At 72.0% G+C, this 55,885-nt stretch carries 53 protein-coding genes (1 of these 53 only partly in view); 22 read left to right on the plus strand and 31 right to left on the minus strand.

The genetic code is table 11. The features are described from left to right. Positions 1-917, minus strand: the 5' portion of a protein-coding gene (locus ABZ915_RS21745; protein ID WP_361805384.1) for a permease. 121 nt of this gene lie to the left of the window's left edge; only the first 917 of its 1,038 coding nucleotides appear in the window; the start codon lies at positions 915-917; its stop codon lies beyond the left edge, outside the window. Between the two features lie 100 nt (positions 918-1,017). On the opposite strand from ABZ915_RS21745, the gene ABZ915_RS21750 reads away from it, so the two are divergent. Continuing rightward, positions 1,018-1,413, plus strand: a complete 396-nt coding sequence (locus ABZ915_RS21750) for a nitroreductase family deazaflavin-dependent oxidoreductase (protein WP_361805387.1) — start codon at positions 1,018-1,020, stop codon at positions 1,411-1,413. 13 nt (positions 1,414-1,426) lie between these two features. Here ABZ915_RS21750 and ABZ915_RS21755 read toward each other — a convergent pair whose 3' ends face one another. The 7 genes from ABZ915_RS21755 to ABZ915_RS21785 all read right to left on the minus strand — a co-directional run bounded on the left by ABZ915_RS21755 (position 1,427) and on the right by ABZ915_RS21785 (position 10,634). Beyond that, positions 1,427-2,878, minus strand: a complete 1,452-nt coding sequence (locus ABZ915_RS21755; RefSeq protein ID WP_361805390.1) for an aldehyde dehydrogenase family protein — start codon at positions 2,876-2,878, stop codon at positions 1,427-1,429. Continuing rightward, a complete protein-coding gene (locus tag ABZ915_RS21760; RefSeq protein WP_361805393.1) occupies positions 2,875-4,605 on the minus strand; it encodes a D-aminoacylase in 1,731 nt (576 codons plus the stop codon). Before ABZ915_RS21760 ends, ABZ915_RS21755 begins: the two co-directional genes overlap by 4 nt. Positions 4,606-4,615: 10 nt before the next feature. Then, entirely contained in the window at positions 4,616-5,734 is a 1,119-nt protein-coding gene (locus ABZ915_RS21765) for an LLM class flavin-dependent oxidoreductase (protein ID WP_361805396.1), read from the minus strand. A 97-nt stretch (positions 5,735-5,831) separates the two neighbouring features. Next, positions 5,832-6,602 carry an SDR family oxidoreductase gene (locus ABZ915_RS21770; protein WP_361805399.1) on the minus strand — a complete coding sequence of 257 codons (771 nt, stop codon included), beginning with the start codon at positions 6,600-6,602 and terminating at the stop codon, positions 5,832-5,834. An 8-nt stretch (positions 6,603-6,610) separates the two neighbouring features. Then, positions 6,611-7,576, minus strand: a complete 966-nt coding sequence (locus ABZ915_RS21775) for an LLM class F420-dependent oxidoreductase (RefSeq protein WP_361805402.1) — start codon at positions 7,574-7,576, stop codon at positions 6,611-6,613. Positions 7,577-7,708: 132 nt separating this feature from the next. Beyond that, the gene (locus ABZ915_RS21780) at positions 7,709-9,190 is read right to left on the minus strand and encodes an FG-GAP and VCBS repeat-containing protein (RefSeq protein WP_361805405.1); all 1,482 of its coding nucleotides are present in this window, start codon (positions 9,188-9,190) and stop codon (positions 7,709-7,711) included. 130 nt (positions 9,191-9,320) lie between these two features. Continuing rightward, positions 9,321-10,634: an amidohydrolase family protein gene (locus tag ABZ915_RS21785; protein ID WP_361805408.1), complete on the minus strand. Its 1,314-nt coding sequence runs from the start codon at positions 10,632-10,634 to the stop codon at positions 9,321-9,323. 212 nt (positions 10,635-10,846) lie between these two features. Between ABZ915_RS21785 and ABZ915_RS21790 the strand changes: the two genes are divergently transcribed. Together ABZ915_RS21790 and ABZ915_RS21795 are read left to right on the plus strand one after the other, a co-directional pair. Then, positions 10,847-13,819, plus strand: coding sequence for a BTAD domain-containing putative transcriptional regulator (locus tag ABZ915_RS21790; RefSeq protein ID WP_361805411.1), 2,973 nt, complete (start codon positions 10,847-10,849; stop codon positions 13,817-13,819). A gap of 201 nt (positions 13,820-14,020) precedes the next feature. Then, positions 14,021-14,230 carry a hypothetical protein gene (locus ABZ915_RS21795; RefSeq protein WP_361805414.1) on the plus strand — a complete coding sequence of 70 codons (210 nt, stop codon included), beginning with the start codon at positions 14,021-14,023 and terminating at the stop codon, positions 14,228-14,230. Between the two features lie 113 nt (positions 14,231-14,343). Here ABZ915_RS21795 and ABZ915_RS21800 read toward each other — a convergent pair whose 3' ends face one another. Further along, positions 14,344-14,910 carry an ATP-binding protein gene (locus ABZ915_RS21800; protein WP_361805417.1) on the minus strand — a complete coding sequence of 189 codons (567 nt, stop codon included), beginning with the start codon at positions 14,908-14,910 and terminating at the stop codon, positions 14,344-14,346. Positions 14,911-15,089: 179 nt separating this feature from the next. On the opposite strand from ABZ915_RS21800, the gene ABZ915_RS21805 reads away from it, so the two are divergent. The 3 genes from ABZ915_RS21805 to ABZ915_RS21815 all read left to right on the plus strand — a co-directional run bounded on the left by ABZ915_RS21805 (position 15,090) and on the right by ABZ915_RS21815 (position 17,115). Next, positions 15,090-15,911 carry a helix-turn-helix transcriptional regulator gene (locus tag ABZ915_RS21805; RefSeq protein ID WP_361805420.1) on the plus strand — a complete coding sequence of 274 codons (822 nt, stop codon included), beginning with the start codon at positions 15,090-15,092 and terminating at the stop codon, positions 15,909-15,911. A gap of 10 nt (positions 15,912-15,921) precedes the next feature. Next, positions 15,922-16,125 carry a DUF397 domain-containing protein gene (locus ABZ915_RS21810; RefSeq protein ID WP_361805423.1) on the plus strand — a complete coding sequence of 68 codons (204 nt, stop codon included), beginning with the start codon at positions 15,922-15,924 and terminating at the stop codon, positions 16,123-16,125. Between the two features lie 87 nt (positions 16,126-16,212). After that, the gene (locus ABZ915_RS21815) at positions 16,213-17,115 is read left to right on the plus strand and encodes a hypothetical protein (protein ID WP_361805426.1); all 903 of its coding nucleotides are present in this window, start codon (positions 16,213-16,215) and stop codon (positions 17,113-17,115) included. 972 nt (positions 17,116-18,087) lie between these two features. Here the strand turns inward: ABZ915_RS21815 and ABZ915_RS21820 are convergent. Beyond that, positions 18,088-19,707, minus strand: coding sequence for a FadD3 family acyl-CoA ligase (locus ABZ915_RS21820; protein WP_361805429.1), 1,620 nt, complete (start codon positions 19,705-19,707; stop codon positions 18,088-18,090). 90 nt (positions 19,708-19,797) lie between these two features. Between ABZ915_RS21820 and ABZ915_RS21825 the strand changes: the two genes are divergently transcribed. From ABZ915_RS21825 to ABZ915_RS21835, 3 genes are read left to right on the plus strand one after another with little or no spacing between them, the layout of a single operon-like run. Next, positions 19,798-20,952, plus strand: coding sequence for a lipid-transfer protein (locus tag ABZ915_RS21825; RefSeq protein ID WP_361805432.1), 1,155 nt, complete (start codon positions 19,798-19,800; stop codon positions 20,950-20,952). Between the two features lie 7 nt (positions 20,953-20,959). Then, positions 20,960-21,367: an OB-fold domain-containing protein gene (locus tag ABZ915_RS21830; RefSeq protein ID WP_361805435.1), complete on the plus strand. Its 408-nt coding sequence runs from the start codon at positions 20,960-20,962 to the stop codon at positions 21,365-21,367. Between the two features lie 19 nt (positions 21,368-21,386). Continuing rightward, positions 21,387-22,163 (plus strand): enoyl-CoA hydratase/isomerase family protein, encoded by a 777-nt coding sequence (locus ABZ915_RS21835; protein ID WP_361805438.1) that lies wholly within the window; start codon positions 21,387-21,389, stop codon positions 22,161-22,163. A gap of 163 nt (positions 22,164-22,326) precedes the next feature. On the opposite strand, the gene ABZ915_RS21840 is transcribed toward ABZ915_RS21835, so the two are convergent. Together ABZ915_RS21840 and ABZ915_RS21845 are read right to left on the minus strand one after the other, a co-directional pair. After that, positions 22,327-24,687 (minus strand): serine/threonine-protein kinase, encoded by a 2,361-nt coding sequence (locus tag ABZ915_RS21840; protein ID WP_361805440.1) that lies wholly within the window; start codon positions 24,685-24,687, stop codon positions 22,327-22,329. A 179-nt stretch (positions 24,688-24,866) separates the two neighbouring features. After that, entirely contained in the window at positions 24,867-25,589 is a 723-nt protein-coding gene (locus tag ABZ915_RS21845; protein ID WP_361805443.1) for a VOC family protein, read from the minus strand. A 122-nt stretch (positions 25,590-25,711) separates the two neighbouring features. On the opposite strand from ABZ915_RS21845, the gene ABZ915_RS21850 reads away from it, so the two are divergent. Further along, complete coding sequence (locus ABZ915_RS21850) at positions 25,712-26,359, plus strand: TetR family transcriptional regulator (protein WP_361805446.1); 648 nt, start codon at positions 25,712-25,714, stop codon at positions 26,357-26,359. 230 nt (positions 26,360-26,589) lie between these two features. On the opposite strand, the gene ABZ915_RS21855 is transcribed toward ABZ915_RS21850, so the two are convergent. After that, positions 26,590-27,042, minus strand: a complete 453-nt coding sequence (locus ABZ915_RS21855; RefSeq protein ID WP_361805449.1) for an Lrp/AsnC family transcriptional regulator — start codon at positions 27,040-27,042, stop codon at positions 26,590-26,592. A gap of 82 nt (positions 27,043-27,124) precedes the next feature. Between ABZ915_RS21855 and ABZ915_RS21860 the strand changes: the two genes are divergently transcribed. After that, a complete protein-coding gene (locus ABZ915_RS21860; RefSeq protein WP_361805452.1) occupies positions 27,125-27,739 on the plus strand; it encodes a LysE family translocator in 615 nt (204 codons plus the stop codon). A 71-nt stretch (positions 27,740-27,810) separates the two neighbouring features. Here the strand turns inward: ABZ915_RS21860 and ABZ915_RS21865 are convergent, their stop codons facing one another. Continuing rightward, on the minus strand, positions 27,811-28,305 hold the full coding sequence (locus ABZ915_RS21865; protein ID WP_361805455.1) for a nitroreductase family deazaflavin-dependent oxidoreductase: 495 nt from the start codon (positions 28,303-28,305) through the stop codon (positions 27,811-27,813). Next, positions 28,302-29,513 carry an acyl-CoA dehydrogenase family protein gene (locus tag ABZ915_RS21870; protein WP_361805458.1) on the minus strand — a complete coding sequence of 404 codons (1,212 nt, stop codon included), beginning with the start codon at positions 29,511-29,513 and terminating at the stop codon, positions 28,302-28,304. Before ABZ915_RS21870 ends, ABZ915_RS21865 begins: the two co-directional genes overlap by 4 nt. Positions 29,514-29,641: 128 nt before the next feature. On the opposite strand from ABZ915_RS21870, the gene ABZ915_RS21875 reads away from it, so the two are divergent. Then, the gene (locus ABZ915_RS21875; protein WP_361805461.1) at positions 29,642-30,814 is read left to right on the plus strand and encodes an acetyl-CoA acetyltransferase; all 1,173 of its coding nucleotides are present in this window, start codon (positions 29,642-29,644) and stop codon (positions 30,812-30,814) included. Positions 30,815-31,074: 260 nt separating this feature from the next. Then, a complete protein-coding gene (locus tag ABZ915_RS21880; protein WP_361806278.1) occupies positions 31,075-31,743 on the plus strand; it encodes a pyridoxal 5'-phosphate synthase in 669 nt (222 codons plus the stop codon). Between the two features lie 35 nt (positions 31,744-31,778). On the opposite strand, the gene ABZ915_RS21885 is transcribed toward ABZ915_RS21880, so the two are convergent. From ABZ915_RS21885 to ABZ915_RS21900, 4 genes are read right to left on the minus strand one after another with little or no spacing between them, the layout of a single operon-like run. Beyond that, positions 31,779-32,663 carry a GNAT family N-acetyltransferase gene (locus tag ABZ915_RS21885; RefSeq protein ID WP_361805464.1) on the minus strand — a complete coding sequence of 295 codons (885 nt, stop codon included), beginning with the start codon at positions 32,661-32,663 and terminating at the stop codon, positions 31,779-31,781. A gap of 40 nt (positions 32,664-32,703) precedes the next feature. Continuing rightward, positions 32,704-33,306, minus strand: a complete 603-nt coding sequence (locus ABZ915_RS21890) for a GNAT family N-acetyltransferase (RefSeq protein WP_361805467.1) — start codon at positions 33,304-33,306, stop codon at positions 32,704-32,706. Positions 33,307-33,315: 9 nt separating this feature from the next. After that, positions 33,316-33,732 (minus strand): Zn-ribbon domain-containing OB-fold protein, encoded by a 417-nt coding sequence (locus ABZ915_RS21895; RefSeq protein WP_361805470.1) that lies wholly within the window; start codon positions 33,730-33,732, stop codon positions 33,316-33,318. Further along, positions 33,732-34,181 carry a DoxX family protein gene (locus tag ABZ915_RS21900; RefSeq protein WP_361805473.1) on the minus strand — a complete coding sequence of 150 codons (450 nt, stop codon included), beginning with the start codon at positions 34,179-34,181 and terminating at the stop codon, positions 33,732-33,734. Before ABZ915_RS21900 ends, ABZ915_RS21895 begins: the two co-directional genes overlap by 1 nt. A gap of 186 nt (positions 34,182-34,367) precedes the next feature. On the opposite strand from ABZ915_RS21900, the gene ABZ915_RS21905 reads away from it, so the two are divergent. Continuing rightward, positions 34,368-35,693, plus strand: coding sequence for a transposase (locus ABZ915_RS21905; RefSeq protein ID WP_361805475.1), 1,326 nt, complete (start codon positions 34,368-34,370; stop codon positions 35,691-35,693). Between the two features lie 301 nt (positions 35,694-35,994). Next, positions 35,995-37,188 carry an NAD(P)/FAD-dependent oxidoreductase gene (locus ABZ915_RS21910; RefSeq protein ID WP_361805478.1) on the plus strand — a complete coding sequence of 398 codons (1,194 nt, stop codon included), beginning with the start codon at positions 35,995-35,997 and terminating at the stop codon, positions 37,186-37,188. Here ABZ915_RS21910 and ABZ915_RS21915 read toward each other — a convergent pair. Then, entirely contained in the window at positions 37,185-37,559 is a 375-nt protein-coding gene (locus tag ABZ915_RS21915) for a signal peptidase I (RefSeq protein ID WP_361805481.1), read from the minus strand. The two genes, ABZ915_RS21910 and ABZ915_RS21915, sit on opposite strands and share 4 nt — an antisense overlap. Before the next feature lie 134 nt (positions 37,560-37,693). On the opposite strand from ABZ915_RS21915, the gene ABZ915_RS21920 reads away from it, so the two are divergent. The 4 genes from ABZ915_RS21920 (at position 37,694) to ABZ915_RS21935 (ending at position 41,956) form a co-directional block, all read left to right on the plus strand. Beyond that, the gene (locus tag ABZ915_RS21920) at positions 37,694-39,916 is read left to right on the plus strand and encodes an acetate--CoA ligase family protein (RefSeq protein WP_361805484.1); all 2,223 of its coding nucleotides are present in this window, start codon (positions 37,694-37,696) and stop codon (positions 39,914-39,916) included. After that, complete coding sequence (locus ABZ915_RS21925) at positions 39,916-40,719, plus strand: enoyl-CoA hydratase-related protein (RefSeq protein WP_361805487.1); 804 nt, start codon at positions 39,916-39,918, stop codon at positions 40,717-40,719. Before ABZ915_RS21920 ends, ABZ915_RS21925 begins: the two co-directional genes overlap by 1 nt. Before the next feature lie 69 nt (positions 40,720-40,788). Continuing rightward, positions 40,789-41,385 carry a flavin reductase family protein gene (locus ABZ915_RS21930; protein WP_361806281.1) on the plus strand — a complete coding sequence of 199 codons (597 nt, stop codon included), beginning with the start codon at positions 40,789-40,791 and terminating at the stop codon, positions 41,383-41,385. Positions 41,386-41,407: 22 nt separating this feature from the next. Continuing rightward, positions 41,408-41,956, plus strand: a complete 549-nt coding sequence (locus tag ABZ915_RS21935; RefSeq protein ID WP_361805490.1) for a hypothetical protein — start codon at positions 41,408-41,410, stop codon at positions 41,954-41,956. A 20-nt stretch (positions 41,957-41,976) separates the two neighbouring features. On the opposite strand, the gene ABZ915_RS21940 is transcribed toward ABZ915_RS21935, so the two are convergent. After that, the gene (locus tag ABZ915_RS21940; protein ID WP_361805493.1) at positions 41,977-43,284 is read right to left on the minus strand and encodes an MFS transporter; all 1,308 of its coding nucleotides are present in this window, start codon (positions 43,282-43,284) and stop codon (positions 41,977-41,979) included. Positions 43,285-43,355: 71 nt separating this feature from the next. Between ABZ915_RS21940 and ABZ915_RS21945 the strand changes: the two genes are divergently transcribed. Continuing rightward, positions 43,356-44,351 carry a helix-turn-helix domain-containing protein gene (locus ABZ915_RS21945; RefSeq protein ID WP_361805496.1) on the plus strand — a complete coding sequence of 332 codons (996 nt, stop codon included), beginning with the start codon at positions 43,356-43,358 and terminating at the stop codon, positions 44,349-44,351. A 4-nt stretch (positions 44,352-44,355) separates the two neighbouring features. Here the strand turns inward: ABZ915_RS21945 and ABZ915_RS21950 are convergent, their stop codons facing one another. From ABZ915_RS21950 to ABZ915_RS21960, 3 genes are all read right to left on the minus strand, one after another. Then, a complete protein-coding gene (locus ABZ915_RS21950) occupies positions 44,356-45,405 on the minus strand; it encodes a Zn-dependent alcohol dehydrogenase (protein ID WP_361805499.1) in 1,050 nt (349 codons plus the stop codon). A gap of 13 nt (positions 45,406-45,418) precedes the next feature. Beyond that, a complete protein-coding gene (locus ABZ915_RS21955; protein ID WP_361805502.1) occupies positions 45,419-46,561 on the minus strand; it encodes an acyl-CoA dehydrogenase family protein in 1,143 nt (380 codons plus the stop codon). A 112-nt stretch (positions 46,562-46,673) separates the two neighbouring features. Further along, positions 46,674-47,585, minus strand: a complete 912-nt coding sequence (locus ABZ915_RS21960; protein ID WP_361805505.1) for an SDR family oxidoreductase — start codon at positions 47,583-47,585, stop codon at positions 46,674-46,676. An 85-nt stretch (positions 47,586-47,670) separates the two neighbouring features. On the opposite strand from ABZ915_RS21960, the gene ABZ915_RS21965 reads away from it, so the two are divergent. Further along, positions 47,671-48,606: a cyclase family protein gene (locus ABZ915_RS21965; protein WP_361805508.1), complete on the plus strand. Its 936-nt coding sequence runs from the start codon at positions 47,671-47,673 to the stop codon at positions 48,604-48,606. 317 nt (positions 48,607-48,923) lie between these two features. On the opposite strand, the gene ABZ915_RS21970 is transcribed toward ABZ915_RS21965, so the two are convergent. The 5 genes from ABZ915_RS21970 to ABZ915_RS21990 all read right to left on the minus strand — a co-directional run bounded on the left by ABZ915_RS21970 (position 48,924) and on the right by ABZ915_RS21990 (position 53,123). Next, on the minus strand, positions 48,924-49,388 hold the full coding sequence (locus ABZ915_RS21970) for an ATP-binding protein (RefSeq protein WP_361806284.1): 465 nt from the start codon (positions 49,386-49,388) through the stop codon (positions 48,924-48,926). Between the two features lie 18 nt (positions 49,389-49,406). Beyond that, complete coding sequence (locus tag ABZ915_RS21975; RefSeq protein WP_361805511.1) at positions 49,407-49,544, minus strand: hypothetical protein; 138 nt, start codon at positions 49,542-49,544, stop codon at positions 49,407-49,409. A gap of 353 nt (positions 49,545-49,897) precedes the next feature. Next, positions 49,898-50,779, minus strand: a complete 882-nt coding sequence (locus ABZ915_RS21980; protein ID WP_361805514.1) for an acyl-CoA dehydrogenase family protein — start codon at positions 50,777-50,779, stop codon at positions 49,898-49,900. A 7-nt stretch (positions 50,780-50,786) separates the two neighbouring features. Next, complete coding sequence (locus ABZ915_RS21985) at positions 50,787-51,920, minus strand: acyl-CoA dehydrogenase family protein (protein ID WP_361805517.1); 1,134 nt, start codon at positions 51,918-51,920, stop codon at positions 50,787-50,789. A 6-nt stretch (positions 51,921-51,926) separates the two neighbouring features. Next, positions 51,927-53,123 (minus strand): amidohydrolase family protein, encoded by a 1,197-nt coding sequence (locus ABZ915_RS21990; RefSeq protein WP_361805520.1) that lies wholly within the window; start codon positions 53,121-53,123, stop codon positions 51,927-51,929. Positions 53,124-53,222: 99 nt separating this feature from the next. Here ABZ915_RS21990 and ABZ915_RS21995 point away from each other — a divergent pair, with 99 nt between their 5' ends. Continuing rightward, positions 53,223-54,740 carry an AMP-binding protein gene (locus tag ABZ915_RS21995; protein ID WP_361805523.1) on the plus strand — a complete coding sequence of 506 codons (1,518 nt, stop codon included), beginning with the start codon at positions 53,223-53,225 and terminating at the stop codon, positions 54,738-54,740. Here the strand turns inward: ABZ915_RS21995 and ABZ915_RS22000 are convergent. Beyond that, positions 54,719-55,231, minus strand: coding sequence for an EF-hand domain-containing protein (locus ABZ915_RS22000; RefSeq protein WP_361805526.1), 513 nt, complete (start codon positions 55,229-55,231; stop codon positions 54,719-54,721). The genes ABZ915_RS21995 and ABZ915_RS22000 overlap by 22 nt on opposite strands. Positions 55,232-55,384: 153 nt before the next feature. Beyond that, complete coding sequence (locus ABZ915_RS22005; RefSeq protein WP_361805529.1) at positions 55,385-55,753, minus strand: STAS domain-containing protein; 369 nt, start codon at positions 55,751-55,753, stop codon at positions 55,385-55,387. Positions 55,754-55,885 lie beyond the last annotated feature (132 nt).

Below are 55,885 nucleotides of genomic sequence, written 5' to 3' on the forward strand. Positions count from 1 at the left end.
TCGACCATGGGGCCGACGACCATGAACGCGAGCCGTGCGACGGGCGAGAAGCCGGTGAGGGAGGCGGCCACGAAGGCGTCGGCCTCCGAGCAGACCGCGAGCAGCACTGCCAGTCCGGCGAGGAAGAGGACCGACAGCCAGGGCGAGCCTGAGAAGGTGTCGAGGACGGAGCGCGGAACGGTGACGTTGAAGGTGGCCGCCGCCATGGCGCCGACGACGAGGAAGCCGCCCGCGTGCAGGAAGTCGTGCTGGAAGCCCTGCCTGAATTCCGTCCAGCGGCTGTGGCCCGCCCGGTGGCCGGTGTGCCGGGCGGCCGGCCTCAGCCACTCCTCGCGGCCCCGCCACAGCCACAGCCAGCCCATGACGACGGCGGCGGCGAGCGAGGCGAGGAGCCTGGCCAGGACCATGGCCGGGTTGCCGGGGAAGGCGATGGCGGTGGCGGTCAGGACGACCGGGTTGACCGCGGGCGCCGACAGGAGGAAGGCGAAGGCCGCCGCGGGCGTCACCCCGCGGCCGATCAGGCTGTTCGCGACCGGCACCGAGGCGCATTCGCAGCCGGGCAGCACGGCCCCGGCGACGGAGGCGACCGGGACGGCGAGCGCGGGCCGGCCGGGCAGCAGCCGGGTGAAGACCCGCGTCGGCACGAACGCGTTGATCGCGCCCGACAGTGCCGTGCCCAGGAGCAGGAACGGCATCGCCTGCACGGTGACCGCGAGGCACACGGTCCGCCAAGCCTGGAGGGCCGGGCCCTCCGGCCAGCGGCCGACGAGGACGACCGCGGCACCGGGAAGCACGGCCGCCGCGAGGAGAAGGAGCGGCCAGAAGCGGGGCGGAGCCGGGCGTGCGTCCTGCTCGGTGACCGCGGCTCCTGCCTCCGTGGCCTCCGCCGCCTCCTCCGGTTCTACTGTCCTTTGCACCCCAGCTCCCACCACTTTGACGCCGGGTCGAACATAGCGTGGAAGCTGCGCTTACAGGTCAAGCCCACCCCAAAGCCCATTCCGAGGGAGCTTTTCGGCCATGTCCCGTCTCTCCGATCTCCGTTTCCGCACCACCACCGGCTTCCAGCGCCACGTGGGCAATCCGGTGCTGCGCCGCCTCCCCTTCCAGACCGTGCTGGAGACCACCGGCCGCGTCTCCGGGCTGCCACGGCAGACCCCGGTGGGCGGACGCCGGGTCGGGGACTCCTTCTGGCTGGTGTCCGAGTTCGGGGAACGGTCACAGTACGTACGGAACATCAAGGCGAACCCGGCGGTCCGGGTCCGGATCGCCGGGCGGTGGCACACCGGGACCGCCCATCTGCTGCCCGACGACGACCCGGTGGCCCGCCTGCGCCACCTGCCCCGGATGAACAGTGCGGCGGTGCGGGCGCTGGGGACCGGTCTGCTGACCGTGCGGGTGGATCTGACCTCCTGACCCGGGCGGGCTCTCACCCCGGCCAGACGATCGCCTGCACCTCGCTGTACGCGTGCAGGGCGTACACCCCCACGTCCCGGCCGACTCCGCTGCTCTTGAACCCGCCGAACGGCGCCTCCATGTTGCGGCCGACCGTGTTGACCCCGACCCCGCCGGCCCGCAGCCGCCTGGCCACCCGGAAGGCCCTGGCGACGTCGCCGGACCAGACGTAGTCGATCAGGCCGTAGTCGGAGTCGTTGGCGAGGGCGACCGCCTCCTCCTCGTCGTCGAAGGGGACGACCGAGACCACCGGGCCGAAGATCTCCTCGCGGACGGCCCGCATGTCGTTGGTGCAGTCGGCGAGGAGGGCCGGGGAGACGTAGAAGCCGTGGTCGAGCGGCGGGCGTTCGCCGCCGGTGACCACCGTGGCGCCCTCCTTGCGGGCGAGTTCCACGTACGACTCCACCCGGTCCCGGTGCTCGGCGGAGATCACCGGGCCCACCACCGTGTCCGGTTCGCTCGGCTTCCCCACCTTGAGCCGGCCCGCGTACGCGGCCAGTGCCGAGACGAGGGCGTCGTACACCGCCCGCTGCACCAACACCCGCGTCGGCGCCGTGCAGATCTGCCCGCTGTAGAAGGAGAAGGTCGTGCCGATGCCCGCGACCGCCGAGCCGAGGTCCGCGTCCTCGAAGACGATCGCCGCGCCCTTCCCGCCCAGCTCCATCAGCTGCCGTTTCATGCCGCGCCCGCACACCTCGGCGATGCGCCGGCCGACCGCCGTGGAGCCGGTGAAGCTCACCATGTCGACGTCGGGCGAGGCGACGGTCGCCTCGCCGACGGCCACCTCCCGGCCGGAGACGACGTTCACCACGCCGGGTGGCGCCCCGGCCGCCTGAAGGGCCTCGGCCATGCGGTAGACGGACAGCGGGTCCTGCGGGGCGGGCTTCACCACGACCGTGTTGCCCATGGCCAGCGCCGGGGCGACCTTCCCGGCCGGGTTGGCCCACGGGTTGTTGTACGACGTCACGCAGGTGACGACGCCCACCGGCTGGCGCACGGCCAGCGCGCCCATCACGCCGGCCTTCCCCATCGGGCCCGCCTCGTTGATCTGCGGCGGGATCGCCCATTCGGCCGGTTCCACGCGGGCGTACCGGCGGAAGCGGGCCGCGGCGACCCCGACCTGCATGGCGCGGGCGGTGCCGGTGGTGGCGCCGGTCTCGGCGCGGGCCAGGTCGGTGTACGGCACCAGGTGGGCGCGGATGTGGTCGGCGGCCCGGTCCAGGACCGCCGCCCGTTCCTCCGGCGGGGTGCGGGACCAGGGGCCGAAGGCCTCGCGGGCCGCGGCGCAGGCCGCCTGCGCCTGCTCCCGTGTGGCCTCCGGTGCCCAGCCGACGGTCTCCTCGGCCGCCGGGTCGGTCACCGGGTAGTGGCCGCCGCCCGGCTCCACCCAGGCGCCGCCGATGAACAGCCGCTGGCCCTCGCTCACTTCGTGCTCACCGTCCGGGTGTCCCGCCCCGAGCGCAGCACCCGCCCCGGCACCGCCCCGGTCACCGTGTCGTCCCGGATCGCCTCGACCCCGTTGACCCAGACGGCCCGTATCCCGATGGCCCTCGCGTCCAGCCGTGGGCTGTCGCCCGGCAGGTCGTGCACCAGGGTGGCCTGGCCCGCGTCGATCCGTTCCGGGTCGAACAGGACGAGGTCGGCATGCCAGCCCTCCCGGATCCGGCCCCGCTCGCGCAGGCCGAAGAGGCGTGCCGGGTCGTCCGTCAGCATCTTCACCGCCTGTTCGAGGCCGGCCAGCCTGCGCCCGCGCAGGCAGTCCCCGAGGAACCGGGTGGTGTACGGCGCCCCGCACATGCGGTCCAGGTGCGCGCCCGCGTCGGAGCCGCCGAGCAGTACGTCCTCGTGCTGCCAGGTCTCCGCCCGGAGCGTCCAGGACGCCGGGTCGTTGTCGGTGGGCATGGGCCACAGGACCGTACGCAGGTCGTCGGCGGCACAGATACCGACCAGGCAGGCGAAGGGGTCCTGGCCCCGCTCCTCGGCGATGTCCCGGACGACGCGGCCGGTGAGTCCGCGGTTGGCCTCGCTGTAGGTGTCGCCGATGACGTACCTGCTGAAGTTCGCCAGCCGCCGGAAGACGCCCGCTTCCTTGGAGTCGGCGCGGCGCAGCATCTCCGCCCGGACCTCCGCGTCGCTCAGGCGGGCGATCCGCTCGGGGACGGGCAGGCCGAGGATCTCGCCCCAGCCGGGGATCAGGTTCAGCGCGCAGAAGGTGCCCAGGGACATGTTCATCGGGGTGAGGATCGGCATGGTGAGTGCCACGACCCGGCCGCCGGCCTTGCGGGCCCGCTCGCTCGCCGACAGCTGTCTGGGCACTCGCTCGGGGACGGCCGCGTCGACGGTGAGGACGTTCCAGTTCAGGGGGCGTCCGGCGCTCGCGCTCATCTCCACGAACAGGTCGATCTCGGCGTCGCTGAACTGGTCGAGGCAGCCCGCGACGATCGCCTCGATCTGGGTGCCCTCGTGTTCGCCGACGGCCCGTGCCAGGGCGAGCAGTTCCTCGGGGCGCGCGTGGCGGGAGGCGACCGGTCGGCCGTCGCCGTCGGAGTGCGTGGACGACTGGGTGGTGGACAGGCCCCAGGCGCCCGCGTCCATCGCCTCGTGGAAGAGGCGGAGCATCCGCTCCAGCTGCTCCGGTGTGGGCTGCCCGCCGACCGCGTCCGGGCCCATCACGTACCGGCGGAGCGCGCAGTGCCCCACCATGAAGCCCGCGTTGACGGCGATCCGGCCCTCCAGCGCGTCCAGGTACTCCCCGAAGGTGTGCCAGCTCCAGGGCGCGCCCTCCTCCAGGGCGACCAGGGACATGCCCTCCACCTTGGACATCATCCGGCGGGTGTAGTCGGCGTCCTCGGGCCGGTCCGGGTTGAGGGGGGCGAGGGTGAAGCCGCAGTTGCCGGCGGCGACCGTCGTCACGCCGTGGTTCAGCGAGGGTGTCGCGTACGGGTCCCAGAAGAGCTGGGCGTCGTAGTGGGTGTGCGGGTCGACGAAGCCGGGCGCGAGGACGAGGCCGTGCGCGTCCTCACGCGTCCGGGAGTCCTCGGTGATCTCGCCGACGGCGGCGATCCGGCCGTCCCGTACACCGACGTCGGCGGTGCGGGCGGGGGCGCCCGTCCCGTCGACGACGGTCGCCCCCTTGATGACGTGGTCCAGCATCCCCGGCCCCCTACGCCGCTTCCCGGAACCGGGTGGTCCGGTGGACGGGATCCGTGTCGATCTTCGGGATCACGTGCTCCCCGATCAGCCGGATCGTCTGGAGGGTCTCCTCCTTGGGCACCCCGACCGGCAGCCCGAAGCTGAGCTGATCGGCGCCGGCCTGCTCCCAGCGCTTGCACTGGCGCAGCACCTCGTCGGGGTCGCCGCAGATCAGCAGCTCCTCCTCGACGAGGAGTTCGACGAACTCGGGGGTGTACTCGGGCAGCGTCTCCGGCCACTCCGGGAAGCCTTCCGGGCGCGGGAAGGTGTCGTGGTAGCGGAAGACGAGGGAGGGCAGGTAGTGCAGGCCGCCGGCGGCCGCGATCCGGATGGCCTCGTCGTGGGTGGGGGCGCAGATGGCGGTGGTCGTCACCATCACGTTGTCGTTGACGAAGTCCCCGACGGGCTCGGCGTTCACGATCGCCGTCTTGTACTGCTCCAGCACCCACTCCATGTCGGAGACCTTCTGGATGCTGAAGCCCAGCACCCCGAGCCCCTTCTTCGCGGCCATCGAGTAGGAGGGCGGGGACCCGGCCGCGTACCACATGGCCGGGTGCGACTTCCCGTACGGCTTGGGGAGCACCTTCCTGGGGGGCAGCTGCCAGTGCTTGCCCTGGAAGCCCGTGTACTCGTCCTGGAGCCACATCTTGGGGAACTCGGCGATGGTCTCCTCCCAGATCTCCTTCGTGTAGTTCATGTCGGTGATGCCGGGGAGGAAGCCGAGGATCTCGTGGGAGCCGGCGCCGCGCCCGCTGCCGAACTCGAAGCGGCCCTCGCTGAGGTGGTCGAGCATGGCGACCTTCTCGGCCACCTTCACGGGGTGGTTGACCTGGGCGAGGGGGTTGAAGATGCCGGAGCCGAGGTGGATGCGGTCGGTGGCGTGGGCGAGGTAGCCGAGGAAGACGTCGTTGGCGGAGAGGTGGGAGTACTCCTCCAGGAAGTGGTGCTCGGAGGCCCAGGCGTACTTGAAGCCGGACTTGTCCGCCTGGATGACGTACTCGGTCTCCTCCATCAGTGCCTTGTGCTCGGCCAGCGGGTCGGTCTCGGCTCGCTTGCCCACGTATCCCTGTACAAAGAGCCCGAATTCCAAGGCGGTTCACCGTCCCTACACTTACTGACACACCGTCAGATTTCCTGCCGCCCGACTGTTGCACCGCCCGCATGCACCGTCAATAGCTGACGGCTCGTCAGATGACGGTCACTCCCGCCAGCCACCCGCCGTCGATCACGAACGGCTGCCCGGTGATGTACGAGGAGTCGTCCGAGGTGAGGAAGAGCGCCAACCGGGCCACCTCCTCCGGCCTGCCGATCCGGCCCAGCGGCACGAGCTTGCGGTACAGCTCGTCCAGCGCGCGGGAGGTCTCCTCGGCGTCGGCGTCCGGGTCCAGCCGGGCCGGGTTGGACATCGGGGTGTCGATGGCGCCCGGACAGATCGCGTTGACGCGGATCTTCCGCTGCGCCAGCTCCAGGGCGGCGACCCGGGTGAGCCCGAGGACGGCGTGCTTGGTCGCGGCGTACGTGCCGACGGCCGCCATACCGGTCAGCGCGGTGTAGGAGGCGGTGTTGACGATCGTCCCGCCCTCCGCCAGCGCGGGCGCGACCGTCTTCATACCGAGGAAGCAGCCGACCTGGTTGACCTGCACGACCTGCATGAACTCCTCCAGCGGAGTGTCCACCAGGGAGTTGAAGCGCAGGATGCCCGCGTTGTTGACCAGCCCGTCGACCCGCCCGTACGCCTTCCGCGCGGCGGCGAGGGCGGCCTGCCAGTCCTCCTCCCGGCTCACGTCCAGGTGGACGAACGTCGCCCCCAGCTCCTTGGCCAGCGCCTCCCCCTGGTCGTCCAGCACATCCGATACGACCACCCGCGCGCCCTCCGCCGCGAAGAGCCGCGCCTCCTGCTCGCCCTGCCCGCGCGCCGCCCCGGTGATGATGACGACGCGTCCGTCCAGCTTGGCCATGTCTCTCCTCAGTCCAGTGCGGGGGCGACCTCGGCCCCGAAGACGGCTATCTGATCGGTGAGTTCGGCGCGGCTCCGGCAGCGGAACCGCACCTGGATCTGGTGCACGCCCATCGCGCGGTACGCCCGGAGCGACTCGGCGAGGGCCTCGGGGGCGCCGGTGAGGGTGCGGCGGCCGGTGTCCCAGCCGGGCCGGCCGACGTACAGGGGCTCGGTGATCGCGCCGACGGTCAGGGGCGCCTCGATCCCGGCCCGGCTTCTCAGGTCCTTGATCCGGGCGATCTGCGCGGGCAGCCGGTCCCGCGGGTCCCCCTGCGGCAGCCAGCCGTCACCCTTGAGCGCGGCCCGGCGCACGGCGGCGGGCGAGGAGCCGCCCACCCAGAGGGGGACCCGCGGCTGAGCGGGCCGGGGCCGCTGCCCGAGCCCCTCGAAGTCGTACTCCTTGCCGTGGTGCTCGGGGTACTCCTCCGGCCCCAGGGCCGCCCGGAGCGCGTCGATGGACTCGTCGAGCAGGGGGCCGCGCCGCTCGAAGTCCACGCCCAGCGCCTCGAACTCCTCCCGCACGTGCCCGGCGCCCACCCCGAGGATCAGCCGCCCTCCGCCGAGGTGGTCGAGGGTGGCGTACTGCTTGGCGGTGACGAGCGGGTGCCGGAGGGCGACGACCGCGACATGGCTGAGCAGCCGGACGCGTTCGGTGACGGCGGCGAGGTGGGCGAGGGTGGCGACGGGGTCGTACCAGACCGTGCTCATCGCGGGCGCGAGGCGGCGCGGGATGGCGACGTGGTCGCAGCAGGCGATGTAGGCGAAGCCGGCACGGTCGGCGGCGCGGGCGATCTCGACCAGGTCGGCGGGAGCGGCGCTCGCCTCCCAGGCCTCCGCGTAGAGGGTGCTCTGGGACTGGACGGGGAGCTGGATGCCGTAGGCGAGGCGCCGCTCGGGGCGTTCTTCGGGGCTCTCCTGGGGCGGGACGGGCACGATGACCCCCTCTGCAAGACTGACGGATCGTCAGACGACGACCGCTGGGCACATCGTCGTAGCTGACGATCCGTCAGACAAGAGGGGCCGCAGAGATGGGCGGCCGCAGAGACGGGGCCGGTGCGGCTCGCGTCAGCGCGCGAAGCCGTCGCCGAAGTTGGCGTCCGTGACGGGCGCGCCGAGGGTGGCGGGCCCGAAGGAGGCCGAGCCGGAGGCGGTCGGCCCGGTACCGGTGGAGCGGAAGGCCCAGGCGGCGCCGTCGAAGGTGTTCTCGCCGGGGGCGCCGACGTACAGCTCGGCGCGGCCGTCGTGATCGGTGTCGGCCAGTGCGGTGTGGCTGCCGAAGAAGTCGTTCTGCTCGGCCGTGCCGGGCACGCCCGCGGTGTCCTGGTTGAAGGACACGGCACCGGCGCCGGTCAGCCCGCCCTTGCCGCCGCGCAGCACGGTCACCGCGCCGGCCGAGGCGACCTTGCCGATGTCCTCGTTCGGGGAACCGGCGGCGACATCGGCGTAGCCGTCGCCGTTGACGTCGGCGACGGAGACACCCCAGCCGAAGCCGTCACCGGCCTCGGAGGCGCCGGGTACGCCGGCCGTGTTCTGGTTGATGACCGTGGTGCGGGACGTGTCGGGCCCGGCGGCCGAGCCGTACACGACCCCGACCTGGCCGCCGAGGAGCGCCGGGTCGACCGGGGTCTCACCGGAGCCGTCGAGGGGCCGCCCGATGACCAGGTCCGCGTACCCGTCCTTGTTCACGTCGCCGATGCCGAGGCTGGAGCCGCCGCGCACCCGGGTGCCGTCGGCCTTCTTCAGGACGGCCGGGGCACCCAGGCCCTGCTTGCTGCCGTGCAGGTAGACCGCACGGGGCGCGGTGGCGTCCGGGTCGGAGCTGTCGTCGTCGCTGTGGTCGTGGATGAGCGCGACCAGGTCGGTGACGCCGTCGTGGTCGACGTCCCCGGCCGCGAGGTCGTCGAGGGCGTAGTCGGAGTCGAAGGAGAGGCCGGCGGAGCGCGCGGCGCCCGCGGTGCGGGTGAAGGGGCCCTCCAGCAGGCGGGTGGAGGTGGCCAGGTCGAGCCGGCCGTCACCGTCGTAGTCCCCCAGGGCGAGGTGCTGGGCCTCGACCCGGTCACCCTCGGTGCCGGTCGCCACGTTCGTACCGCCGGACAGCCCCTCCTTCCCGCCCCAGACGACGGTCAGCGTGCCCGCGTTCCGCACGGAACCGATGTCCTCGCCGCTCGCGCCGACGACCAGGTCCGCGTACCCGTCGCCGTCCAGGTCGCCGAGGGCCAGGCCGGAGCCGAAGTAGTCGTCGGCCTCCGCGGAGCCGGGTATGCCCGCCGTGTTCTGGCTGATGACCTGCCGGTGCTTGGTGTCCAGCCCCTTCGAGGAGCCGTACACGACGCTCACGTACCCCGCACGGGCGTGCCCGCCGACCTTGCCCCAGGAGGCGGCGACGGCGAGGTCCGCGTACCCGTCGCCGTTGAAGTCGGCGCGCACGCTCCGCACCCCGGCGCCCTGCGTGCCGGCCGCGTGCGCGCTCACCGGTCCGACGACGGCCCCGGCGACGGCCACGGCGGCCACGAGTCCGAGACGGGGACGAAACCTGTGCTTGCCCATGTGGAACCCAACTCCCGTTTTCCTGCGGTCAGTTGACAGCGGGAGAGTCAAGATCCCCACGCCGTCGTCCAGTACGACTCGTCTGGCGGTGACGTGGTTGCACGGGAGGACGACGGGAATTCCCCGGGCGTTAACCGGCGCCGCCCGCTCCGCCCACTCCACCCTCCCCACTGCCGGGCCACAGACCGTCCTCCGTCAGCCCCAGCAGCCCGATCGCGTTCCCTCGCACGATCCGCTCGACCACATCCACCGCCAGGTGCCCCATCTGCGCCTCGCCAACCTCGCGGGACTTCGGCCAAGTGGAGTCGGAGTGGGGGTAGTCGGTCTCGTACAGGACGTTGCCGAGGCCGATGGAGTCCAGGTTCCTGAGCCCGAAGGCGTCGTCGAAGAAGCAGCCGTAGACGTGCTCGGCGAAGAGCTCGGAGGGCGGCCGGTGCACCTTGTCGGCGACGCCGCCCCAGCCCCGGTTCTCCTCCCACACCACATCGGCCCGCTCAAGAATGTACGGAATCCACCCGATCTGCCCCTCCGCGTACATCACCTTCAGATTCGGGAACCGCTCGAACTTGCCGCTCATCAGCCAGTCGACCATGGAGAAGCAGCAGTTGGCGAAGGTGATGGTGGAGCCGACGGCGGGCGGTGCGTCGGCGGAGGTGGAGGGCATGCGACTGCTGGAACCGATGTGCATGGCGACGACGGTGCCGGTCTCGTCGCAGGCGGCGAGGAAGGGGTCCCAGGCGTCGGTGTGGACGGAGGGCAGGCCGAGGTGCGGGGGTATCTCGGAGAAGGCGACGGCCCGGACACCGCGCGCGGCGTTCCGCCGGACCTCGGCGGCGGCCAGTTCGGCGTCCCACAGCGGAATGAGGGTGAGCGGGATGAGCCGCCCACGCGCCTCGGGCCCGCACCACTCCTCCACCATCCAGTCGTTGTACGCCTCCACGCACAGCAGACCCAGCTCGTGGTCCTTCGCCTCGGTGAAGGTCTGCCCGCAGAAGCGCGGGAAGGTGGGGAAGCACAGGGCCGACTGCACATGGTTGACGTCCATGTCGGCGAGGCGCGCGGGGACGTCGTACGAGCCCGCCCGCATCTGCTCGTACGTGATGACTTCGAGCTTGATCTCGTCCCTGCTGTAGCCGACGGCGGTGTCGAGGCGGGTGAGGGGCCGGTGCAGATCCTCGTACACCCACCAGTCGCCGACCGGCGCGTCGTCGCCCGGGTCGCCCGGATCGCCCATGACGGGCTTGAACCGGCCACCGAGGAAGGTCATCTCCTTCAGAGGCGCACGGACGATACGCGGCCCTATATCCCGGTATTTACTGGGAAGCCGGTCCTGCCAGACGTGCGCGGGCTCCACGGTGTGGTCGTCGACGGAGATGATCCGCGGGAAGTCACCGGGGGTTTCGAGGGCATCGGGGGCGTCGATCCGGGTGTCGTGGGTGTCCATGACGCCCACGTTAGCGCTGATCTGACGGACCGTCAGCTACCGTGTTCGATGGTCTCCGATGATGGGGTCTGTGCGTATGTGTGCGGAGAGCATGTGAGGGGGTTGTGGACTCCCGTGAGTCGGCCTGTGATCGGCGTCTCCCACGGCTGACGCAACCACACTGAACAAGGCAAACTGACGGAGTTGTTCGGGATGCCTAGGGGGACCAACGCATGGACGGTGTACCGCGAGTACCGGAGCAGCGGCGCCCCGGCTCCTCCTCCGGGGAGCCGACGGCGCTGCGCTTCAGCGTGCTCGGTCCGGTGCGCGCCTGGCGCGGCGAGGAGCCGCTCAGCACCGGCTCCCCCCAGCAGCGCGCCCTGCTCGCCGCCCTGCTGCTGCGCGAGGGCCGCACGGCGACCGCCGCGGAACTGATCGACGCGCTGTGGGGCCCCGAGCCCCCCTCGCAGGCCCTCGCGGCGGTCCGTACCTACGCCTCACGACTGCGGAAGGTCCTGGACCCCGGAGTCCTGGTGAGCGAGTCCGGCGGCTACGCGGTGCGCTCCCTCGGCGAGGGCGCGCTGGATCTGGTGGTGGCGCAGGACCTGACGGCGGAGGCGGAGAAGTCGCGCGGCGCCGGGGACCTGTGCCATGCGCGGGAGGTGCTGAACCGGGCGCTGGGGCTGTGGGACGGTGAAGCCCTGGCAGGAGTCCCTGGCCCGTACGCGGACGCGCAGCGGGTCCGCCTGGAGGAATGGCGCCTCCAACTCCTCGAATCCCGCCTCGACATGGACCTGGAGCAGGGCTGCCACGCGGAGGCGGTCTCGGAACTGACGGCCCTCACCGCCGCCCATCCCCTGCGCGAGCGGCTGCGTGAACTGCTGATGCTGGCGCTGTACCGCAGCGGTCGCCAGGCGGAGGCGCTGGCGGTGTACGCGGACACACGGCGCCTGCTGGCGGAGGAACTGGGCGTGGACCCACGCCCGGGCCTGAAGGAACTCCAGCAGAAGATCCTCCAGGCGGACCCGGCCCTCGCCGAGTTCTCGGCGCCGGTGACGGAACCGGCGGTGGTACCGGTACGCCCGGCACAGCTTCCGGCGACCGTCCCGGACTTCACGGGCCGTGCCGCCTTCGTGGGCGAGCTGAGCGAGGTGCTGGCATCGGCGTCCGAGACCGACGCCGGCGGTGGCGGCCGGGTGATGGCGGTGTCGGCGCTGGCCGGGATCGGCGGCGTGGGCAAGACGACACTCGCGGTGCACGTCGCGCACCAGGCGCGTTCCGCCTTCCCCGACGGCCAGTTGTACGTCGACCTCCAGGGCGCGGGCGCGCGGTCGGCGGAGCCGGAGACGGTACTGGGCTCGTTCCTGCGGGCACTCGGCACGGCGGACTCGGCGATCCCGGACTCCCTGGAGGAGCGGGCGGCGCTGTACCGCTCGGTCCTCGACGGCCGCCGGGTACTGGTCCTGCTGGACAACGCGAAGGACGCGGCCCAGGTGCGGCCGCTGCTGCCGGGCACTGAAGGCTGCGCGGCGCTGGTGACATCGCGGGTCCGGATGGTGGATCTGGCGGGCGCGCACCTCGTCGACCTGGACGTGATGTCCCCCGACGAGGCCCTCTCCCTGTTCACCAAGATCGTGGGCGACGAGCGGGTGGCGAGCGAGCGGGAGGCCGCGCTGGACGTGGTGGCGGCGTGCGGCTTCCTCCCCCTCGCGATCCGCATCGCGGCCTCGCGCCTGGCGGCCCGGCGCACATGGACGGTGTCCGTACTGGCGGCGAAGCTCGCGGACGAACGCCGCCGCCTGGACGAACTCCAGGCCGGCGACCTCGCGGTCAAGGCAACCTTCGAACTCGGCTACGGCGCCCTGGAACCGGCCCAGGCCCGAGCATTCCGGCTGCTGGGACTGGCGGACGGGCCGGATGTGTCGCTGGCGGCGGCGGCCGCGGTGCTGGACCTGCCGGCGGAAGACACCGAGGACCTGCTGGAGGCCCTGGTCGACACGTCGCTGCTGGAATCGGCCGCGCCCGGACGCTACCGCTTCCACGACCTGGTCCGGCTCTACGCGCGTGCGTGCGCGGAACGGGACGAACAGCCCCCGAGCGAACGGGGTTCGGCGATGTCGCGGTTGCTGGACTTCTACCTGGCCACGGCGGCGGGGGTTTACGCGATCGAGCGGCCGGGGGACCGGCTGGTGGACCATCTCGAGCCCACTCGGCACCCGGGCCTGACCTTCACCGACTCCAAGGCCGCCGTGGACTGGTTGTACGCGGAAGGCGACTGCCTCCTGGCCTGCGTCCGGCAGAGCGCAGGGCACGGCATGCTGCGGCGGGCGGTGGACCTGTTGTGGGTCGCCAAGGACCTCACGGAATCCGGGGCGAACTCCTACCGGTACGAAAGCACCGCGGTGGCCTTGCGGGACATGGCCCAGGAGATGGGCGACAGCCGTGCCGAAGGCCGCGCGCGCACCGCGTTGACCAATGCGCTGCTGGTGTCCGACAAGTTCACGCAGGCCGATGAGGAGGCACGCCTGGCGATCCTGCTCGCTCAGGAGTCAGGAGACCTCGCGCCCTGCTGCTGGGCTCCCAACGACCGGGGAATCATCGCCCTCTACCAAGGACGCAACGACGACGGGGAGAGGCACCTCCAGGAGGCGATCGTCAACTACCGGGCGGACGGAAATCTGCCCGGCGAGGCCAGCGCGCTGTGCAATCTCTCCCGCATCCACGTCAAACTCGGGAGGCTGACCAGCGCGGTCGAGCTGGCACGGCGAGGACTCGCCATCTACGACCAGCTCGGGCTGACCCTTCGCGTCGCCAACGCGCGGCTTGCCCTCGGTATCGCGCTCAGCGCCGCCGATCGTGGTCCGGAGGCTCTGGAGCAACTCCACGAAGCGCTCCGGCTGTTCCAGGAGAACCGGCAGCGCCTTTGGGAGGGCACGGCCAACTTCCGTATCGCCGAGACCCATCTCGCCGCCGGAAGCCACGCCTTGGCGGCACGCCACGCCGAGCAAGGACTCGCCCTCAAGGTCATCGGAGGTGATTGGATGCGGGCCAACGTACTGACAACGCTCGGCCAGGCCCTCAACCAGCTCGGACAGACCGACCGGGCGAGGGCGTGCTGGAGCGAGGCCCTCAGCATTCACGAGCAGTTCGGCGCCGCCGAGGCCGAGCAGGTGAAGGCACTCCTCCGGCCGGCCGCCGCGGCCTGATGGTTGCCTGACGCGACGTTCATTGTTTGTTTATCGCCGGCCGCCATTCTCATACATGCCGGTCCGTCGCGTCGGGGGGCAGACGGCACGGCACTTGGCCCCACCGTTATGGTGAGCGGCCTTGACGCCCGTCCGGAGACCCTCGGGGGAGTCGCCGGGCGGGCGGATCGCCCCACAACGCTCGACAGAAAGTTGCCGACGATGAGCGACACCTCGAAGAAGCACAAGATCACCACGCTGGAGAACCACGCCGGCAGCCCGGACGACGGCTCCACCGTCAAGCCCCTGGAGAACCACGCGGGCAGCACCACGGAGAGCGAGACCATCAAGCCGCTCGAGAACCACGCCGGTGTCGTGGAAGAGGGCATCGCGAAGACCCTCGAGAACCACGCCGGCTCCGAGAAGGCGTAAGGCTCTCGCACACGACGGGGGCTCGGCCGCGGCGGCGCGGAGGGGATGCCGCCGCGGCCGAGGCGTGCAGCGCTGCCTCACGACTGGGGCCGAGCCCAAGCTCGGCCCCAGCGTCATGTACCCAGTGGCATCGGGCCGCCCAGCTCGCACCAAACGGTCTTGCCGACGCTCCCCTGCTCCACCCCCCACCGCGACGCCACCGCATCGAGCAGGGCGAGCCCACGCCCCTCCTCCTCGTCATCCGCCGCCCGCACGAGCACCGGCAGGGCCCGCGCGTCCGGGTCGGTGACCTCCACACGAACGCAGCCACCGTCCGTGCGAGCCACCCGTACGCGGACCGGAGTGCCCTCCCCCACGTGCCGGACGACGTTGGCGACGAGTTCGGTGACGCAGAGCTGGACATCGTCGCAGGGCACGTCCAGGTGGCGGCGCACCGTGCGGCGCAAGCCCGCAAGCGCCTCAGGCATGGCCGCTAGCTCCAGGTCCAGCGGTGGTGGACCCTGCATCCGGCCGTCACCTCGCAACACCGCCGCCAGCCTGTACGCGGTCGCGGCATTGCAGTTGCCGAGCGCGATCAGTCCCGCCGGAGGCCGGTACTCCGCCGCGAAGCTCGGCAAGTCCACCCGGAGGGAAGGCAGCGTGATGCCGTGGGCGGCGAGGGCGTCGCGCAACTCCTCCACGCAGAGAGTCGAGTCGTAGACGCCGGAACTGGGAGTGGGGGGTTGTGGGGTTTGTGGGGGCACGTCCCGTAACACCTTCCTGTGCTCTCTGTGACGAATCAGTCACACAGTGACGCCGATCCGCGTACCGTTGAAGGGATTTCGACTGCGCAAGCGCAACTGGCAAACGGGGGTGGACAGTGCCCCCACGCAAGGATCCCGACGCGTCCGCGAACGTCCCCTCCTTCTACGGCGCCGAGTTGCGCTACCAGCGCGAACTGGCCGGCCTCACGCTCGAACAACTGGCGGAGGGAAGCTTCCGAGGCGTCCCGTTCCTGAGCCAGATCGAGCGCGGCGAGCGGCGCATGCCGGTGGATCTCGCCCGGCACGTCGACCAGGTCCTGAAGACCGACGGCTTTTTCGAGCGGCGTTGTGAAGACGCCCGGAGAGCACGGCAGTCGGGGCATGCGGAGTACTTCGCGGAGGTGGCGGAGATGGAGCGGCACGCCGAGACCATCGAGGACTGGGCGCCGATGTTGGTACCGGGGCTGCTGCAAACCCAGGCGTACGCTGAGGCCGTCGTTCACACGTCCCTGCCGTGGCTTCCGCCCGAGACGGTCGGCAGGCAGGTCCAGGCCCGACTGAAGCGCGCGGAGATCTGGAATCGCGAAGGGCGCCCGGCGTTCTGGGCGGTTCTGCACGAGTCCCTGGTCCGCAAACCCCTGCTACATCCGGCGGAGATGGCGGTACAACTGGAGCGCATCGCCCACGTGATCCGCTCCACGCAAGGCGTTCTGCAGATCCTCCCGGAAACGGCGCACACCCACCCGTTCATGATGGGCATGATGAGGATCACGACCTTCGCGGATGCCCCGCCGGTGGCTTACACAGAGGGGCTCCACAATGGCCAACTCATCGACTTTCCGGCGCTCGTGAAGGACTACCGCAGGTCGTACGATCTGCTCAGGGCCGCCGCACTCCCGCCAGAGGCGTCCCTGGCCCTGGTCGAACGAGCGGCATAGGACTACCGAAATGGCAAACACCAGGATTGACCTGAGCACTGCCCTGTGGCGCAAGAGCAGCTACAGCAACGGCAGCGGTGGCGAGTGCGTCGAGGTCACCACCGCCCACCCCGACGTCATCCCCGTTCGCGATTCGAAGACAGCCGAGACCGGCCCCGTACTCCTCTTCCATCCGCCCGCCTGGACCTCCTTCCTCGACTCCCTGAAGGACTGACCCCGCCGGTTATCCACAGGCCAAGCGTCAGGCTGGGAATTCTGCGATCTTGGCCGGGTGGAACGGAGGGACTTGAGGACGCTGGCGGTGGGAGGAATCCTCCTCACCCCGCGGGCCGTCGCGGCCGGCTGGTCCCGGCCGAGCCTCGCGCGTGCGCTGCGGACCGGGGGCTGGACCCGGATCCGGTACGGCGCCTGGGCGGAGCCGGGCCGCAACCCGGACCTGGTGACTCAGCTCCGGGCGGTGCAGTTGCTCGAGCCCCGGCTGATCGTGAGCCACCGCTCGGCAGCCGCCTTATGGCGCATCGAAACGCTGACCGGCGCCTCGAAGGCACCCCTGGAATTCATCGACCCGCAGCTAACGCTCCGCCGTGCGGGCAGCGGCGTCCATGCTTACCGGATGCCGCTCGCCGCACTGGACGTGGCGGAACGACAGGGGCTATGGCTGACAACCCCGCTCCGCACCCTCACCGACCTGCTCCGCCAAGGGCCGAGGGACGAAGCGGTCGTCGCGCTGGACTCGGCTTTCTCCTACCGCGACATCGGCGGACTCCACCGTGCCCCGCTCACCAGACCCGAAACGATCGCCGCCGCGCTCGCGACCACCGACCGTGGTTCGACGAGCAGAGCGCCGCACTGGCTGCGGCTGGCCGATCCCCTCGCCGGGTCACCTGCCGAAACCATCGCCCGACTGCGCATGCACGACGCCGGCCTCCACCCCGAGAGCCAGGCGGAGTTGCGCACTCCGGACGGCCGACGCCGCTACCTCGACTTCCTCTTCCGGAGGGAGGGGCTCGGAGTAGAGATCGAGGGATACGCCTACCACGGCACCCGCGACTCCCACCGCCGGGACATCCTCCGCTACAACCAACTGATCCAATGCCCGCAAATCCGCAGCCTCCTCCGCTTCAGCGCGGAGGTCGTCTTCCACCGGCCTGCCTACATGGTGGAGGAAATCCGCAGTGCCCTTGCCGCACTGACCGCCCATTGACAGTGACCGTGGGGCCGCCCGCTTCCTTTGCAGTGTCGTGCTTCCGCGACCCGAGTAAAGGGCGCTGCGTTCCGCTGCGCTGCACTCCGCGTCGCCTGCGGCGATCGGCCTGGCGGCCGACCCTTGACTCGGCTCGCTCCAGCACGGGGAAGAAGCGAGCGGGCAGCCCGGAGAAAGCGGGGGCCAAGGTGGGCGGCCCCTGCCGTCGGCTGGGCTGTGGGGCAGGGTTGGGGGGCGCGGTGGCGCCTCGCCTGCACGCCGGGTGGGTTCGGCGGCGATCGGTGGGTGGGTGGGTGGCTGGGGGCGCGCCGGGCGGGCTTGGCGGCTTACGGTCAGTGGGTGGGCGCGGGGATGGGGTGGCGACTACGAGTGGAAGGAATGTCTCACCCCTCAAGCCCGCTGGCCTGCGACTACTCCCTCCGCCCCCGGTACATTCCTTCCACTCACCGAACAGGCGTGGCTGATGAGGCCTTTGTGACTCGCGGGAGCGGCGCGAGGCGCCAAGGCCCATGACGGCCCAGGCCCACGGCGGCCCACCCCACACAGCGCCCCAAGTCCCGCCGCGCAATCCCCGCTGAGCCCACCCGGCGTACCCGCGCCCACCCACCGACCGCCGGCCGCCAAGCCCGCCCAGCGTGCCCCGGCCCACCCAGCGCGCAAGCGAGGCGCCACCGCGCACCCCAACCCACCGCAAGCCGCTAAGCCGTCCCGGCGTGCAGGCGAGGCGCGCCCGCGCCCCCCAACCCCGCCCCACAGCCCAGCCGGCGGAAGGGAACACCGACCTCGGCCCCCGCTTTCCTCGGGCTGCCCGCTCGCTTCTCCCACGGGATTCCGTGGGCCGAGTCAAGGGTGGCCCGTAGGGCCATCGGCGCAGCCGACGCGGGAGTGGAGCGAAGCGGAACGGGAGCGCCCTTTACTCGGGTCGCGGAATCACGACACTGCAAAAGAAGCGGGCGGCCCCACGGTCACCGCTCAACCCGGGCCCCGATCACTCACCCGCAGTTCCCCCTTCACCACCTTGCCGCTCGCGTTCCGGGGAAGCTCGCCCACGAACTCCACCACCCTGGGCACCTTGTAGTTGGCCATCTCTCTCCGGGCCCAGGCGATCAGGTCGTCCCCGGTGAGCACGGACCCCGGGCGCCTGACCACGTATGCCTTGCCCACCTCGCCCAGACGCGCGTCCGGGATTCCGATTACCGCGGTGTCTGCCACATCCGGGTGGAGGCCGAGGAGTTGCTCTATCTCGGCCGGGTAGGCGTTGAAGCCGCCGACTATGTACATGTCCTTGATGCGGTCGGTGATGCGAAGGTTGCCGGCCTCGTCCAGGACGCCCACGTCGCCGGTGCGCAGCCAGCCGTCCGCCGTGATCGCCTCCGTCGTGGCCGGCTCGTCCTCGTAGTAGGCGCGCATGATGTTGAAGCCTCGGACCAGGACCTCGCCCGGGGTGGCGGCGGGGACCGGTGCGCCATCGGCGTCGACCACCTTCAGCTCCGTCCCGGGTATCGGCCGGCCCGAAGTGGATGCGATCACCGACGGGTCGTCGCCCCGGCGGCACATGGTCACGATGCCGCTCGCCTCGGAGAGGCCGTACGCCGTGAGGACCGTGCCCACGCCCAACTCCCCGCGCAGGCGTTCCACCAGGCGCAGGGGAACCACCGCCGCACCGGTCACCACCAGTCGGAGTGCGGAGAGGTCGTGCGCGTCCCTGGACGGGTGGTCGAGGAGGGACTGGTGGAGGGTGGGCGGACCCGGGAGCACCGAGACCCGTTCCGCGGCTATGTTCGCCAGCGCCGTGTCCACGTTGAACACCGGCTGCGGGATCATCGTCGCGCCGCGCATCAGGCACGCGATCACGCCCGCCTTGTAGCCGAAGGTGTGGAAGAAGGGGTTCACGATCAGGTAGCGGTCGTGCTGCCGCAAGCCGGCCAGGTCCGCCCAGATCTCGTATGCCCGCAACGTCTGTTCGTGGGTGATCATCGCGCCCTTGGGGCGGCCGGTCGTGCCCGACGTGAAGACGATGTCCGACAGGCAGTCGCCGTCGATCTCGTCGGTTCGGCGGCGGACCCCTGTCGTCCCCGTCCCCTCCCCGCTCGCCAGGAAGTCCTTCCAGGTACGGAAGTCGGGTGGGGCGTCGTCCGAGAGCACCACTACCTGTTCCAGCCCCGGCAACCCCGGAAGGGGGCCATCACCCCCAGCCCCAGCCCCAGCCCCCGCCCCCACCGCCCGCCTCAGCGACGCCACATACGACGTGCCCAGGAACGTCCCCGTCACGAACAGCAGCCGGGCCCCGCTCCTCCCCAGCACGTCCGCCGCCTCCGTGCCCTTGAAGCGGGTGTTCAACGGTACGAGCACCGCGCCCGCCGAGACCGCGCCGAGCGCCGCGACGATCCAGTCGAGGGAGTTGGGGGCCCATATCCCCACCCGGTCGCCCACGGTCACACCGTTCGCCATGCAGGCCGCCGCCGCGCGTTCCACCCGGGCGCCCAACTCCGCGTACGAGATCCGCGTACGGCCGTCGACCACCGCCTCGGTGTCCGCGTACCGCTCGGCCGACCACCGCACCAACTGAGGAATGGTGTCCCAGTCACTCATAGCAGCCCCCTGCCACCGCCGCCGTAGCTGACTGTCCGTCAGATTAGCTGTAATCTGACGGCCTGTCAGCCGAAGAAGGGTGGGCACACCATGGCAGGACCAGGGCTGAAGGACGCCACCGCCATCGTCGGGATCGGGCAGACCGCCTTCGCCAAGCGGCTGCCCGAGGACGAGAAGACCCTCGCCTGTCGTGCCGTCCTCGCCGCCCTCGACGACGCCGGGATCGGCCCCGGCGAGGTCGACGCCCTCGCCTCCTACACCATGGAGGAGACCGATGAGGTGGAGCTCGCGAAGGCCGTCGGGTTCGGGGATCTCACCTTCTTCAGCAAGGTGGGGTACGGGGGCGGCGGTTCCTGTGCCACCGTCGCCCACCTCGCGGCCGCGATAGCGAGCGGCCAGGCCACCGTCGGGGTCGCCTGGCGGTCACGGAAGCGTGGGAGCGGGCCGCGGCCCTGGACCAATACCGCCGTCCAACTGCCCACTCCCGCCCAGTGGACCCGGCCCTTCGGTCTCCTCCGGCCCGCCGACGAGATCGCCATGCTCACGCGGCGGTACATGCACGAGTACGGTGCCACCCGGGATCATCTGTTCAATGTTGCCTTGGCCTGTAGGAACCGGGCGAACCAGAATCCTGCGGCCGTGATGTACGAGCGGCCGCTGACCCGCGAGATGTACATGACCGCCCGGTGGATCAGTGAGCCCCTCTGCCTCTTCGACAACTGCCTGGAGACGGACGGGGCCCTCGCCTGCGTCGTCGTCTCACGCGAACGCGCCCTCGACTGCCGGCAGCGGCCCGTCTACGTCCACTCCGCCGCGCAGGGCCTGCCCGCCCAGCACCACGGCATGGTCAACTACTGGAACGACGACCCCCTCACCGGGCCCGCCTGGACCGCCGCCCGGCATCTGTGGAAGCACGCGGACTTCACGGCGGAGGATGTCGATGTCGCCCAGATCTACGACGCGTTCACGGCTCTGATACCGCTCTCCTTGGAGGGGTACGGCTTCTGCGGGAGGGGCGAGGGCGGGGCGTTCACCGAGGGGGGTGCCCTGGAGATCGGGGGGCGGTTGCCCGTCAACACCGGTGGGGGCGGGCTCTCCGAGGCCTATGTGCATGGCTTCAACCTCATCAACGAAGGCGTCAAGCAGCTGCGCGGGACCAGTACCGCGCAGGTGCCCGGCGCCGCCACCTGCCTCGTCACCGCCGGGGAAGGGGTCCCGACGTCCGCGCTGCTGCTGAGGAGTTGACCGCCCTGTGCTGAGTCCTGTCATCGATGCCGACGGCGGCCCGTTCTGGCGGTACGCCGCCCAGGGCGAGCTGCGGGTCCAGGCCTGCGCCGACTGCTCGGAGGTCCGTTTCCCGCCCCGCCCCTGCTGTCCGCACTGCCGGTCCTTCGCCTGCGAGTGGCGGCTCACCTCGGGGCGCGGGCGGGTGTGGTCGTACGTCGTTCCGCATCCGCCGCTGCTGCCGGAGTACGCGGAGCAGGCGCCGTACAACGTGATCGTCATCGAACTGGACGACGCGCCGCGGGTGCGGCTCGTCGGGAATCTCGTGAGTCGTGCCGGGGCGCCGCTCAACTCCGTCGATCCGCAGGCGGTCAGGGTCGGCGCCCGGGTTCGGGTGGTGTTCGCGGACGGGCTTCCGCAGTGGGTTCTGGCGTGAACTCCGGGCGGAGGTGCGGATGAACAGCCTGCGGCTCGACATCGACAAGGGGACGGGGGTCGCCGTCGTCACCCTGGACAGGCCGGAGCGGCTCAACGCGATCGATCTGGAGATGGTCCGGGAACTGCGGGCGGTGTGGGGTGAGTTGCGGTTCGACGACGGGGTGCGTGCCGTCGTTCTCACCGGGGCCGGTGAGCGGGCGTTCTGTACCGGGATCGACCGGGACGTGGTGGTGCCGCAGCCTTCGTCGCCGTACATGCAGGACGACCCGTTGCTGACGGTCGGGCCGAAGGCCAACGATCTGTGGAAGCCGGTCGTCGCCGCCGTGCGCGGGATGGCCTGTGGTGGGGCCTTCTATCTGCTGGGCGAGAGCGAGTTCGTCGTCGCGGACGCCACGGCCGTGTTCTTCGATCCGCACACCACGTACGGGATGGTCAGCGCCTACGAGTCCGTGCTGATGGCGCAGCGGATGCCGTACGGGGAGGTCGCGCGGATGGTGCTCATGGGCAACGCCGAGCGGATCGGGGCCCGGCGGGCCCATGAGATCGGGCTCGTGAGCGAAGTCACCGAGGAGGGGCGGGCGTTGGAGGCCGCGGTGCGGTGTGCCGTCGTCATCGCCGAGTGTCCGGCCGAGGCCGTGCAGGGGTCCGTGCGGGCCTTGTGGGCGGCTCGGGAGGCGGGGCGGGCGCCGGGGTTCGCGCAGGCGCCGCAGTTGATCGCGCTGGGGAATCTGCCGGGTGGGCGGCAGGCCGCGTTGTTCGCCGGCAGACGGCGGAACGAGCCGCGGACACGGTGAGTGACCGTCTGGCGGGAGGTGCGTACCGGGCGTAGCGTCTGCTGTGAGAGCGAGGAGCCCTCCCCGGAGCGACGGCCGCCGTCCGCAGCCCCTTCCGTGCGACTACTGGCACGGCGGCCGTCCCGGAGGGTCGTCCGGGACGGGCCGTCCGCCGGATCGTCCGCTACGTCGTCCGTGCGGTGCCCGTTCCCTTCTCCGCGTCCAGCGCGTACACGCACCGGTCCTTGCTGCACGCGTACACCACGCCGTCCTTGACCACCGGGGAGCCGGTGATCTCGCCGCCGGTGGCGAGTTTCCAGCGGAGGCGGCCGTCGTCGGCCTTGAGCGTGTAGAGGAGGTGGTCGGTGGAGCCGAAGTGGATGCGGCCCTCGGCCACGGCGGGGGCGCCCACGACGTCGCCGCCCGCCTGGAAGCGCCACTTGGGGGTACCGGTGACGGCGTCCAGGGTGTAGAGGCCCTTGCCGCTGCCGACGTGGACGTGGCCGGCGGCGACGAGGACCGGCTCGATGGAGGCGCGGGACTCGGTGGCGATGCGCCAGCGGTCGCGGCCGTCGGTGGCGTCGAGGGCGTAGACGGTGCCGAGGTAGTCGGCGAGGTAGATGCCGCCGCCGGTGACCGCGGGGCCGGGGGCGAAGGTGGGGGCGCAGAGGAAGGCGGCGGGGGCCTCGAAGTGCCAGCGCACCATGCCGCTCGCCACGTCGATGGCGAGGACGCGGGTGCCGGCGGAGAGGTAGACGTAGCCGTCGGGGGCGTGGGTGAGGCGGATCGGTACGCCGCCGCAGGAGGCCGCGTCGCCGATGGGGTACGACCAGCGTTCCTCGCCGGTGCGGGCGTCCAGGGCGCGCAGGCGGGCGTCCTGCCAGACGAAGGCGGTGCCCTCGTGCAGGGCGGGACCGGCCTCGGGGGACTCGAAGTCGGTCTGGCAGCCGGTGATCTCCCACAGCTTCTGGCCGCTGGAGGCTTCCCAGGCCTGGACGCCGCCGCCGCGGGTGCCGGTGACGACGGTGCCCCGGTCGGCCTGGAGGGAGTACACCCAGGCTTCGGTGGACAGCCGCCACAGGTCGGTGCCCTCGCGGCAGTCGAGGGCGAACAGGGTGGGTCCGTCGGAGGCGTGGATGCGGCCGTCGGCGACGTCCATGGACCAGGCGACGTCCCGGGTCTTGAAGCGGCGGCGGCCGGTGGCCACGTCCAGGGCGTGCACCTCGAAGGAGGTGACGTAGACGAGGTCGCCGTCGACGGCCGGGGTGCCCCAGACGTCGTTGGACATGCGGAAGCGCCAGGGCCGCCAGCCGGTGGCGGTCTCCGGGGGCGGGGGCGCGGGTACGGCGGGGTCGGCGCCGTTGACGCCGGGGCGCGGGCGGGACCAGCTGGCGACCAGACCGGACTCGGGCGGGGGCGCCTTGACGGCGGCGGCGCGGGTGTCGGTGACGCGCGGGCCGGGGCCGATGGGCACCTTGGCGCCGGCCAGCTGGACGGGGCCGGTGTCGGGGGCGCCCGTGGGGGCGGGGGTCGCCATCGGCACGGGGCCCGGGCCGGGTGCCGGGACGGCGGGGTCGTACGAGGGCGGCGGGGGCAGCGCGGGGCGGCCGGTGCCGCGGGCGCCGGACGGGGACGGCGGGGCGGCCGGGCGGCCGTTGCGGCGGGACTCGATGAGGGCGACGGCCTTCTCGGGCAGCCAGGCGGAGGCGGTGCCGCTGTCGTCGGTGCCGGAGCCGAAGAGGTGGGGGGCGAGCTGGGACTGGAGGTCGGCGGGGTTGGGGCGGCCCGTGGCCTCCATCTGCATGCAGGACTCGATGAGCGGGCGCAGCTCGTCCGGGAGGCCTTCGAGGTCGGGGCCCTCGCGCAGCAGCATGAAGACGGTCTCGACCGGGTTGGCGCCGTGGAAGGGCGGGTGTCCGGTGGCGGCGAACACGAGCATGGAGCCGAGCGAGAAGACGTCGCTGGCGCCGGTGACGCTGCGGGAGTCCTTGGCCTGCTCGGGGGACATGTAGGCGGGTGTGCCGACGGCCACGTTCGTCATCGTCAAACGCGTGTTCGAAACGCCGGACGCGATGCCGAAGTCGATGACCCGGGGGCCGTCCTCGACGACGAGCACGTTGGACGGCTTGAGGTCGCGGTGCACGAGCCCGGCGCCGTGGATGGACTGGAGCGCCTCCGCGACGCCCGCCGCGAGCCAGCGCACCGCCTGGGCCGGGAGCGGCCCGCAGTCGTTCACTATCTCTTCGAGAGAGGGCGCGGGGACGTATGCGGTGGCCAGCCACGGCACGGCGGCGCGCGGGTCGGCGTCGACGACCGCGGCCGTGTAGAAGCCGGAGACCGCCCGAGCCGCCTCCACCTCACGTGTGAAGCGGACGCGGAACAGCTGGTCCTCGGCGAGCTCCGTACGGACCGTCTTGATCGCCACGCGCCGGCCGGACGCCGAGCGCGCGAGATAGACCAGCCCCATGCCGCCGGCGCCCAGTCGGCCCAGCACCTCGAACGGCCCGATCCGCCGCGGATCGTGCTGCGTCAGCTGATCCACCACTTGCCTGCCACCTCCCCGTACGAGCCGCGCCACCCACATATGTACGCGACCCCGTGCAGCGTCTCACCACCGCACCGCCGCGGCGGCACGCACCCCGATTCTTCCTGGCCGGGGTCCATGTTGCGAACCCGGTGACAAATCGGGGTGTCTCCCTATAAAGGAGGCGAAAGCCCGCGGTTTCAGCGGTGGAGCAGCGCGAAGGACGCCCCCTGATTGTCGGTGACGACGGCCACGGATCCGTACGAGGCCTCGAAAGGCGCCACCTGCACCCGTCCGCCGAGCCGCTGGACCGTCCCGAGGGCGTCCGCGAGGTCGTCCACCCGGAAGTGGACGAGGAAGTGCGGGGGCATCTCGGCGGGGAAGACGGCGGAGACGGGGGCGCGGCCGAAGTCGGGCTCGGCCTCGGTACCGAAGAGGGCGTCGTGGAAGAGGCCGCCGTAGAAGGCGTTGGCCGCCTCGGTGTCCCGGGTGTACAGCTCGGCCCAGATGAAGGTGCCGGGGGCATGGCGCAGGACGAAGCCGGGGTGCTCGCCCGGCTGCCACAGGCCGAAGACGGCGCCCTCGCGGTCGGCGGCCAGCGCGGTCGTGCCCAGGTCGTCGACCGGTGCCGGCAGCGCGACGATCTGTCCGCCGGCCGCGATGATGCGCCGGCACAGGGCCTCGGCGTCCGGGGTGGCGAAGTAGACCGTCCAGACGGTGGGCATACGGCCGTCCGTCTTGGGCGCGAGGGCGGCGACGGGTTCACCGTCCAGCCGCGCCCATACGGAGGTGCCGTACGCCTCCTCGAAGGTCCAGCCGAAGAGTTCCCCGTAGAACCGTTCCCCGGCCGCTACGTCGGGAAGCTGCGCGTCCACCCAGCAGGGGACGCCCTCTCCGTACACCGATGCCCTGTTTTCGGCCATGTCGCCAAAGTAACCGTGCGACGCGCACCGCGCAGACCAGGCACACCACCTCATTCGCGCCCGTGCACCCCATTTGCAGTCGGCCGAATCGCGCTCGCATCACCCCTCGGTAAGCTGACGACATGACAGGACAAGTGCGTACCGTCGACGGCCGCGTGGCCGGTCGGCGTGGGCAGGCGACACGGCAGAAACTGCTCGACTGCCTCAGTGAGATGCTCAGCTCTTCCCCGTACCGGGACGTCAAGGTCATCGATGTCGCCCGGAAGGCGGGCACTTCGCCCGCGACCTTCTACCAGTACTTCCCGGACGTCGAAGGCGCCGTCCTGGAGATCGCCGAGGAAATGGCCGCCGAGGGCGCCGGGTTGACCGAACTGGTCGCCGGGCGGTCCTGGGCCGGCAAGGCGGGTTGGCAGACCGCGCAGGAACTCGTGGACGGATTCCTGGAGTTCTGGCGGAAGAACGACGCCATCCTGCGCGTCGTCGACCTCGGCGCCGCCGAGGGGGACAAACGGTTCTACAAGATCCGCATGAAGATCCTGAATTCGGTGAACAACTCCCTGGCGGAGTCCATCACCGAGCTTCAGTCCAAGGGCAGGGTCGACAAGGACGTGAACCCGGCCGCGGTCGCGGGCTCGCTGGTCGCGATGCTCGCCGCGGTGGCCGGGCACCAGAAGGGATTCTCGTCCTGGGGCGTCAAGCAGGCCGAACTCAAGCCGAATCTGGCGCTGTTGGTGCACCTGGGCGTGACGGGCCGGAAGCCGACGAAATAGGCCGTTCGGCCGCCCCCCTTCCGGGCACCCCTTTTTTCGATGTTCTCCGACACCAAGTCCTGTCTGGCAGGCGGTGGTTCACGCGAGTGGACCACCGCCTGTCGTGCTTTCCGCCCGGCGAACGCACTCGCCGGGCGGCTCGAAGACGCCCACGCCCGCCTGGTCGCCGTGCACCTGAGCCGCGGTCCGCCCCGGCCGCCCGGGTCGCGGTGCCGGGTCCTCCGTCCGCCCTACGCCGGCAACGGCCGGTCCTTCACCACGTGCTTCATCACCAGCGTGGACGTCAGCCGCTGCACTCCCGGCAGGGTGGCGAGCCGCTCGTCGTAGAGCCGTTGGAACGCGGCGAGGTCGGCGGTGGCGACCCGCAGGAGGTAGTCCGGTTCGCCGAAGAGGCGCTGGGCGTCCAGGACGTACTCCACCTCACTGACCGCCCGCTCGAACTCCGCGACGGTGTCCCGGTCCTCCTGCCGCATGGACACGAAGACCAGTGCCTCGAAGGTCAGCCCGACGGCCGCCGGGTCCACGACCGCGCGGTAGCCCTGGATGGCACCGGACCGCTCCAGCTCGCGCAGCCGCCGGTGGCACGGCGAGACGCTCAGCCGCACCCGCGCGGCCAGCTCGGTCACGGTCAGCCGCCCGTCCTGCTGGAGCGCGGCAAGAATTTTCTGATCGACGTCGTCCATGAGGAAGATATTTGCTCAGTATCCGCGATCATGGGCAAATTTCGGGAACACATTCGGGCCATTCACGCCTAATGTCCCCCTCATGGAATCCGCAAGCCTCCTCTCCTTCCTCGCCCTGGACCTGCTGCTGGTGTGCGTACCGGGCGCCGACTGGGCCTATGTGATCGCGGCCGGCCTGCGCGGCCGCCGGGTCACGGGCGCGGTGGCGGGCCTGGTCGCCGGGTACGCACTGCACACGGTTCTGGCGGCGGCGGGCCTGGCGGTGCTGGTGGCGGGCTCGCCCCGGCTGCTCACCGCGCTGACGGTGGCGGGCGCCGGGTACCTGCTGTGGCTGGGGTGGGGGGTGCTGCGCCGCCCGGCCGTGCCCGGGACGGCGGCCGAGGCCGACGACTCCCGGGTCTTCCTGCGCGGCGCCGCGATCAGCGGCCTCAACCCCAAGGGCCTGCTGCTCTACCTCTCCGTGCTTCCGCAGTTCCTCACCCTCCGCGGCGACCACCTGCCCGTCCCCGTCCAGACGGCCGCCCTGGGACTGCTCCACATGGCCTGCTGCGCCGCCGTGTACCTGAGCGTCGGCGTCCTCGCCCACGCCCTGCTGGCCGCCCGCCCCGCCGCCGCCCGCGCGGTCACCCGCACCTCGGGGGCGGCGATGCTCGGCATCGGCGCGTTCCTGCTGGTGGAGCGGCTGGCGACGCTGTGACGGACGGCGGTGCGATGACGGACGGCAGGCGGTGCGATGACGGACGCCGACGGTGATGGCGGCCGGCGACGCTACGCGCGGCGCGTGAGCCGGAACACCCGGATCTCCCGCTCCACCCGCGCCTGGTAGGTCGCGTACGGCGGCCAGAACTCCAGCAGCACCGTCCAGGCCGCCGCCCGCTCCTCGCCCGCCAGCAGCCGGGCCGTGACGGGTATGTCCTCGCCCTTCCAGCTGACGGAGGCGTCCGGATGGGCGAGGAGGTTGGCGGTCCAGGCCGGGTGGCCGGTGCGCCCGAAGTTGGAGCCGACGAGCAGCCAGCTCTGCCTGCCCGTCGCCTGCCCGCCCTTCTCCGGCATGCAGGCGAGCGGTGTGCGGCGGGCCAGGCCGCTGCGGGCGCCGGTCGTGGTGAGGACGACCCCGGGCAGCAGCTGGGCACTGAGCAGCACCCGGCCCCGGGTGAGCCGGTGGACCGCCCGGTCCAGGGCCGGGACCACGTGCGGGGCGACCTTGGCGAAGCCCCGGGTGGACGACACCTTCTGCACCAGACGCACTCCGACGGCGGTCATCGGGCCGCCACCCCCTCCCGCTCGAAGAACCGGCCCGCCTCGGCCGCCCGCGCCCGCAGCCGGTGCACCGGCCCGAACAGCAGCTCGTCCCCGGCCGCCCGCTTGAAGTACAGATGGGCCTCGTGCTCCCAGGTGAAACCGATCCCGCCGTGCAGTTGGATCGCCTCGCCCGCCGCACACCGCAGGGCCTCGAGCGCCTGCGCCAGCGCGAGCCCGCCGACCAGTTCCCCCGTCCGGTCCCCCGCCGGCTCCCCCTGCGCGGTCGCCCAGGCGGCGTAGTACGCGGCCGACCGGGCCGCCTGCACCTGTACGTAGACGTCCGCGAGGCGGTGCTTGACCGCCTGGAAGGAGCCGATCGCCCGCCCGAACTGCTCGCGCTGCCGGACGTACTCCACGGTCCGCTCCAGCGCCCGGTCGGCGGCCCCGACGGCCTCGGCGGCGAGCACGGCGGCGACGGTGTCCCCGAGGGCGGCGAGGGCGGCGAGCACGTCGGCGTCCTCGTCCCCGAGCAGTTCGGCCCGTACGTCCCGCAGCTGGACCCGCCCCTGCGGCCGGGTGGCGTCGAGCGCGGTCCGCCGGGTCCGTACGACCCCTGCCGCGTCCCCCGCCACGAGGAAGAGCAGGGTCCGCGACCGCGCGAAGCCCCCGGCGTGCGCGGCGACGACCAGCAGGCCGGCGCGGTGCCCGTCCAGCACCTGGTCGGCCTGCCCGTACAACCGCCACCCCGCCTCTTCCCGGCGGGCCTGCACACCCCCCGCCCGGCCCCCGCCCGCCCACTCCCCGCCGTTGCCGCCGGTCAGGGCGAGGGCGGTGGTGAGGGCGGTGCCGGGGACGGCGAGGGCGGCGGTGAGCGCGCCGGAGGCGAGGCGGGGCAGCAGGTCGGCGCGCTGGGCGTCGGTGCCGAGGGCGAGGATCAGCGGGGCGGCGAGGACCGCGGTGGCGAGCAGGGGGGAGGGGGCGAGCACCCGCCCCACCTCCTCGCAGGCGAGGGCGAGGTCGGTGACCGGGCAGCCGACACCGCCGTACGCCTCGGGGAGGGCCAGGCCCGGCAGGCCGAGCTGGTCGGCGAGGGCGGTCCACAGGGCGGGGTCGTGCCCGGCCGGGCTGTCGACGGCGGCCCGCAGTTCCTCCGCTCCGCAGCGTTTGTGCAGCAACTCTCGCAGCGTACGGCGGATCTCGTCCTGCTCGGCGGTGAGGCGCGTGTCCATGACTGTTCCCTCCCGACCAGATCTGACGGCCCGTCATGTTAGGGCGGGGGGACGGAGATTCCCAGGGGTGGACGCCCAGGGGTACGCCACCTGCCGCGAGGCGGCGAATCTGATGTACCGTCAGATTCATGACGCGAGGGAGCCGGAAAGTCGCCGTGGTGGGGGCAGCCCTCTCCGACTGCGGCCGCGTGGACGACGCGACCCCGTACACCCTGCACGCCCAGGCGGCCCGCCGCGCGCTCACGGACGCGGGACTGGACCGGGCGCGCGTGGACGGCTTGGCCTCGGCGGGACTCGGCACGCTGGCGCCGGTGGAGGTGGCGGAGTACCTGGGCCTGCGCCCCACCTGGGTGGACTCCACCTCCGTCGGCGGCTCCACCTGGGAGGTCATGGCGGGGCACGCGGCGGACGCGATAGCGGCGGGCCACGCGAACGCCGTCCTGCTGGTGTACGGCTCCACGGCACGCGCGGACATCAAGGCGGGCCGGCGGACCGGCGACCTGTCCTTCGGCGCCCGCGGCCCGCTCCAGTTCGAGGTGCCGTACGGCCACACGCTGATCGCCAAGTACGCGATGGCGGCCCGCCGCCACATGATCGAACACGGTACGACGATCGAGCAGTTGGCCCAGGTCGCGGTGCAGGCCAGGGCCAACGCCGCCCTCAACCCGGAGGCGATGTTCCGCGACCCGGTCACCGTCGACGACGTCCTGTCCGGCCCGTTGATCGCCGATCCCTTCACCAAGCTGCACTGCTGCCTCCGCTCCGACGGCGGCGCGGCGGTGCTGCTGGCGGCCCAGGAGTACGTCCGGGACTGCCGCACCGCCCCCGTCTGGATCCTCGGCACCGGCGAACACGTCTCGCACGCCACGATGTCCGAGTGGCCCGACTTCACCGTCTCCCCCGCCGCGGTCAGCGGCCGGCTCGCCTTCGAGCGGGCCGGCGTCCGGCCCGAGGAGATCGACTTCGCGGAGATCTACGACGCCTTCACCTACATGACCCTGGTCACCCTGGAAGACCTCGGCTTCTGCCCGAAGGGCGAGGGCGGGGCGTTCGTCGAGAAGGGGCGGCTGCTGGTGCGGGGCGGGGAACTGCCGGTGAACACCGACGGAGGCGGGCTGTCGGCCCAACACCCGGGGATGCGAGGCCTGTTCCTGCTGGTGGAGGCGGTACGGCAGCTGCGGGGCGAGGGCGGGGAACGGCAGGTGCGCCTAGCGGGAGGCGAGTTGCCGCGCCTGGGGGTGGCGTCCGGGACCGGGGGGTGGTTCTGCTCGTCCGGGACGGTGATCCTGGGACGGGAGTGAACCGTCGGGCGGGAGTGAACCGTCGGGCGGGAGCGAGCGGGGTCGGTGCGGTGGGTTCGGCACAGGTGTGGACGTCGCTGCTCGGTGTCGTGGTGGGCGGCGGCCTGTCGTACGTCGCCCAGCTCACCGCCGGCCGTCAGGTGTGGGACGACTCACCGCAGGACACGATGGGGAACCGCCTGCGGGAACCGCAGCGCCGCGCCGCGCCCCGTACGGACCCGCTCGCGCCTGCGGAGTGGTCCCGGAGTGATACTCGGCCCATGGCAGCAACCGATCTCCACGAGCTCCTGAGGTCACTGCGGGTCTGGGACCCCGGGGTCACGGAGCTACCCGCCTTCGACCCGACGACCGCGCCCCCGACCCCGCTCGCCCTGTTCACCGCCTGGTTCGCGGAGGCGGTGGCCGCCGGGCAGGCCGAGCCGCACACCATGTCGCTGGCGACGGCGGACGAGGAGGGCCGTCCGGACGTGCGGATCGTGATGCTGCACGGCGCCGACGCCGACGGCTGGTCCTTCGCGTCCCACGCCACCAGCCGCAAGGGCCGGCAGCTCGCCGCCCGCCCGTACGCGGCCCTCTGCTTCTACTGGCCGGTGCTCGGACGGCAGGTCCGGATCCGGGGCCAGGTCACGGCCGCGCCCTCGCCGGAGAGCCAGGCCGATCTGCATGCGCGCTCCACCGGTGCGCTCGCGGCGGCGCTGACCGGCCGGCAGAGCGAGGTCCTGCCGTCGCTGGAGGAGCTGCGGTCCGCCTCGCAGGCCGCCTGGGACCAGGCACGGGAGAACCCGGGCGCCCCCTCCCCGACGTGGACGCTGTACCGGCTGCGGCCGGAGGAGGTCGAGTTCTTCCAGGGCGACCCCGAGCGGCGCCACGTACGGCTCGCCTACCGGCACACGGCGTTCGGCTGGGAGCGGACCCTGCTGTGGCCCTGAGCGCGGGCCGGCTCTGTTGCCCTGGCCCGGGGACCCTAACCCCGCGGCCCGGCCTCGAACCCGTACACCGCGAAGTCGGCCACGGGCCGGTAGCCGAGTCGCCGGTACAGCCCGTTGCTGGTCGGATTGGCGAGGTCGGTGAAGAGCAGCACCTCCGTCCCCGCCTTGAGCGCGACCCGGCTCACCTCGGCGGTCACGGCGCCCGCGTATCCGCGTCCGCGCAGGTGGGCGGGGGTGTAGACGGGCGCCACCCGGAGCTGCCCGGCGACCTCGGGGGTCACCCCGGCCATGGCGACGGGGACGCCGTCGGGGGTCTCCCAGAATGTGACGCCGCCGTTGGCGATGCGGGCGTCGGCCCAGGCGCCGGGATCCATGAACCCGCGCTGGTCGGTGGCGTCGGCGAACTCCTCGAACCAGCGGGCCAGCAGCTCCCGGTCCGCCGCCCCGGCCACGCGCGCCCGGCCTTCGGGCGCTGGCTCCGGGACCGCCAAGTCAGCGAGACGGTACAGCCGTTGGCGCTCGCGCAGCGCACCGCGGTCCCCCGCCCGCCGCTCCCACGCCGCCGTGAACGCGGCCGCCGTCTCCCGCTCGGCCAAGACACCGGGGACGGTATGGCCGAGTTCGAGCAGCCGGGCGGCGAGCGCGTCGGCCTCCTCGGCGGTCACCGGAGTGATGTTCCACGGGTGCGGAGGCGTTCGGAACAGCGCCGCGCGTACCGCGCCGCCGGGTTCCGCCAGCCATCCGAACACGGGTGCCCCGTCGCCGTAGAGGCGCGGTCCGCGCTTGCGCAGTGCGTCGGTGACCGTCAGCGCCACGGTGTGCGGCGCGGGCCGCGAGCGCAGGAAGTCACCGGCGTGGGCGAGGAATTCGTCGAGGTCTTCGGTGAGGTGCCAGTCGTGGTGCCGGTCATCGGGATTCATGTCTCATGTTCCCGTCCCGCCCCCGCGCCCCGCCTCCCATTTACTTCACGGCCGGCTCCGGGTCGGTGGCGATCCGCGCGTGCAGGTGCACGTCCCGGAACGCGTCCAGCCGCCCGGCCTCGAACATCGCCCCGCGCAGCGTCCCCTCGTAGGCGTACCCGCACCTCTCCGCGACCCGGCACGACGCCTCGTGTCCGACCGCGTGCCCCAACTCCAGCCGGTGCAGACCGAATTCCGTGAACGCCCAGCGGGTCACGAGCGCGAGCGCCCGTACGGCGACCCCCTGCCCCCGCGCCTCCGGAAGGACCCAGTAGCCGACGCGGGCGACGCGCATGACCCGCTCGATGGTGTTCAGGCTGATCTGGCCGAGCGTGGTGCCGGTGTCCGCGTCGGTGACGCGGAAGGACACGCGGTCACCGCTCGCGACTCTCACCGCCTGCGCGCGCAGGGAGTCCCGGGCGCTGCCGAGGTCGGTGACGGGCTTCAACGGGGTGTTCCAGCGCCGGAATTCCGGGTCCTCCAGGCCGCGCAGCCAGGCCGCCACGTCGGCGTCGGACTCCGCGTCCCAGCGGCGCAGGCGCAGCCCGTGACCGTGCGGCTCGGGGGCGGGGTTGACGGTGGGCTGCTCATTCACAGAGACCATGACAGCCATTCAATCGCGGGCCGCCGCCGGCTCCGCCACCGGCCGGAAGACCGGCACCCCCACCCGGAACGCCACCTCGACCGCCATCCCCGCGCGCAGTTCCCCGGCCGGGCACTCCACCACCTCGGTCATCATCCGGGGGCCCTCCGCGAGGTCGACGACGGCGGCGACGTACGGGGTGCGTTCGCCGAACGGGGGCAGGTCGTTGCGGTGGACGACGGACCAGGTGTAGAGGGTGGCGCGGCCGGTCGCCCGGTCCCAGGTGACGTCGTCGCTCCAGCAGTGGGGGCAGAACTCGCGCGGGTAGTGGTGCGCCCGGCCGCACGCGCCGCAGCGGCGCAGGAGGAGCCGGCCCTCGGCCGCCGCGTCCCAGTAGGTCCGGGTGAAGGCGTCGGGCTCGGGGACGTCGAACCGTACGGCTGCCATCAGAACCATCCCAGGGCGTGGTCGACGGACCACACCTGCCAGGACATCCCGAACAGCGCGACCAGCGAGATCAGGGCCATCATCGAGTTCTGCCCCTGCTCGGCCCAGTCGTGGATCATGAGGACGAGGTAGAGGAGGTTCAGGAGCAGGCCGCCGGCCAGGGCGACGGGGGTGAGGAAGCCGGCCACCAGGCCCAGGCCGAGCGCCAGTTCCGCGTACACCACGACGTACGCCATCACCCGGGGCCGTGGCTCGACCACGACGTGGAAGCCGGAGCGGACCGCGTTCCAGCGGTGCTTCGCCGCGACGTCCGCCGCCCAGGCGATGCCGGTGCCGCGTTCGAACCAGCTCTTCCTGTCCTTGTGCCGCCAGCTCTCCAGCCACCACAGGCCGAGCCCGATGCGGAGCACGGCCAGCCATTCGGAACCGCTCAGCCAGATCGCGTCCATGGCATCTGACGGTACGTCAGTTTTGGGCGCATGCCGAGAGGCGGGGGGAGAAAACCCGCACACGGAACGTCGAGCCACAGGCCCCCATGACCCCTCGGGTCGCCGCTGTCGGCGACGAACGGCCTGTTCGCACAACGGGATGTGGATTCCATCACGGCAACTGGAACTTAGCGTTGGAGTGATCGCGTGAGTACGGAACGCGTTCAGGAAAAGCGGCAGTTCGGGCATCGCGCCCGGCTGACGCTGACTCCTGCGCAGATCCGGCTCATGGACGGCCAGGCGCACGCGGCCCGCACCATGTGGAACTGTCTGCACGAATGGTGGTCGATGCTTCCCAGGGACAAGCGTTCCCCGGCCGCGGCCGACGTCGCGATCCGCCAGGCCCGCAAGGAGACCGACTGGCTCGGCGTGCTGCCCGCCCAGGCCGCGCAGGCCGTGCTGAAGACGTACTTGCAGGCCTGGCGGAACTGCTGGGACGGCCGCGCCGACGCCCCGAACTTCAAGGCCCGCGTCCGCACGGTGATGTCCGTGGACATCCCGCAGGGCCGGGACCTGAACATCACCCGTGTGCACCGCCGCTGGGGCATGGTCAACATCCCCAGGATCGGCCCTGTCCGCTTCCGCTGGACGAAGGACCTCCCGGCCGGCAAGCACGCCACCACCACCAGCCGTGTCACCGGGGCTCGACTGGTCAAGGACGCCCTCGGCTGGCACATCGCCTTCCGCGTCCAAACTCTCGAAACCAAGCCGGGGCCACACACCGGCCCGCACGTCGGCATCGACGCCGGAGTGAACCTGCCCCTCGCCCTCTCGGACGGCAACCACCGCGACCACGGCCGCCCGCCCCGCCTCCCCGACGGCACAGCCGACCGCGACAAATGGCTCAACCCCAAGGAGAAGACCAAGCTACTGGACCTCGAACGACGCGCCGCCCAGCGCAAGCAGCACCGAGGGCCCGGGGAGAAGACCTCCCGCCGCCTGCGGCACACCTACGACCAGATCAAGCAGCTCCGCGCCAAAGCCACGCGCCGCGCCGTTGACTGGCAGCACAAGACCACCACCAGCAGCATTGCCGCGCAGTACGGCACCATCGTGGTCGAACACCTCAACATCAAGAACATGGTCAAGTCCGCCAAGGGCACCATCGACAGCCCGGGGAAGAACGTCGCCCGGAAGTCCGGCCTGAACCGCTCCATCAGCCAGGAGGCATGGGGCCGCACCGTGACAATGCTGACCTACAAGACCGCCCGCCAGGGCGGCGCCCTGCACAAGGTCCCCGCCCCCGGCACCTCCCTGCGCTGCTCGGCATGTGGACTCACCACACCGGGCAGCCGCGAAGACCAGGCCACGTTCCTGTGCAAGAACCACGACTGCGGATGGTCCGGCAACGCGGACTGGAACGCAGCCCGCAACGTCCTGCACCTGTACCGGATGGGCCGCGCGCTCACCCCGGCTGCCGGAAGGGCAGTAGTCAGGCGTCCCCGCGACGTCAAACCCGCCACCGCAAGGTAGGCAGGAATCTTCCCCGAAGCACGAGGGAGAGCACTTCAATACTGGGACCAGGGTCACGGCGCGGCGCACGGCGTGTCCGGCGAAAGGGCCCGCAAGAGGCAGCGCTCCCGGGCCGCGGTCTCCGGTCCCGTCTGTCTCGGAGGCCGCCCCCGCGGCACTGGGCTCCAGCGCACCGGAGCCCGGCGTCGCGGGCTTTTTCTGCACCGGCCCCACTCACACCTCTTACAGCCGTGATCAATCCGCAACCAATTCCGGTCTTGACCGAGACCCATCAACCCTGTGCGTGATTACGCTCGCGCTCATGGCCGACTCTGCCCTGTCCGCGTCCCCCACCGACCGACCCGTCTACGTCATCGGCGCCGGCCCCGGCGGTCTGGCCGCCGCGCACGCGCTGCGCGCCCGGGGGATACGCGCGGTCGTGCTGGAGAAGTCCGACCGGGTCGGAGCGTCCTGGCGGCGCCACTACGACCGGCTGCACCTGCACACCACCCGCCGCCTCTCGGCGCTCCCCGGGCTGCCGATGCCGCGCCGGTTCGGGCGGTGGGTGTCCCGGGACAACGTGGTGCGCTACCTGGAGAAGTACGCCGAGCACCACGGCCTGGAGATCGTCACCGGGGTCGAGGTCTCCCGGATCGAGCGGCAGGCCGACGGCACGGGCTGGCTGCTGCACGCCTCCGGCGGGCGGGAGCTGACCGGCGGCGCGGTGGTCGTGGCCACCGGCTACAACCACACCCCGCGCGTGCCCGACTGGCCCGGCCTGGAGGGCTACGGCGGCGAGTTCCGGCACGCGGGCGAGTACCGCAACGCCGAGCCGTACGCCGGGCGGGACGTGCTGGTCGTCGGGGTCGGCAACACCGGCGCCGAGATCGCCGTGGACCTGGTGGAGGGCGGCGCCTCCCGGGTGCGGCTGGCGGTGCGGACCACGCCGCACATCGTGCGCCGGTCGACCGCCGGGTGGGCGGCGCAGTACACGGGCGTGCTGGTACGGCGGCTGCCCATCGGCCTCGTCGACAAGCTCGCCGGGCCGATGTGCAAGCTGAGCGTGCCGGACCTGTCGGCCCAGGGCCTGCCCCGCCCGGACACCGGGCTGTACAGCAGGGTCCGGGAGGGGTCGATCCCGGTGCAGGACGTCGGGCTGATCGACGCCGTGCGCACGGGGAAGGTGGAGATCGTGGCCGCCGTCGAGGGGTTCGAGGACGGCAAGGTCGCTCTCGCCGACGGTACGCGCCTGTCCCCGGACGCGGTGATCGCCGCGACCGGGTACGTGCGCGCCCTGGAGGGCCTGGTCGGCCACCTCGACGTGCTCGACGCCCACGGCAGACCGGTCGCGCACGGCCCCCACGCCCCGAAGAACACCCCGGGCCTGTACTTCACCGGTTTCACCAACCCCATCAGCGGCATGTTCCGCGAACTGGCCATCGACGCGGAACGCATCGCGAAGGCGGTGGCGAAGCGGGGCACCGGGCAGCTGTCGATGCTGCCGGGCGGCGACTAGGGCCCGTCCGGTGTCACCGCGTACCCGGGTACGGACGGCCAGCGCACCGTCAGCACCACCGAGTCCTCCTCGGCGAACCAGGAATGGTCGACCCCGCGGCCCCACACGACGTAGTCGCCCTGCTGTTCCAGGAGGACGCTGCGGCCGGGGAGCTCGACGCGGAAGCGGCCGCTGACGAGTACGAGGAGGGCTGTGCGCTCCTCGCCCTCCACCCAGGCCGCTCTCTTGTCGCCGCGTGGGTGGACGCCCCACTTGATCTCCACGGCCTCGCTGTGCCGGGGATCGCCGGTGTCCTTGAAGTGCCCGAGGAGCCACCCTCGGTCCAGCGCCGCGTCCTTGCCCGCGTTACCCACGTACACACCGTCGCTCACCGCCTGGACGCTACCAGCCGCTCCGGTCATCCTGGGTGCATCTTTGCGTGCACGACCAGTTCCTGACAGTGCGTCAGTTCAGTAATCTGACAGAGCGTCAGTTGAATGGCTGTCACACAGGAGCGGGCGGACCGATGCTTGGATCAACCCACGGCACCCTCACCACCGACTCCCGCCGGGCCCGGGTCATCGCCTGCGGTGAGCCCCGGCCCGCCGTGCACGGCCGGGCGGCCGACGTGGACGAGCTGGACGTCAGCGGGCGTCCACTGCACCGGGACGTACCCGATCTCGACCGGTTCTTCCGGCCCGGGTCCCTCGCCGTGATCGGCGCCTCGGACGCGGAGGGGCGGCCCAACACCGGCATCACGAGGCAACTGCTCGCCTGGGCCGAGCGGGTGGGGGCCCGGGTGCATCCGGTGCATCCCAGCAGGCCGGCCGTCTTCGGCGTCCCCTGCGTTCCCTGCGTCGCCGACCTGCCCGAGCAGGTGGACCTGGCCGTGCTGCTGGTCGCCGACCCGCTGCCGGTGATCGAGGAACTCGCCGAGGCCAAGGTGAGGTTCGCCGTCGCCTTCGCCTCCGGGTTCGCGGAGACCGGCGAGGAGGGCGCCCGCGCCCAGGCCCGGCTCGCGGCGGCCGCCCGGCGCTCCGGCCTCCGGCTGCTCGGGCCGAACACCAACCTCAACGCCTTCGAACGGTTCCGGGACGACCTGGACGGCCCGGCGATCGCCCTCATCACCCAGTCCGGACACCAGGGACGGCCGGTCTTCGCCCTCCAGGAGCTCGGCATCCGGCTCTCCCACTGGGCCCCCACCGGCAACGAGGCCGACCTGGAGACCGCCGACTTCATCTCCTACTTCGCCGAACGGCCGGAGGTCGGCGCCATCGCCGCCTACGTCGAGGGCCTGAAGGACGGCCGCGCCTTCCTGCTCGCCGCCGACCGGGCCGCCCGCCGCAAGGTCCCGGTCGTCGCCGTGAAGGTGGGCCGCACGGAGGCCGGGGCCCGTACCGCCGCCTCCCACACCGGCAAGCTGACCGGGGCCGACGACGTGGTGGACGCGGCGATGCGGCAGTACGGCGTGATCCGGGTCGACGGGCTCGACGAACTCCAGGACACCGCCGCCCTGCTGGCCCGCGCCCGGCCACCGCGCGCCGACGGGGTCGTCGTCTACTCCATCTCCGGCGGCACCGGCGCACACGTCGCCGACCTGGCCACCGGGGCGGGCCTCACGCTGCCCGTGCTGTCCGAGGGCCGGCAGGCCGAGCTGCACCGGTGGATACCCGAGTACCTGAACGTGGCCAACCCGGTGGACAACGGCGGCCATCCGGTCGGCGACGAACGCGGCCGGAAGATCATCGACGCCATCCTCGACGACCCCGAGGTGGGCGTCCTGATCTGCCCGGTCACCGGGCCCTTCCCGCCGCTGAGCGACAAGCTCGTGAAGGACCTCGTCGACGCCGCGGAGCACTCGGACAAGCTGGTGTGCGTGGTGTGGGGGTCACCGGTCGGCACCGAGCCCGCGTACCGGGAGGTGCTGCTCGGGTCCTCCCGGGTGGCCACCTTCCGTACCGTCGGCAACTGCCTCACCGCCGTCCGCGCCTACCTCGACCACCACCGCTTCGTCCACGCCTACCGCTCCCCCTTCGACGAGGCGCCCCGCACCCCCTCGCCCTCCTTCCGCAAGGCGCGCATGCTGATGCGGCCCGGCCAGCAGCTGAGCGAGCACGCGGCCAAGCAGCTGCTGCGCGCCTACGGCATCCGGGTGCCGCGCGAGCAGCTGGTGACCAGCGCGGCGGCGGCCGTGCGCGCGGCGGGCCAGGTCGGCTACCCGGTGGTGATGAAGGCCTCCGGCGCGCAGATCGCCCACAAGACGGAGCTGGGTCTGGTGAAGATCGGCCTGACCTCCGCCAGCCAGGTCCGGGACGCCTACCGGGAGCTCACCGACATCGCCCGCTACGAGGGCGTCTCGCTGGACGGCGTCCTGGTGTGCCAGATGGTCGAGCGGGGCGTGGAGATGGTCGTCGGCGTCACCCACGACGAGCTGTTCGGGCCGACCGTGACCGTCGGGCTCGGCGGGGTGCTGGTGGAGGTGCTGCGCGACGCGGCCGTACGCGTGCCGCCCTTCGGCGAGGACCAGGCCCGGGACATGCTCGCGGAACTGCGCGGACGGGCCCTGCTGGACGGGGTCAGGGGCCGCCCGCCGGCCGATCTCGACGCGCTCGTGGAGGTCGTGCTGCGAGTGCAGCGCATGGCGCTGGAGCTCGGGGACGAGCTGGCGGAGCTGGACATCAACCCGCTGGTGGTGCTGCCCAGGGGACAGGGCGCGGTGGCGCTGGACGCGCTGGCGGTGTGCCGCTGATGGAGGAGCCGACGGAGGAGACGTGGGTGCTGCACGAGAGGGCCGGCCAGGTCTCGTGCATCACGCTCAACCGGCCCGAGACCCTCAACGCCCTCACACCCGGCCAGCGGGAACGCGTCATCGGGCTGCTGACGGACGCCTCGGCCGACCCGGAGGTACGGGCCGTGGTCATCACCGGGACCGGGCGCGGGTTCTGCGCGGGGGCCGATCTGCGGGGCGGGGCGGGGGCGGGCGAGCGGGTCGCCGGTGACGTGGCGCGGGTGCTCCGCCTCGGCGCGCAGCGGCTCACCGCCGCCGTCCTCGACTGCGAGAAGCCGGTGATCGCCGCCGTGAACGGTACGGCGGCCGGCCTCGGCGCTCATCTCGCCCTCGCCTGCGATCTGGTGCTGGCGGCGGAGTCGGCCCGGTTCATCGAGGTGTTCGTGCGGCGCGGACTCGTGCCCGACGGCGGCGGCGCCTATCTCCTCCCGCGGCTGATCGGCCCGCAGCGGGCCAAGGAGCTGATGTTCTTCGGTGACGCGCTCACCGCCGCCGACGCCGAGCGGCTCGGGCTGGTCAACCGGGTCGTGCCGGACGAGGAGTTGGCGAAGACGGCCCGCGCGTGGGCGGAGCGGCTGGCCTCCGGCCCCACCCGTGCCCTCGCCCTGGCCAAGCAGCTCGTCAACGCCTCCCTCGACGCCGACCGCGCCGGCGCCTTCGCCGCGGAGGCGGCCGCGCAGGAGATCAACATGACGACGGCGGACGCGCGGGAGGGGCTCGCCGCGTTCGTGGAGCGCAGGAGCGCGGAGTTCAGGGGGCGGTAAGGCCCGGCGGCGCGAGGGCTAGCGCGACCCTTCCCATCTGACGTTCCGTCAGTTTCAATTGAGGGCGTGATGGGACACGCAGGGGCGGCCGCCGCCGCCGTCCGTTATCTCAGGTCGGCCGGGACCCCGGCCGCCGTGGAAGCGCTGCCGCGCCCGGAGTTGCGCTGTGTCGGCGCGGACGAACGCGCCCCCGTCGACCAGGCCGAGTTCCGGCGCGCCCTCGGGAACTTCGCGACGGGCGTGACCGTGATCACCGCGCCGCCCGCCGACGACGCCCACTCCCCGGCCGGCTTCGCCTGCCAGTCCTTCTCCTCCCTCTCCCTCGACCCGCCCCTGGTCGCCTTCATGGTCGGCCGGGCGTCGACGACCTGGCCGCGCATCGCCCGCGCGGGCGCCTTCTGCGTCAACGTCCTCGCCGCCGACCAGGGCGCCCTGTGCCGAGGCTTCGCGGTGAGCGGCGCGGACAAGTTCGCGGGCGTGGAGTACGACACGGCCCCGGTCTCCGGCTCCCCGCGCCTGGCGGGCACGGTCGCGTGGATCGACTGCACGGTCCACGCGGTGCACACCGGCGGCGACCACCTCATCGTGGTGGGCCGGGTGAACGCCCTGGGAGCGACCGACCAGGACGAAGCGCCCCTGCTGTTCCACCGGGGACGGTTCCTGTGAGCGGCGCGTCACAATCGACGGCATGGAGACAGTGATCGTCGGACTGATCGGCGCCCTGGCAGGGACGGCCGCCACGCTTCTCACGACGAGGACCGCCCGCCATCAGACACAGGTGCAGATGAGGGCCGAGCACGCTCGCCTGCGGTTGGAGCGCAGGGATCAGGCGTACCAGACTTTCGCCGCGACCGCCCATGCCCTGAAGGCCCATCTCGACGCCCTGCTGTTCGAGCCGATCCGCGGCGAGGAGTGGTACCAGGGGGAGTTCGCGGCCCGAGCCGTGGAACTCGGCGGGAAGCTGGACGAGGCCCGCCTGCCGGTGATATCGGCAGGTCCCCCCGAAGTCGACCGGGCCGCCGAGCACGTGCAGGAGACCTTTCGACGCAGCCTGGGGGTGTTCCGGATGCACGTCGCCGCCATGAGCCACGGGGACGGCGTCACGGTCCGGACCTCCCCGGGCATCGCCGACCTGCGCACCGACCTGTCACGCGTCGAGCCGTCGATCGTCGCCTTCCTCCGGTGCGCGCAAGCGGCCCTCTCCGATGACGGAACGAGGCCCACCCCACCTCGCTGATCGCAAGGGTCGCTCGGCGCTCAGGCCACCGCCGGCACGGGAACCGTCGGTCGGCGTCGGATCACCAGGGCCATCAGGGCCGCCGCCGCGCAGAGGGTGCCGGAGGCGTACCAGACCATGTTGTAGGAGCCGAAGGCGTCCCGGGCGACGCCGCCCAGGTAGGCGACGAGGGCCGCGCCGATCTGGTGGGAGGCGAGGACCCAGCCGAAGACGATGGCGCTGTCCTCGCCGTACTGCTCGCGGCACAGGGCGAGGGTGGGCGGGACGGTGGCGACCCAGTCGAGGCCGTAGAAGACGATGAAGAAGATCATCGGGGGGTGGATGCTCGGGGTCAGCAGCATCGGCAGGAAGAGCAGGGACAGGCCCCGCAGCGCGTAGTACACGGCCAGCAGGCGGCGCGGTTCGAAGCGGTCGGTGAACCAGCCGGAGGCGATCGTGCCGACGACGTCGAACACGCCGATGACCGCGAGCAGCGAGGCCGCCGTCGTGACCGGCATGCCGTGGTCGTGGGCGGCGGGCACGAAGTGGGTCTGGATCAGGCCGTTGGTGGAGGCGCCGCAGATCGCGAAGGTGCCGGAGAGCAGCCAGAACGGGCCCGTGCGGACGGCGGAGGAGAGGACCGCGAGGGTGCGGCGGGCGGCGCCGGTGACCGGAGGCGGCTTGGGGACGAACTCCTTCGCGCCGTACGGCTTCTGCCCCACGTCGGCCGGGTGGTCGCGCAGCAGCAGCCACACGAAGGGCACGACGGCGAGGGCGGCGAGCGCCACCGTCACGGCGGCCGGGCGCCAGCCGTGGTTCTCGACCAGCCAGGACAGCAGCGGCAGGAAGATCAGCTGGCCGGAGGCGGAGGCGGCGGTGAGGATGCCGCTGACCAGGCCGCGGCGCTCGGTGAACCAGCGGTTGGTGACGGTCGCGGCGAAGGCCAGCGCCATGGAACCGGAGCCGAGGCCGACCAGCAGGCCCCAGCACAGCAGCAGCTGCCACGCCGCCGTCATCCACACGGTCAGGCCCGAGCCGAGCGCGATCACGGTCAGCGCGACGGCCACCACCCGGCGGATGCCGAAGCGGTCCATCAGCGCGGCGGCGAACGGCGCGGTGAGCCCGTACAGCGCGAGGTTGATGGAGACGGCCGCGCCGATGGTGCCGCGCGACCAGCCGAAGTCCGCGCGGAGCGGGTCGATGAGCAGTCCGGGCAGCGAGCGGAAGGCCGCCGCGCCGATGATCGTCACGAAGGTGACGGCGGCGACGAACCACGCCCGGTGGATGCGCGGCTTATTGACTGGTGGGGTTTCCTCTGCGGTGGCCACGGCCTCGGTTGTCTGGGTCACGCCATAGAGCTTCCGCCCCGGAGCCACGCGCATCGAGTGGCCCGAAGGACAGCATTCGCTAGGATCGGGCCATGGAAACGGCCACAGGCTTCCGCCCGCACCGCGTCGTCGTCCTCGCCCTGGACGGCCTGCTCCCCTTCGAGCTGGGCATTCCGCACCGCATCTTCGGCCGCCCCAAGGACGCGGCAGGACGGCACCTGTACGAGGTCGTGACCTGCTCGCTCCGGCCGCCCGGCCCGGTCGACACCGACGCCGACTTCGCCATCCACGTCGCGCACGGCCCCGAGGCGCTGGCCACCGCCGACACGGTGATCGTCCCGGCCTCGTACGAACTGGGCCCGGTCTTCGAGGAGGGCGTGCTGACCGGGGAGCTGGCCGCCGCGCTCGCCCGGGTCCGCCCCGGCACCCGGCTCGCCTCCATCTGCACCGGCGTCTACGTCCTGGCCGCCGCCGGCCTCCTCGACGGCCGCCCCGCCACCACGCACTGGGCCGACGCCGACCGCTTCCAGCGCCTCTTCCCCCACGTCCGGGTGGACCCGGACGTGCTGTTCATCGACGACGGCGACGTCCTCACCTCGGCGGGCGTCGCCGCCGGCATCGACCTGTGCCTGCACATGGTGCGCCGCGACCACGGCACGGCGGTCGCCAACGACGTGGCCCGCCGTACGGTCGTACCGCCGCACCGCGACGGCGGGCAGGCGCAGTACATCGAGCGGCCGGTGCCCGACCCCCAGCAGGCCACCACGACCGGCGCCCGCGCCTGGGCGCTGGGCCGGCTGCACGAGCCGATCCAGCTGCGGGACATGGCCGCGCGGCAGTCCATGTCGGTACGGACCTTCACGCGCCGCTTCCGCGAGGAGGTCGGGGTCAGCCCCGGCCAGTGGCTCACCCAGCAGCGCGTCGAGCGGGCCCGGCACCTGCTGGAGTCCACCGACCTGTCCGTCGACCAGGTGGCCCGGGACGCCGGGTTCGGCACGGCCCAGTCGATGCGGCAGCACCTCCAGGCGGCGCTGGGGGTGACGCCGACGGCGTACCGGCGGACGTTCCAGACCGCGGTGGCGACGTGAGCGGTCAGAAGGTGAGCACCGCCCGCGCCACCCGCCCCGCCTCCGCGTCCGCCCGCGCCTTCTCGAAGTCCTCCACCGGGTAGGTCGCGGTCACCAGCTCGTCGAGGAGCAGCTCGCCCCGGCGGTACAGCTCGGCGTAGAGGGCGATGTCGTGCTGGGGGCGGGAGGAACCGTAGCGGCAGCCCAGGATCGACTTGTCCAGGTACATCGAGGAGACCAGGAAGGACGCCTCCGCCGTGGCCGGGGGGACGCCGAGGAGGATCGCCTGGCCCTCCCGGTCGAGCAGGTCGATCGCGCGGCGGATCAGCTCGATACGGCCGACGCATTCGAAGGTGTGGTCGGCCCCGGTGGGCAGCAGGTCCTTCACCCCCTCCGTCGAGGTCAGGAAGTCGGTGGCGCCGAACTGCCGGGCCACCGTCTCCTTCGCCGGGTTGTTGTCCACGGCCACGATCCGCAGGGCGCCCGCGAGCCGCGCGCCCTGGAGGACGTTCAGCCCGATCCCTCCGGTGCCGATCACCACGACGCTGTCCCCGCGCTCCACCCGGGCCCGGTTGAACACGGCGCCCACCCCGGTCAGCACCGCGCACCCGATCAGCGCGGCGGAGGACAGCGGGACGTCCTTCGGGATGCGGACCGCCTGCACGGCCTTCACCACCGTGCGCTCGGCGAAAGCGGAGTTGGACGCGAACTGGTACAGCGAGTCCTCGCCCCTGGTGAACGGCCGTCCCGGCCGCCCGATCGCCTTCCGGCACATCGTCGGCCGGCCCCGGTCGCACTCCGCGCAGGTGCCGCAGTTGGCGAGCGTGGACAGGGCCACGTGGTCGCCGGGCGAGACATGCGTGACGCCCTCGCCGACCGCCTCCACCACCCCGGCGCCCTCATGCCCCAGGACCACGGGGACGGGGAAGGGGATGGTCCCGTTCAGCACCGACAGGTCGCTGTGGCACAGCCCGGCCGCCGAGATCGCCACCCGCACCTCACCCGGCCCCGGATCCCGTACCGCCAGATCGTCCAGGACCCGCACCTGCTCGCCGTCGAACACCACACCACGCATCGCTCCAGCCCCCTCAGCCCTTCGGTTCCCTCGGCAGACCGAGCACCCGCTCGGCGATGATCGTGCGCTGCACCTGGTCCGAGCCGCCGTAGACGGTGTCGGCCCGGGAGAACAGGAACAGGTGCTGGAACGCGTCCAGTTCGTACGGCGCCGACGGCGACCAGTCCGCCGGGCCCGCGCTCGCCGCCGCCCCGCGCACCGCCATCGCCAGCTCCCCGAGCCGCTGGTGCCAGCCCGCCCACAGCAGCTTGGCCACACTCGGTGCGCCCGGATCGCCCGAACCACCGAGCGTGCGCAGGGCGTTGAAGCGCATCACCCGCAGCTCGGCCCACTGCCGCACCAGACGGTCGCGTACGACGGGGTCGTCGGCGGCGCCGGTGTCGAGGGCCGTCCGGACGACCCGCCCCAACTCCTCGGCGAACCCGATCTGCTGGGCGAGCGTCGACACCCCCCGCTCGAAGCCGAGCAGGCTCATCGCCACCCGCCAGCCGTCGCCCTCACCGCCCACGACGTGCTCCACGCGTGCGCGTGCACCGTCGAAGAAGACCTCGTTGAAGTCGCTGGTCCCGGTCATCTGCCGGATCGGCCGCACCTCGATGCGCCCCGGCTGGTCCATGGGCACGAGCAGGAAGCTCAGCCCGTGGTGGCGGCGGGACCCCGGGTCGGTACGGACGAGCACGAAGCACCAGTCGGCCTCGTGGGCGAGGGAGGTCCAGATCTTCTGCCCGGTGATCCGGTAGGACGCTCCCTCACGCACCCCCGCGGTCCGTACTCCGGCCAGATCGGACCCGGCACCCGGTTCGCTGTAGCCCTGACACCACAGTTCCTCACCGGCAGCGACGGGCGGCAGAAAGCGCGCCTTCTGCTCGTCACTGCCGTGCGCGACGAGGGTGGGCGCGAGCAGGTTCTCCCCGATGTGCCCGGAGCGCGGCGGCGCCCCCGAGCGCGCGTACTCCTCGGCCCAGACGACCTGCTGCGTGAGCGTCGCGGTCCGGTTCCCGTACCCGGCCTCGGACCAGCCGAGCCCGATCCAGCCGGCGGCCCCGAGGGTACGTTCCCAGGTCCGGCGGTCCGGGGAATGCCCGGCGTGCTCCGCGAGCCAGGCGCGGGCCGTGCTGCGGAACGTATCGTCCTCTGCGGTGAACTCGAAGTCCACGTGGCCTCCCTTGTAGTCGCCGGTCGGCATACGCGCCCCAAAGGGGCGCGGGGAACTGCGCGATCAACCCAGAACAACCCGCAGCCGCCGAACCAGAACGGCCCCCGGGCTCTTAGGCGTTAGGCCGAGAACCATCCCGCGCCGCCCTCTCCATGGCCTCCAGCTGGGACAGCATCGGCATTGGATCAACCCCCACCGAACCCGGCAGCAACTCGGCAAGCGCCTCCGGAGTCCAGCACCCCTCCCGGTAGGCCGAGCGCAGCTCACGCGGCTGGGCCCAGACCGCCAGCTTCGGCCCCGCGATCGTGTACACCTGCCCGGTGATCCCCTGCTCCCGCGCCCGCTCCGACAGCAGGTAGACGACCAGCGCGGCCACGTCCTCCGGCTCCCCGATCTCCTTGAGCTCCGTCGGGACGCCCGCGGACATCCTCGTGCGCGCGACCGGCGCGACCGCGTTGGCGGTCACCCCGTACTTGTGCAGGCCGAGGGCCGCGCTGCGGACGAGCGAGATGATGCCGCCCTTGGCGGCGCTGTAGTTGGCCTGCGAGACGGACCCCTGGTGGTTGCCGCTGGTGAAGCCGATGAGCGTGCCGGACCTCTGCTTGCGCATCACCGCGGAGGCCGCGCGGAACACGGTGAACGTGCCCTTGAGGTGGGTGGCGAGGACGGGGTCCCACTCGTCCTCGGTCATGTTGAACAGCATGCGCTCGCGCAGGATGCCGGCCACGCAGACGACCCCGTCGAGGCGCCCGTACGCCGACAGGGCGGTGTCGACGACCCGTTGCCCGCCCGCCATGGTGGAGATGTCGTCGGCGACGGCGACGGCCTCGCCGCCGGCCGCCTCGATCTCCTTGACCACGGCGTCGGCGACCTCACTGGTCGGTGAGGTGCCGTCGGTGGCGACCCCGTAGTCGTTGACGACGACCTTCGCGCCCTCGGCCGCCGCCGCGAGGGCGACCGACCGGCCGATGCCCCGCCCGGCGCCCGTCACGGCGACGGTCTTGCCTGCCAAGAAGTTCCCCACGCCCGGCCCCTTCCCGCGGTTTCTGACGGACCGTTAGATTTTATGGCGCGTCGGACGCGAGGAGACAAGCCCCGGGAGGACCGAGATGTCACTGGCCGCACTCCATCCCGAGTTCCACGACATCGCCAAGCGCGTGAACAACTGGGGGCGTTGGGGGGCCGACGACGAGATCGGCACCCTGAACCTGATCACGGACGAGGTGGTCCGCGAGGCGGCGGCGACCGTCCGCACCGGCCGGCGGGTCCCCCTCGCGCTGCCGCTGAAGGAGGACGGCGTGCAGACCGGGATGATCCCGGGGCGGGTCAACCCGTTGCACGCGATGGTGCAGGTCAACCAGGAGCTGTTCGGCCCGGGGACGGTGGCGTGCAGCGACGACGTCGTGACGATGGGGCTCCAGGCGGGCACCCACTGGGACGCGCTGACCCATGTGTCGCACTCGGGGAGGCTCTACAACGGCCGTCCCGCCGGCAGTGTCACCGCGCACGGCGGTGCCGAGTTCGGCGGCATCGACAAGGCTCGGCACATCGTCTCGCGCGGGGTGCTGCTGGACGTGGCCCGCGCGCGGGGGGTGGACCGCCTGGAGGGCGGGCACGCGGTCACCCCGGAGGACCTGGAGGCGGCCGAGGATCTCGCCGGGACGCGGGTACGCGCGGGGGACGTCGTGCTCGTGCGGACCGGTCAGGTGCGGGTGTATCTGGCGGGGGACAAGCACGGGTACGGCTATCCGTCGCCGGGGCTGTCGGTGCGTACGCCGGAGTGGTTCCACGCGCGGGATGTCGCCGCGGTCGCCAACGACACCCTCACCTTTGAGATATTTCCGCCGGAGATAGAGGATTTGTGGCTGCCCGTGCATGCGCTCGATCTGGTGGAGATGGGGATGCTCCAGGGCCAGAACTGGAATCTCGAAGAGTTGTCCACAGCCTGTGGAGAAGTCGGGCGGTACGCGTTCCTGCTGTCGGCGATGCCCGAGCCGTTCGTCGGCGCGACCGGCACACCCGTGGCGCCCGTCGCCGTCCTCTGACGTCGGGGAGGCATCCGGTGGCGTCGGGGAGGCATCCGGCTGGCGGCGCGCCGGCGCCCACCCCGAGCGCGGTCCCGCACGCCGCCATCCGGCCCCGACCCACACTCGCCGAGGGCCCCGTCACCCGGACCCTCGCCGTCCCCTCGCGGCGAATCGATGAACACAAGCGTGATCAGACGGTCACGACGCGTCAACACCCGTACGGGCATTTATTGCTTACGCCCGATTCGCGGTGGACGCGCACGGATGCACACCCGGCGCATCGACCCGGGGATCGCGACGACCCGGCGAAGCCGCCTGCACCCCGTGCTCCGGGACTACACCGCCTCGAAGGCGAACCCGTCGAACGCCGCGAGTCCGCCCCCGTAGGCCACCGCCGCACCGCGCCCGGTCTCCTCGCAGCGGTCCAGCTCGCACCAGATGCGCTTGCCCGCGCCATCCGTGCTCCAGCCCCAGCGGTCGGCGAGGCCGTCGACGAGGGCCAGGCCCCGGCCGCCGGTGGCGTCGTCGCCCGCACACCGGGGCACGGGGGCGCGGGTGCTGGTGTCGGCCACCTCCAGGCGCACGGTGGCCTGGTCCGCCGCCGCGCCGGGCAGGGAGAGCCGCAGCACGGCCGGGCACCCGGTGTGCACCACGGCATTGGTGACCAGCTCGGAGACGAGCAGGATCAGGGTCTCGGCGAGCGACTCGTCGTCCGCCATCCCGGACCCGGCGAGCCGCGAGCGAGCCCACCTTCTGGCCCGCCCCACCTCCGCGGGGTCGGGTCGGATCTCCAGCTGCACTTGAAGCACCTGCACCGCTCACACCATCCGAACCGGCGGACACATGACCCCACGCCACGCGAACGCCACGACGAGGGTCGCGACGAGCACCACGACGAGGGCCACGATCGTAGCCATTTTCTGCATGGCCAGAACAACGGCCAGAGCAGGGGTCACGGAACGTGATTCCCTTGGAAGACAGCATGGTTGACGTACAGTCACCTCAACAAGCGCTTCGGGCATATTCCAGCGCGAAGGAGTACGTGTACGGCATACTGTGCGACGGTCATCCCGGAGAGTCGAACAAGCCGGTTGCGAGGCCGCCTTGGGGGCCTCACCGGCACGGTTCGAGCTCTGGGCCACTCGCATCTCACACAAGGTACCGGAGCACTCACCGACTCCGAGGGGTGACGAGTCGCGTACAGGGCCCACCCCGTCATCAACGCTCCGTGATCACGTTGTGCCACGATCCGTGACATCTCCCGGTCGGCGGCACGCCGACCTCCCAGCGCAGGCGCCTTGCGGCCGCTTCAGGCGAGGAGATCGACGGCGAGCAACTCCTCACTCTCCGTGACGCCACCGGCACGTTGGGCTCGCACCCATGTTCGCTTCAGATGGAGATGCACCTCTGCTTCCCAGGTGAAGCCCATCCCGCCGTGCACCTGGAGGCAGTCCCGGGCACCGCGCAGGGCCGCCTCGTCGGCGAGCAGCCGGGCCGCCGCGATGTCCACGGGATCGGCGGTGACGGCCGCCGCGTACACGGCGGCCCGAGCGGTCTCGGCCCGGACCAGCATCTCCGCGCACAGGTGCTTGACCGCCTGGAAGGCCCCGACGGGCTGCCCGAACTGCTTCCGCGCCCGGGCGTGTTGCACCGCCAGCTCGCACACGCGCGCAGCCGTGCCCAGTTGTTCGGCGGCGGTGAGGAGCACGGCGACGGCATCGGGCGCGCGGGCCCCGGGAACGCCAGGGTCTCCGGGAACACGGTGCAGCGGTGTCAACGGGTCCGCCGACCTGAGGGGTACGGCCCCGGAGGCGTCCCCGAGCACGGTGTCGGCCTCGGCCAGCCACTCCACCAGGCCGCCGTCCACGGCGGTCACCACCGCCTCCCCGGTGGCCGCGCCCGGCACGGTCCCGGCCGCGAGGTGGGTGGCCACCAGCGGGCCCGGCAGCAGCGCCCGCCCGGCTTCCTCGAAGGCCAGCACCGCCTCGGGCAGGCCCGCTCCGGCCCCGCCGTCCGCCTCGGGCAGCCGCAGCGCGAAGAACCCGGCCTCCCCCAGCTCCCGCCACAGCGCCCGGTCGAGGCCGGGCTCCGCGACCGCCGCCCGCAGCGCCGCCGTGTCGAAGCGCCGGGTGAGCAGTTGCCGCACTCCGTCCCGCAAGGCGCGCTGCTCATCGGTCAGTTGGAATCGCAAACCCGGCTCACCGTCCCTTCGGCAGTCCGAGGATCCGCTCGCCCACGATGGTCCGCTGGATCTGCGAGGTGCCGGCCGCGATGGTGTACGACAGGGCGGAGAGCCGGTCGAGCACCCAGGGCCGGTCGAGGTCGAGGCAGTCCGGGCCGAGGACGTCGGCCGCGGTGTCGTACAGCTCCTGACGGGCGTGCGAGTACCGCAGTTTGAAGACCGAGCCGCCGACCCCGGGCACCCCGCCGTTCGACTCGGCCTCGCTGACGTTCCACTGCGTCAGCCGCCACAGGGCGCGGAACTCGGCGTTCAGCCGGCCGAGCCGCCGCCGCAGCACCGGATCGTCCCAGCGGCCGTTGCGCCGTGCCTCGTGGGCCAGTTCGCCGAGGACCCGGCGGCAGGCGACCACCTCGCCGACGAACGCCGTGCCGCGCTCGAAGGACAGCGTCACCATGGTCACCCGCCAGCCGTCGTTCTCCGCCCCGACCCGGTTGGCGACCGGCACCCGCACCTCGTCGAGGAACACCTCGGCGAACTCCGCCGACCCCGCGAGCGTCCGCAGCGGCCGTACGGTGACGCCCGGCGCGTCCATCGGCATCGCGAGCCAGGTGATGCCCTTGTGCTTGGGCGCCTCGGGGTCCGTGCGGACCAGCAGTTCGCACCAGTCGGCGACTTCCGCGTGCGAGGTCCAGATCTTGGACCCGCTCACCACGTAGTCGTCGCCGTCCCGCCACGCGCGCGTGCGCAGTGCCGCCAGGTCGGACCCGGCCTCCGGCTCGCTGAACCCCTGGCACCACACCTCCTCGCCGCGCAGGATCGGCGGCAGCCAGCGCGCCCGCTGCCCGTCCGTCCCCTCGGCGGCGATCGTCGGCCCCGCGTGGAGCAGCCCGACGAAGTTGGCGCCCACGTAGGGAGCGCCGGCCTTCTCGGTCTCCTCCAGGAAGATCAGCCGCATGGTCGGTGAGGCGTCCCAGTGGACGTCGGCGTACCCGGCGTCGTACAGCATCCGCTGCCAGCCGAGGTCGTGGGCGCGGCGGCCCGGCCAGTCGTCCGGGGAGGGCTTCGCGGGAAGCGTGGCCAGCACCTTGCCCAGCCACTGGCTCAGCCGGGCCCGGAACTCCTCCTCCTCGGGCGTGTACGTCAGGTCCATGGGCGGCTACTTGTCGAGGTCCAGGGAGAGCATGCGGATCGCGTTGCCCCGCATGAGTTTGTAGACCGTGTCGTCGTCGAGGCCCTTGACGTGGTCGAGGGCGACCTCCTTGGTGTGCGGGAAGGTCGAGTCGACGTGCGGGTAGTCGGTCTCGAAGGTGGCGTTGTCCCGGCCGACGACGTCGAGGGACGCGACTCCGTGCTTGTCGCGGAAGAAGCAGCAGAAGATCTGCCGGTAGTAGTACGTCGACGGGGGCTCCGGGATGAGGTCGCGCACCCCGCCCCAGGCCCGGTGCTCCTCCCACACGTCGTCGGCGCGTTCCAGGGCGTACGGGATCCAGCCCATCTGGCCCTCGGAGTAGGCGAGTTTGAGCCGGGGGAACTTCACCAGCACGCCGCTGAAGAGGAAGTCCATCATCGAGGCCATGGCGTTGTTGAAGGACAGCGAGGCCTGTACGGCGGGGGGCGCGTCGGGGGAGGCGGCGGGCATCTGCGAGCTGCTGCCGATGTGCATGTTGACGGCCGTCCCGGTCTCCTGGCAGGCGGCGAAGAACGGGTCCCAGTAGCCGGAGTGGATGGAGGGCAGGCCGAGGTAGGTGGGGATCTCGGAGAAGGTCACCGCCCGCACCCCGCGCTCGGCGTTGCGCCGGATCTCCGCGACGGCCAGTTCCACGTCCCACAGCGGGATCAGGCACAGCGGGATCAGCCGCCCGCCGCTGTCCCCGCACCACTCGTCCACCATCCAGTCGTTGTAGGCGCGCACACAGGCCAGCGCGACCTCCTTGTCGTGCGCCTCGGCGAAGGTCTGCCCGCAGAAACGCGGGAAGGTCGGGAAGCAGAGGCTGCCCTCGACGTGGTTGAGGTCCATGTCCTTCAGCCGTGCGACGGGGTCCCAGCAGCCGCGCCGCATCTCCTGACGGGTGATGCCCTCCAGGGTCATCTCGTCCCGGTCGAAGCCGACGGCGGCGATGTTCCGCTTGTACGGGAACTTCAGGTCCTCGTAGATCCACCAGTCGGTCGGCGGGCCGTCGGGGTCCATCGTGATCTGGTACTTGCCGCCGACGTAGGCGAGCTCGCCGATCCCGGCGGTGAGCGGTTTGGGGCCGCGGTCGCGGTACTTCGCCGGCAGCCAGGTCTCGAAGAGGTGCGCGGGCTCGATCACGTGGTCGTCGACGCTGATGATGCGGGGCAGTTCGGTCGCCATGGGTCCCCTCCGCCGGACGGTGCCTGTCGGACCATACTTATCTGATGGTCCGTCAGATAGCATGGCATCTGACGAGTCGTCAGCCAAGCAGGGGGACACGTGAACGAGACCCCGCACTCCTTGAGTTCCGCCCGCACGCTGTGGGAGCTGGTCGACCGGCGCGCCCGGCTCACCCCCGACCGCCCCGTACTGCTCCAGGACGACCGGACGCTCACCTTCGAAGGCCTGCGGGACGGCGCCGAGCGGGTGGCGGCGGGCCTGTACGGCATGGGCGTACGCCCCGGCACGGTGGTCGCCTGGCAGCTGCCCACCCGGATCGGGACGGCCCTGCTGTCCTTCGCGCTGGCCCGGCTCGGCGCCGTGCAGTCGCCGGTCATCCCCTTCTACCGGGACCGGGAGGTCTCCTTCGCGCTGCGGGAGTCCAGGGCGGAGTTCTTCGCGGTGCCGGGGACCTGGCGGGGGTACGACCACACGGAGATGGCGCGGCGGCTCGGCGCGAAGGGGGTCTTCGAGGCGTACGACGACCTGCCCGACGGCGATCCGGCCGTGCTCCCCGCCCCGCCCGCCGAGGGCACCTCCGTGCGCTGGATCTACTGGACCTCGGGCACCACCTCCGACCCCAAGGGCGTGCTGCACACGGACCGTTCGCTGATCGCGGGGGGCTCCTGCCTCGCGCACGCGCTGCGTCTCACGGCGGACGACGTGGGCTCGATGGCCTTCCCGTACGCGCACATCGCCGGCCCCGACTACACGGTGATGCTGCTGCTGTACGGCTTCCCGGCGGTGATGTTCGAGCAGTTCGCGCTGCCGGACGCGCTGGAGGACTACCGCCGGCACGGGGTGACGGTGGCCGGCGGGTCGACGGCGTTCTACTCCATGTTCCTCGCCGAGCAGCGCAAGCGGCCGGGGACGAAGGTGATCCCGACGCTACGGCTCCTCGCGGGCGGCGGGGCCCCCAAACCGCCGGACCTCTATCACGCCGTGGTACGCGAGATGGGCGTGCAGCTCACCCACGGATACGGCATGACCGAGGTGCCGATGATCACCATGGGCTCGCCGGACGACACGGCGGAGAACCTGGCGACGACGGAGGGGCGGCCTCCGGCGGAGATGGAGATACGGATCACCGACGGGGAGGTGCGGCTGCGCGGCGAGGCCGTGTGCCAGGGCTATCTGGATCCGGCGCAGACGGCGGAGGCCTTCGACGAGGAGGGGTTCCTGCGCACCGGCGACCTCGGGCATCTGACCGGAACCGGGCACCTGGTGCTCACCGGGCGCCGCAAGGACGTGATCATCCGCAAGGGGGAGAACATCTCGGCGAAGGAGATCGAGGACCTGCTGCACGGGCACCCGGCGGTGGGCGACGTGGCGGTGATCGGACTGCCGGACGCCGAGCGCGGGGAGCGGGTGTGCGCGGTGGTCGAGCCGGCGGCGCGGTCCTCGGGGGCCGGGGAGCTGACGCTGGCGGCCGTCACCTCGTATCTGCGCGCGGAAGGGCTGTCGGTGCACAAACTGCCGGAGCAGCTGGAGGTGGTGGACGCCCTTCCGCGGGGCGACACCCTGCGGAAGGTGCTGAAGTACAAGCTGCGCGAGCGCTATTCGGGGACGGTGAAGTAGCGGGCGAAGGCCGGGACGATCTCCGCCTCCCCCACCTTGCCGTCGCCGTCGGCGTCGAGGCCCGCGGCGACCGTCCCCGCGAGGTCCTCCGGGACGCCGAACACCCGCAGTACGCGCGCGGTGTCGGTGACGGTGACCGCGCCGTCCCCGTCGGTGTCCGCCACGGCCAGGGCCGCGTGCAGGAAGGGTCGGGCGATCTCCGCGAACCGCTCCGGGTTGTCACGCAGGCGCTTGACCGCGCCGGTGACGAACTCCTCGCGCGTGATGCGCTGGTCGCCGTCCCGGTCCGCGATGCCCGCCATGCCCTGCCAGAACGCCTCCGCGCCGGCGTACAGGGCCTGCCCCTTGTCGGAGCGGGCCGTCACACCGAACTCGGCGAGCAGCGCCTTGGCCGCGCCGCTGAAGTCCAGCCCGTCGATGTAGCCGTTGCCGTCCTGGTCGAAGGTGGCGAACCGGGCGGCGATCCTGCGCTCGTACTCGGTGCTGACCATGTCTTTCGGGCCGCCTTACTCACGTGGGGGTACGTCCGGCTCGGAGCGTACGACGCCGCGGGGCGTCCGGGCACGCGAAAGCGAAGGTTGCACCAAGACCGGGGCAATTCCGGGACAACAATGTGGCACGGTCACGATACGACCGCGGCCGGTTCAGGCCGACAGGGGCTCGTCGTCCACCGCCGCCGCGATGTCGGGGTAGACGTCGAACAGCCGCCGTACGCCGAGCGCGCCGAGGACCCGGTTGACGTGGGAGCCGTCGACGGCGCCCTGGGCCGGGAGGATCAGCCGCAGCCGGCCCTGGCAGGAGCGGATCAGGCGGCGGGACGCGATGAGCACGCCGACGCCGCTGGAGTCGCAGAAGAAGACGTCCGAGAGGTCGAGGACAAGACTGTGATGGCCCTCGGCCACAGCGTCGTGCACCCGCTGGCGCAGCACCGGCGAGGTCATCAGGTCCAGTTCGCCCGAGACCCCGAGCACGGCCCACTCACCTCGTTCGACGCCGGTCACCTTGAATGCCACGGCATGCCCTCCGCTCACCGGATCTCCCGGAACCGCCCGGAGCCTTCTGGATCCACCAGAAACGGAAGCAGTTCCTACGCTTCTTTCCGCGCGGCTGCCCAGCGGCCGTTCCCGGAAACCCCGGAGGCCAAA

Source organism: Streptomyces sp. NPDC046915, from assembly GCF_040644935.1.
Taxonomy (GTDB): Bacteria; Actinomycetota; Actinomycetes; order Streptomycetales; family Streptomycetaceae; genus Streptomyces.

Coding starts and splice junctions, on each gene's coding strand:
- ABZ915_RS21750 (WP_361805387.1), top strand. CDS start 1,018: ATGTCCCGTCTCTCCGATCTCCGTTTCCGCACCACCACCGGCTTCCAG.
- ABZ915_RS21760 (WP_361805393.1), bottom strand. CDS start 4,605: ATGCTGGACCACGTCATCAAGGGGGCGACCGTCGTCGACGGGACGGGC.
- ABZ915_RS21770 (WP_361805399.1), bottom strand. CDS start 6,602: ATGGCCAAGCTGGACGGACGCGTCGTCATCATCACCGGGGCGGCGCGC.
- ABZ915_RS21780 (WP_361805405.1), bottom strand. CDS start 9,190: ATGGGCAAGCACAGGTTTCGTCCCCGTCTCGGACTCGTGGCCGCCGTG.
- ABZ915_RS21785 (WP_361805408.1), bottom strand. CDS start 10,634: ATGGACACCCACGACACCCGGATCGACGCCCCCGATGCCCTCGAAACC.
- ABZ915_RS21790 (WP_361805411.1), top strand. CDS start 10,847: ATGGACGGTGTACCGCGAGTACCGGAGCAGCGGCGCCCCGGCTCCTCC.
- ABZ915_RS21795 (WP_361805414.1), top strand. CDS start 14,021: ATGAGCGACACCTCGAAGAAGCACAAGATCACCACGCTGGAGAACCAC.
- ABZ915_RS21810 (WP_361805423.1), top strand. CDS start 15,922: ATGGCAAACACCAGGATTGACCTGAGCACTGCCCTGTGGCGCAAGAGC.
- ABZ915_RS21820 (WP_361805429.1), bottom strand. CDS start 19,707: ATGAGTGACTGGGACACCATTCCTCAGTTGGTGCGGTGGTCGGCCGAG.
- ABZ915_RS21825 (WP_361805432.1), top strand. CDS start 19,798: ATGGCAGGACCAGGGCTGAAGGACGCCACCGCCATCGTCGGGATCGGG.
- ABZ915_RS21835 (WP_361805438.1), top strand. CDS start 21,387: ATGAACAGCCTGCGGCTCGACATCGACAAGGGGACGGGGGTCGCCGTC.
- ABZ915_RS21845 (WP_361805443.1), bottom strand. CDS start 25,589: ATGGCCGAAAACAGGGCATCGGTGTACGGAGAGGGCGTCCCCTGCTGG.
- ABZ915_RS21850 (WP_361805446.1), top strand. CDS start 25,712: ATGACAGGACAAGTGCGTACCGTCGACGGCCGCGTGGCCGGTCGGCGT.
- ABZ915_RS21855 (WP_361805449.1), bottom strand. CDS start 27,042: ATGGACGACGTCGATCAGAAAATTCTTGCCGCGCTCCAGCAGGACGGG.
- ABZ915_RS21860 (WP_361805452.1), top strand. CDS start 27,125: ATGGAATCCGCAAGCCTCCTCTCCTTCCTCGCCCTGGACCTGCTGCTG.
- ABZ915_RS21865 (WP_361805455.1), bottom strand. CDS start 28,305: ATGACCGCCGTCGGAGTGCGTCTGGTGCAGAAGGTGTCGTCCACCCGG.
- ABZ915_RS21870 (WP_361805458.1), bottom strand. CDS start 29,513: ATGGACACGCGCCTCACCGCCGAGCAGGACGAGATCCGCCGTACGCTG.
- ABZ915_RS21875 (WP_361805461.1), top strand. CDS start 29,642: ATGACGCGAGGGAGCCGGAAAGTCGCCGTGGTGGGGGCAGCCCTCTCC.
- ABZ915_RS21880 (WP_361806278.1), top strand. CDS start 31,075: ATGGCAGCAACCGATCTCCACGAGCTCCTGAGGTCACTGCGGGTCTGG.
- ABZ915_RS21885 (WP_361805464.1), bottom strand. CDS start 32,663: ATGAATCCCGATGACCGGCACCACGACTGGCACCTCACCGAAGACCTC.
- ABZ915_RS21890 (WP_361805467.1), bottom strand. CDS start 33,306: ATGGTCTCTGTGAATGAGCAGCCCACCGTCAACCCCGCCCCCGAGCCG.
- ABZ915_RS21895 (WP_361805470.1), bottom strand. CDS start 33,732: ATGGCAGCCGTACGGTTCGACGTCCCCGAGCCCGACGCCTTCACCCGG.
- ABZ915_RS21900 (WP_361805473.1), bottom strand. CDS start 34,181: ATGGACGCGATCTGGCTGAGCGGTTCCGAATGGCTGGCCGTGCTCCGC.
- ABZ915_RS21910 (WP_361805478.1), top strand. CDS start 35,995: ATGGCCGACTCTGCCCTGTCCGCGTCCCCCACCGACCGACCCGTCTAC.
- ABZ915_RS21920 (WP_361805484.1), top strand. CDS start 37,694: ATGCTTGGATCAACCCACGGCACCCTCACCACCGACTCCCGCCGGGCC.
- ABZ915_RS21925 (WP_361805487.1), top strand. CDS start 39,916: ATGGAGGAGCCGACGGAGGAGACGTGGGTGCTGCACGAGAGGGCCGGC.
- ABZ915_RS21930 (WP_361806281.1), top strand. CDS start 40,789: ATGGGACACGCAGGGGCGGCCGCCGCCGCCGTCCGTTATCTCAGGTCG.
- ABZ915_RS21935 (WP_361805490.1), top strand. CDS start 41,408: ATGGAGACAGTGATCGTCGGACTGATCGGCGCCCTGGCAGGGACGGCC.
- ABZ915_RS21945 (WP_361805496.1), top strand. CDS start 43,356: ATGGAAACGGCCACAGGCTTCCGCCCGCACCGCGTCGTCGTCCTCGCC.
- ABZ915_RS21950 (WP_361805499.1), bottom strand. CDS start 45,405: ATGCGTGGTGTGGTGTTCGACGGCGAGCAGGTGCGGGTCCTGGACGAT.
- ABZ915_RS21965 (WP_361805508.1), top strand. CDS start 47,671: ATGTCACTGGCCGCACTCCATCCCGAGTTCCACGACATCGCCAAGCGC.
- ABZ915_RS21985 (WP_361805517.1), bottom strand. CDS start 51,920: ATGGACCTGACGTACACGCCCGAGGAGGAGGAGTTCCGGGCCCGGCTG.
- ABZ915_RS21990 (WP_361805520.1), bottom strand. CDS start 53,123: ATGGCGACCGAACTGCCCCGCATCATCAGCGTCGACGACCACGTGATC.
- ABZ915_RS22000 (WP_361805526.1), bottom strand. CDS start 55,231: ATGGTCAGCACCGAGTACGAGCGCAGGATCGCCGCCCGGTTCGCCACC.